The sequence below is a fragment of the Arthrobacter cheniae genome, assembly GCF_003602275.1.
In the GTDB taxonomy this organism is placed as follows: Bacteria; Actinomycetota; Actinomycetes; order Actinomycetales; family Micrococcaceae; genus Arthrobacter_D; species Arthrobacter_D cheniae.
Genome location: NZ_QZVT01000005.1, coordinates 169,853 through 223,924, shown reverse-complemented (window position 1 = coordinate 223,924; position 54,072 = coordinate 169,853). Strand labels below are relative to the sequence as shown.

64 protein-coding genes, 1 tRNA gene and 1 pseudogene (1 of these 66 running past the window's edge) are annotated in these 54,072 nt (G+C 62.9%); 33 read left to right on the top strand and 33 right to left on the bottom strand.

Translation table 11 applies throughout. The features are described from left to right. The first annotated feature begins 27 nt into the window (after positions 1-27). The 5 genes from nadD (at position 28) to D6T63_RS11355 (ending at position 3,114) form a co-directional block, all read left to right on the top strand. Positions 28-690, top strand: coding sequence for a nicotinate-nucleotide adenylyltransferase (gene nadD / locus D6T63_RS11375; RefSeq protein WP_120149285.1), 663 nt, complete (start codon positions 28-30; stop codon positions 688-690). Positions 691-697: 7 nt separating this feature from the next. Continuing rightward, a complete protein-coding gene (locus tag D6T63_RS11370) occupies positions 698-1,840 on the top strand; it encodes a hypothetical protein (protein WP_120149152.1) in 1,143 nt (380 codons plus the stop codon). 27 nt (positions 1,841-1,867) lie between these two features. Beyond that, the gene (gene rsfS, locus D6T63_RS11365; protein WP_120149151.1) at positions 1,868-2,278 is read left to right on the top strand and encodes a ribosome silencing factor; all 411 of its coding nucleotides are present in this window, start codon (positions 1,868-1,870) and stop codon (positions 2,276-2,278) included. Beyond that, positions 2,275-2,955, top strand: coding sequence for a histidine phosphatase family protein (locus D6T63_RS11360; RefSeq protein WP_220725928.1), 681 nt, complete (start codon positions 2,275-2,277; stop codon positions 2,953-2,955). Before rsfS ends, D6T63_RS11360 begins: the two co-directional genes overlap by 4 nt. An 86-nt stretch (positions 2,956-3,041) precedes the next feature. Further along, positions 3,042-3,114: transfer RNA gene (locus D6T63_RS11355), tRNA-Ala, on the top strand. Positions 3,115-3,529: 415 nt separating this feature from the next. Here the strand turns inward: D6T63_RS11355 and D6T63_RS19240 are convergent. Beyond that, the gene (locus D6T63_RS19240; protein ID WP_182976967.1) at positions 3,530-3,703 is read right to left on the bottom strand and encodes a hypothetical protein; all 174 of its coding nucleotides are present in this window, start codon (positions 3,701-3,703) and stop codon (positions 3,530-3,532) included. Between the two features lie 83 nt (positions 3,704-3,786). Here D6T63_RS19240 and D6T63_RS11350 point away from each other — a divergent pair, with 83 nt between their 5' ends. The 4 genes from D6T63_RS11350 (at position 3,787) to D6T63_RS11330 (ending at position 6,755) form a co-directional block, all read left to right on the top strand. Beyond that, on the top strand, positions 3,787-4,065 hold the full coding sequence (locus tag D6T63_RS11350) for a helix-turn-helix domain-containing protein (protein WP_120149150.1): 279 nt from the start codon (positions 3,787-3,789) through the stop codon (positions 4,063-4,065). A 128-nt stretch (positions 4,066-4,193) separates the two neighbouring features. After that, positions 4,194-4,784: a hypothetical protein gene (locus D6T63_RS18945; RefSeq protein ID WP_147394358.1), complete on the top strand. Its 591-nt coding sequence runs from the start codon at positions 4,194-4,196 to the stop codon at positions 4,782-4,784. A gap of 797 nt (positions 4,785-5,581) precedes the next feature. Further along, positions 5,582-6,031 carry a hypothetical protein gene (locus D6T63_RS11335; protein WP_120149147.1) on the top strand — a complete coding sequence of 150 codons (450 nt, stop codon included), beginning with the start codon at positions 5,582-5,584 and terminating at the stop codon, positions 6,029-6,031. Positions 6,032-6,197: 166 nt separating this feature from the next. Continuing rightward, entirely contained in the window at positions 6,198-6,755 is a 558-nt protein-coding gene (locus D6T63_RS11330; protein ID WP_220725927.1) for a PadR family transcriptional regulator, read from the top strand. Between the two features lie 301 nt (positions 6,756-7,056). On the opposite strand, the gene D6T63_RS11325 is transcribed toward D6T63_RS11330, so the two are convergent. The 10 genes from D6T63_RS11325 to D6T63_RS11280 all read right to left on the bottom strand — a co-directional run bounded on the left by D6T63_RS11325 (position 7,057) and on the right by D6T63_RS11280 (position 15,605). Next, entirely contained in the window at positions 7,057-7,236 is a 180-nt protein-coding gene (locus D6T63_RS11325; protein WP_120149146.1) for a hypothetical protein, read from the bottom strand. Between the two features lie 242 nt (positions 7,237-7,478). Further along, entirely contained in the window at positions 7,479-7,793 is a 315-nt protein-coding gene (locus tag D6T63_RS11320) for an arsenic metallochaperone ArsD family protein (RefSeq protein ID WP_120149145.1), read from the bottom strand. A 487-nt stretch (positions 7,794-8,280) separates the two neighbouring features. After that, positions 8,281-8,862, bottom strand: coding sequence for a GNAT family N-acetyltransferase (locus tag D6T63_RS11315; RefSeq protein WP_120149144.1), 582 nt, complete (start codon positions 8,860-8,862; stop codon positions 8,281-8,283). Positions 8,863-8,967: 105 nt separating this feature from the next. Then, positions 8,968-9,240: a hypothetical protein gene (locus tag D6T63_RS11310; RefSeq protein ID WP_220725926.1), complete on the bottom strand. Its 273-nt coding sequence runs from the start codon at positions 9,238-9,240 to the stop codon at positions 8,968-8,970. Next, the gene (locus tag D6T63_RS11305; RefSeq protein WP_120149143.1) at positions 9,237-9,926 is read right to left on the bottom strand and encodes a hypothetical protein; all 690 of its coding nucleotides are present in this window, start codon (positions 9,924-9,926) and stop codon (positions 9,237-9,239) included. Before D6T63_RS11305 ends, D6T63_RS11310 begins: the two co-directional genes overlap by 4 nt. Positions 9,927-10,050: 124 nt before the next feature. After that, positions 10,051-12,750, bottom strand: a complete 2,700-nt coding sequence (locus D6T63_RS11300) for a LuxR C-terminal-related transcriptional regulator (protein WP_220725925.1) — start codon at positions 12,748-12,750, stop codon at positions 10,051-10,053. Between the two features lie 176 nt (positions 12,751-12,926). After that, positions 12,927-13,250: a hypothetical protein gene (locus tag D6T63_RS18940; RefSeq protein ID WP_147394357.1), complete on the bottom strand. Its 324-nt coding sequence runs from the start codon at positions 13,248-13,250 to the stop codon at positions 12,927-12,929. A 575-nt stretch (positions 13,251-13,825) separates the two neighbouring features. Beyond that, a complete protein-coding gene (locus tag D6T63_RS11290) occupies positions 13,826-14,668 on the bottom strand; it encodes an HNH endonuclease (protein WP_120149141.1) in 843 nt (280 codons plus the stop codon). A gap of 136 nt (positions 14,669-14,804) precedes the next feature. After that, positions 14,805-15,158: a hypothetical protein gene (locus tag D6T63_RS11285; RefSeq protein WP_120149140.1), complete on the bottom strand. Its 354-nt coding sequence runs from the start codon at positions 15,156-15,158 to the stop codon at positions 14,805-14,807. 165 nt (positions 15,159-15,323) lie between these two features. Further along, entirely contained in the window at positions 15,324-15,605 is a 282-nt protein-coding gene (locus tag D6T63_RS11280; RefSeq protein ID WP_182976979.1) for a hypothetical protein, read from the bottom strand. On the opposite strand from D6T63_RS11280, the gene D6T63_RS11275 reads away from it, so the two are divergent. Together D6T63_RS11275 and D6T63_RS11270 are read left to right on the top strand one after the other, a co-directional pair. Then, positions 15,535-16,650, top strand: coding sequence for an App1 family protein (locus D6T63_RS11275; protein ID WP_120149138.1), 1,116 nt, complete (start codon positions 15,535-15,537; stop codon positions 16,648-16,650). The two genes, D6T63_RS11280 and D6T63_RS11275, sit on opposite strands and share 71 nt — an antisense overlap. A gap of 142 nt (positions 16,651-16,792) precedes the next feature. After that, a complete protein-coding gene (locus tag D6T63_RS11270) occupies positions 16,793-17,695 on the top strand; it encodes a methylenetetrahydrofolate reductase (protein WP_120149137.1) in 903 nt (300 codons plus the stop codon). 64 nt (positions 17,696-17,759) lie between these two features. Here D6T63_RS11270 and D6T63_RS11265 read toward each other — a convergent pair whose 3' ends face one another. Together D6T63_RS11265 and D6T63_RS11260 are read right to left on the bottom strand one after the other, a co-directional pair. Further along, on the bottom strand, positions 17,760-18,803 hold the full coding sequence (locus D6T63_RS11265) for an SDR family oxidoreductase (RefSeq protein ID WP_120149136.1): 1,044 nt from the start codon (positions 18,801-18,803) through the stop codon (positions 17,760-17,762). 86 nt (positions 18,804-18,889) lie between these two features. After that, positions 18,890-19,843: a LysR family transcriptional regulator gene (locus D6T63_RS11260; protein ID WP_120149281.1), complete on the bottom strand. Its 954-nt coding sequence runs from the start codon at positions 19,841-19,843 to the stop codon at positions 18,890-18,892. Positions 19,844-20,254: 411 nt separating this feature from the next. Between D6T63_RS11260 and nrdH the strand changes: the two genes are divergently transcribed. The 4 genes from nrdH (at position 20,255) to nrdF (ending at position 24,227) form a co-directional block, all read left to right on the top strand. Next, a complete protein-coding gene (gene nrdH / locus D6T63_RS11255) occupies positions 20,255-20,500 on the top strand; it encodes a glutaredoxin-like protein NrdH (RefSeq protein ID WP_120149135.1) in 246 nt (81 codons plus the stop codon). Positions 20,501-20,537: 37 nt separating this feature from the next. Next, positions 20,538-21,011, top strand: coding sequence for a class Ib ribonucleoside-diphosphate reductase assembly flavoprotein NrdI (gene nrdI, locus D6T63_RS11250; RefSeq protein ID WP_120149134.1), 474 nt, complete (start codon positions 20,538-20,540; stop codon positions 21,009-21,011). Beyond that, complete coding sequence (gene nrdE, locus D6T63_RS11245; RefSeq protein ID WP_120149133.1) at positions 21,008-23,167, top strand: class 1b ribonucleoside-diphosphate reductase subunit alpha; 2,160 nt, start codon at positions 21,008-21,010, stop codon at positions 23,165-23,167. Before nrdI ends, nrdE begins: the two co-directional genes overlap by 4 nt. An 85-nt stretch (positions 23,168-23,252) precedes the next feature. Next, the gene (nrdF, locus tag D6T63_RS11240) at positions 23,253-24,227 is read left to right on the top strand and encodes a class 1b ribonucleoside-diphosphate reductase subunit beta (protein ID WP_120149132.1); all 975 of its coding nucleotides are present in this window, start codon (positions 23,253-23,255) and stop codon (positions 24,225-24,227) included. A gap of 93 nt (positions 24,228-24,320) precedes the next feature. Here the strand turns inward: nrdF and D6T63_RS11235 are convergent, their stop codons facing one another. Both D6T63_RS11235 and D6T63_RS11230 read right to left on the bottom strand, forming a co-directional pair. Beyond that, positions 24,321-25,217 (bottom strand): NAD(+)/NADH kinase, encoded by an 897-nt coding sequence (locus D6T63_RS11235; RefSeq protein ID WP_120149131.1) that lies wholly within the window; start codon positions 25,215-25,217, stop codon positions 24,321-24,323. 8 nt (positions 25,218-25,225) lie between these two features. Beyond that, positions 25,226-26,278: an SPFH domain-containing protein gene (locus tag D6T63_RS11230; protein WP_120149130.1), complete on the bottom strand. Its 1,053-nt coding sequence runs from the start codon at positions 26,276-26,278 to the stop codon at positions 25,226-25,228. Between the two features lie 104 nt (positions 26,279-26,382). Here D6T63_RS11230 and D6T63_RS11225 point away from each other — a divergent pair, with 104 nt between their 5' ends. Then, a complete protein-coding gene (locus D6T63_RS11225; protein ID WP_182976966.1) occupies positions 26,383-27,117 on the top strand; it encodes an NUDIX hydrolase in 735 nt (244 codons plus the stop codon). A 318-nt stretch (positions 27,118-27,435) separates the two neighbouring features. Here the strand turns inward: D6T63_RS11225 and D6T63_RS11220 are convergent, their stop codons facing one another. Then, positions 27,436-28,251: a slipin family protein gene (locus D6T63_RS11220; protein WP_120149128.1), complete on the bottom strand. Its 816-nt coding sequence runs from the start codon at positions 28,249-28,251 to the stop codon at positions 27,436-27,438. An 819-nt stretch (positions 28,252-29,070) separates the two neighbouring features. On the opposite strand from D6T63_RS11220, the gene D6T63_RS11215 reads away from it, so the two are divergent. From D6T63_RS11215 to D6T63_RS11205, 3 genes are all read left to right on the top strand, one after another. Next, positions 29,071-29,265: a helix-turn-helix domain-containing protein gene (locus D6T63_RS11215; RefSeq protein ID WP_120149127.1), complete on the top strand. Its 195-nt coding sequence runs from the start codon at positions 29,071-29,073 to the stop codon at positions 29,263-29,265. A gap of 198 nt (positions 29,266-29,463) precedes the next feature. Continuing rightward, a complete protein-coding gene (locus tag D6T63_RS11210) occupies positions 29,464-30,900 on the top strand; it encodes an EAL domain-containing protein (protein ID WP_182976965.1) in 1,437 nt (478 codons plus the stop codon). Positions 30,901-31,260: 360 nt separating this feature from the next. After that, positions 31,261-31,683 (top strand): VOC family protein, encoded by a 423-nt coding sequence (locus tag D6T63_RS11205; RefSeq protein WP_120149125.1) that lies wholly within the window; start codon positions 31,261-31,263, stop codon positions 31,681-31,683. Between the two features lie 135 nt (positions 31,684-31,818). On the opposite strand, the gene D6T63_RS11200 is transcribed toward D6T63_RS11205, so the two are convergent. After that, on the bottom strand, positions 31,819-32,853 hold the full coding sequence (locus D6T63_RS11200) for an AAA family ATPase (protein ID WP_120149124.1): 1,035 nt from the start codon (positions 32,851-32,853) through the stop codon (positions 31,819-31,821). An 851-nt stretch (positions 32,854-33,704) separates the two neighbouring features. Further along, positions 33,705-33,785 carry a hypothetical protein gene (locus D6T63_RS20230; protein ID WP_407923741.1) on the bottom strand — a complete coding sequence of 27 codons (81 nt, stop codon included), beginning with the start codon at positions 33,783-33,785 and terminating at the stop codon, positions 33,705-33,707. Between the two features lie 579 nt (positions 33,786-34,364). On the opposite strand from D6T63_RS20230, the gene D6T63_RS11195 reads away from it, so the two are divergent. Next, positions 34,365-35,609 carry an acyl-CoA dehydrogenase family protein gene (locus tag D6T63_RS11195; RefSeq protein WP_220725924.1) on the top strand — a complete coding sequence of 415 codons (1,245 nt, stop codon included), beginning with the start codon at positions 34,365-34,367 and terminating at the stop codon, positions 35,607-35,609. A 174-nt stretch (positions 35,610-35,783) separates the two neighbouring features. On the opposite strand, the gene D6T63_RS11190 is transcribed toward D6T63_RS11195, so the two are convergent. The 4 genes from D6T63_RS11190 to D6T63_RS18935 all read right to left on the bottom strand — a co-directional run bounded on the left by D6T63_RS11190 (position 35,784) and on the right by D6T63_RS18935 (position 38,274). Continuing rightward, on the bottom strand, positions 35,784-36,539 hold the full coding sequence (locus tag D6T63_RS11190) for a GAF domain-containing protein (RefSeq protein ID WP_120149123.1): 756 nt from the start codon (positions 36,537-36,539) through the stop codon (positions 35,784-35,786). Between the two features lie 201 nt (positions 36,540-36,740). Further along, positions 36,741-37,469: a GAF and ANTAR domain-containing protein gene (locus D6T63_RS11185; protein ID WP_182976964.1), complete on the bottom strand. Its 729-nt coding sequence runs from the start codon at positions 37,467-37,469 to the stop codon at positions 36,741-36,743. A gap of 160 nt (positions 37,470-37,629) precedes the next feature. Then, positions 37,630-37,884, bottom strand: coding sequence for a hypothetical protein (locus tag D6T63_RS11180; protein WP_120149121.1), 255 nt, complete (start codon positions 37,882-37,884; stop codon positions 37,630-37,632). A gap of 225 nt (positions 37,885-38,109) precedes the next feature. Further along, the gene (locus D6T63_RS18935) at positions 38,110-38,274 is read right to left on the bottom strand and encodes a transmembrane 9 family protein (RefSeq protein ID WP_147394355.1); all 165 of its coding nucleotides are present in this window, start codon (positions 38,272-38,274) and stop codon (positions 38,110-38,112) included. A 276-nt stretch (positions 38,275-38,550) separates the two neighbouring features. Here D6T63_RS18935 and D6T63_RS11175 point away from each other — a divergent pair, with 276 nt between their 5' ends. After that, on the top strand, positions 38,551-39,126 hold the full coding sequence (locus D6T63_RS11175) for a dihydrofolate reductase family protein (protein ID WP_120149120.1): 576 nt from the start codon (positions 38,551-38,553) through the stop codon (positions 39,124-39,126). Positions 39,127-39,194: 68 nt separating this feature from the next. On the opposite strand, the gene D6T63_RS11170 is transcribed toward D6T63_RS11175, so the two are convergent. The 4 genes and pseudogenes from D6T63_RS11170 to D6T63_RS11155 all read right to left on the bottom strand — a co-directional run bounded on the left by D6T63_RS11170 (position 39,195) and on the right by D6T63_RS11155 (position 41,343). Further along, positions 39,195-39,380 (bottom strand): helix-hairpin-helix domain-containing protein, encoded by a 186-nt coding sequence (locus D6T63_RS11170; RefSeq protein ID WP_120149119.1) that lies wholly within the window; start codon positions 39,378-39,380, stop codon positions 39,195-39,197. 35 nt (positions 39,381-39,415) lie between these two features. Continuing rightward, positions 39,416-39,812: pseudogene (locus D6T63_RS11165) on the bottom strand (recombinase family protein). 641 nt (positions 39,813-40,453) lie between these two features. Further along, complete coding sequence (locus D6T63_RS11160; protein ID WP_120149118.1) at positions 40,454-40,828, bottom strand: hypothetical protein; 375 nt, start codon at positions 40,826-40,828, stop codon at positions 40,454-40,456. A gap of 134 nt (positions 40,829-40,962) precedes the next feature. Next, the gene (locus tag D6T63_RS11155; RefSeq protein WP_120149117.1) at positions 40,963-41,343 is read right to left on the bottom strand and encodes a hypothetical protein; all 381 of its coding nucleotides are present in this window, start codon (positions 41,341-41,343) and stop codon (positions 40,963-40,965) included. A 52-nt stretch (positions 41,344-41,395) separates the two neighbouring features. On the opposite strand from D6T63_RS11155, the gene D6T63_RS11150 reads away from it, so the two are divergent. Beyond that, positions 41,396-41,902, top strand: a complete 507-nt coding sequence (locus D6T63_RS11150) for a GNAT family N-acetyltransferase (protein ID WP_120149116.1) — start codon at positions 41,396-41,398, stop codon at positions 41,900-41,902. Here the strand turns inward: D6T63_RS11150 and D6T63_RS19800 are convergent. From D6T63_RS19800 to D6T63_RS11135, 3 genes are all read right to left on the bottom strand, one after another. Beyond that, entirely contained in the window at positions 41,899-42,483 is a 585-nt protein-coding gene (locus D6T63_RS19800; RefSeq protein WP_328588671.1) for a putative immunity protein, read from the bottom strand. The genes D6T63_RS11150 and D6T63_RS19800 overlap by 4 nt on opposite strands. 82 nt (positions 42,484-42,565) lie before the next feature. Next, a complete protein-coding gene (locus D6T63_RS11140) occupies positions 42,566-43,096 on the bottom strand; it encodes a hypothetical protein (RefSeq protein ID WP_120149115.1) in 531 nt (176 codons plus the stop codon). Between the two features lie 108 nt (positions 43,097-43,204). Next, on the bottom strand, positions 43,205-43,804 hold the full coding sequence (locus tag D6T63_RS11135; RefSeq protein ID WP_235830713.1) for a phosphotransferase family protein: 600 nt from the start codon (positions 43,802-43,804) through the stop codon (positions 43,205-43,207). Between the two features lie 31 nt (positions 43,805-43,835). On the opposite strand from D6T63_RS11135, the gene D6T63_RS11130 reads away from it, so the two are divergent. Both D6T63_RS11130 and D6T63_RS11125 read left to right on the top strand, forming a co-directional pair. Next, the gene (locus D6T63_RS11130) at positions 43,836-44,462 is read left to right on the top strand and encodes a GNAT family N-acetyltransferase (protein WP_220725923.1); all 627 of its coding nucleotides are present in this window, start codon (positions 43,836-43,838) and stop codon (positions 44,460-44,462) included. 378 nt (positions 44,463-44,840) lie between these two features. Then, on the top strand, positions 44,841-45,398 hold the full coding sequence (locus D6T63_RS11125) for a GNAT family N-acetyltransferase (RefSeq protein WP_120149113.1): 558 nt from the start codon (positions 44,841-44,843) through the stop codon (positions 45,396-45,398). A gap of 21 nt (positions 45,399-45,419) precedes the next feature. Here the strand turns inward: D6T63_RS11125 and D6T63_RS11120 are convergent, their stop codons facing one another. Next, positions 45,420-46,160, bottom strand: coding sequence for a class I SAM-dependent methyltransferase (locus D6T63_RS11120; RefSeq protein ID WP_120149112.1), 741 nt, complete (start codon positions 46,158-46,160; stop codon positions 45,420-45,422). A gap of 129 nt (positions 46,161-46,289) precedes the next feature. Here D6T63_RS11120 and D6T63_RS11115 point away from each other — a divergent pair, with 129 nt between their 5' ends. Together D6T63_RS11115 and D6T63_RS11110 are read left to right on the top strand one after the other, a co-directional pair. Next, complete coding sequence (locus D6T63_RS11115; protein ID WP_120149111.1) at positions 46,290-46,817, top strand: GNAT family N-acetyltransferase; 528 nt, start codon at positions 46,290-46,292, stop codon at positions 46,815-46,817. Between the two features lie 69 nt (positions 46,818-46,886). Next, the gene (locus tag D6T63_RS11110) at positions 46,887-47,324 is read left to right on the top strand and encodes a VOC family protein (protein ID WP_120149110.1); all 438 of its coding nucleotides are present in this window, start codon (positions 46,887-46,889) and stop codon (positions 47,322-47,324) included. A gap of 86 nt (positions 47,325-47,410) precedes the next feature. Here D6T63_RS11110 and D6T63_RS11105 read toward each other — a convergent pair whose 3' ends face one another. Both D6T63_RS11105 and D6T63_RS11100 read right to left on the bottom strand, forming a co-directional pair. Further along, positions 47,411-47,635 carry a hypothetical protein gene (locus tag D6T63_RS11105; protein WP_120149109.1) on the bottom strand — a complete coding sequence of 75 codons (225 nt, stop codon included), beginning with the start codon at positions 47,633-47,635 and terminating at the stop codon, positions 47,411-47,413. Between the two features lie 75 nt (positions 47,636-47,710). Continuing rightward, positions 47,711-48,025: a hypothetical protein gene (locus D6T63_RS11100; protein WP_120149108.1), complete on the bottom strand. Its 315-nt coding sequence runs from the start codon at positions 48,023-48,025 to the stop codon at positions 47,711-47,713. Between the two features lie 588 nt (positions 48,026-48,613). On the opposite strand from D6T63_RS11100, the gene D6T63_RS11095 reads away from it, so the two are divergent. From D6T63_RS11095 to D6T63_RS18925, 5 genes are all read left to right on the top strand, one after another. Then, entirely contained in the window at positions 48,614-49,021 is a 408-nt protein-coding gene (locus tag D6T63_RS11095) for a RidA family protein (protein ID WP_120149107.1), read from the top strand. Between the two features lie 160 nt (positions 49,022-49,181). Then, positions 49,182-50,291, top strand: a complete 1,110-nt coding sequence (locus D6T63_RS18930; RefSeq protein WP_147394351.1) for a hypothetical protein — start codon at positions 49,182-49,184, stop codon at positions 50,289-50,291. A 141-nt stretch (positions 50,292-50,432) separates the two neighbouring features. Next, entirely contained in the window at positions 50,433-50,855 is a 423-nt protein-coding gene (locus D6T63_RS11085; protein WP_120149105.1) for a GNAT family N-acetyltransferase, read from the top strand. 64 nt (positions 50,856-50,919) lie between these two features. Next, a complete protein-coding gene (locus D6T63_RS11080; RefSeq protein ID WP_120149104.1) occupies positions 50,920-51,249 on the top strand; it encodes an alpha/beta fold hydrolase in 330 nt (109 codons plus the stop codon). A 225-nt stretch (positions 51,250-51,474) separates the two neighbouring features. Then, on the top strand, positions 51,475-51,660 hold the full coding sequence (locus D6T63_RS18925) for a hypothetical protein (protein WP_147394350.1): 186 nt from the start codon (positions 51,475-51,477) through the stop codon (positions 51,658-51,660). Between the two features lie 102 nt (positions 51,661-51,762). Here D6T63_RS18925 and D6T63_RS11070 read toward each other — a convergent pair whose 3' ends face one another. Continuing rightward, positions 51,763-53,067 carry an APC family permease gene (locus tag D6T63_RS11070; RefSeq protein WP_182976962.1) on the bottom strand — a complete coding sequence of 435 codons (1,305 nt, stop codon included), beginning with the start codon at positions 53,065-53,067 and terminating at the stop codon, positions 51,763-51,765. Positions 53,068-53,178: 111 nt separating this feature from the next. Between D6T63_RS11070 and D6T63_RS11065 the strand changes: the two genes are divergently transcribed. Then, entirely contained in the window at positions 53,179-53,496 is a 318-nt protein-coding gene (locus D6T63_RS11065) for an ArsR/SmtB family transcription factor (RefSeq protein ID WP_235830691.1), read from the top strand. Positions 53,497-54,070: 574 nt separating this feature from the next. After that, a protein-coding gene (locus tag D6T63_RS11060) for a hypothetical protein (RefSeq protein WP_120149101.1) crosses the window boundary here: on the top strand, positions 54,071-54,072 show a 2-nt sliver of it. 247 nt of this gene lie beyond the right edge of the window; just 2 of its 249 coding nucleotides fall inside the window; only part of the start codon is in view: it crosses the right edge, with 2 bases visible at positions 54,071-54,072; its stop codon lies off the right edge, out of view.

The window sequence follows — 54,072 nt, the reverse complement described above, 5'->3', positions numbered from 1 at the left end:
GACGGTTCGCCCTGGCGCCTCGGAGTCATGGGCGGCACCTTCGACCCCATCCATCATGGCCACCTCGTGGCGGCCAGCGAGGTCGCCTCGGTGTTCGACCTGGACGAAGTGGTGTTCGTCCCGACCGGGCAGCCGTGGCAGAAGGCGGACAAGGACGTCACGGCCGCCGAGCACCGCTACCTCATGACGGTGATCGCGACGGCGTCGAACCCCAGCTTCACCGTCAGCCGCGTCGACATCGATCGGCCGGGACCCACCTTCACCATCGACACACTGCGCGACCTCAAGGTGGAGCGGCCCGAAGCGCAGCTCTTTTTCATCACCGGTGCTGACGCCATGTCCCAGATCCTGACATGGAAGAACGCCGAGGAGCTGTGGTCCCTCGCCCACTTCATCGGAGTGACACGGCCGGGCCACGAGCTCAACGGCCGCGGACGGGATGTCAGTCTGCTGGAGGTGCCGGCCATGGCGATCTCGAGCACGGACTGCCGACGTCGGGTCGGGGAAGACAAACCCGTCTGGTATCTCGTGCCCGACGGAGTGGTGCAGTACATCGCGAAGCACCGGCTCTACCGGCGAAGAACCGACCTCGAGGGCGAACTGTCCCTGGGGATGAACAACGAGGAAGTCTTTCCAGCGAAAGGAAAGCACGGGGGTAACCCCAGCTCCGTACAACAACCAACTGGGTGAATCAGCGATGAGCAAGACGACAGACGCCACACGGGTCTCCGGGTCCCACGAGGCGGACCGAACGGACGCCGGGGTCTCGGACTCGGCCGGTAACGGCGGTTCGGGACCTGTCGACGGCGAATTGGACGGTCCGGCGACAGGGCCGGTAGTCCGGCGGAGCAGGCGCGCAGCGGAGGCCCCTGTCGACGCCGTGCCCGAGCCGGATCACGAGCGCCAGTCACAGGCACGGGCCCGCGACCGCGAGGCGCTGAGGGCGTACCGCGCCCTCGCCGAGAGCCAGGCCGTTCGGATCGACGACGGAGCCCGTGTCGAGACGCCTACGCGACGCCAGTTGAGGCTCCAGCAAGTCCAGGGGCGCGCGATCGCTCCCGGGACGCTGTCCGAAGCCTCCGTCGATGGTTCATCACGTGATCCGCTTCCCGGAGGTCGCAGGGACCGGCGGCACCGGACTACGCCTACTCCGACCGTGGTGGATTCGTCGTCGGGCGGGCCGGGCCGAGCGGACCCCAACGCCGGTGATCTCCGCGGTGCTGTCGATGTCACGAGCATCGAGGAAGCAGTCGCTGCCCGGCAATTACTCGTCGATGATGCTCGGAAGCTCGCCGTGCGGATGCAGGGCGAGGGGAACGACGATCCCTTCGTCGTCGACCCCGACGTGCTGGCGCAGCAGAAGGCGCTTGCCGAGCGCGCTGCCATCCTCAACTCCCGCGCGCGCAGGATGCAGGAGCTGTCGGAGCAGAACCAGCAGCGCATACCGGCGTCGAATGACCCGGCGGCGGCCCACAACCTGTCGATCATCGCTCCGCCGGAGTTCATCCGGGTGCCGGGCGGCGCGCAGGCCGTCCTGCGGGCACCGACCACCTCGCACATCCCTGTGGTGATCCCGAGACCCAGGCAGGTGGTGGCGGAGACGAAAACGCCCTCGGACCAGGGCGGCAACGGTTCCGACCTGCTCGTCCAGGCGCAGCCGTCTGCGGAGGCAGCGCCCATCGGGGCGAGCAGCGCGTTCGGCCTCGAGCCGCTCGATGCGATGACGGCTGGGCTCGGAAGAATGCGCCGACTGCGCTATATCCAGTACTCGTTGGTCGGTGTGGGCGCAGCCGCGCTCCTAACTGGGATAATAATGACTGTCAGCTCCCTCAATGGGTGAAAATGCTGACCACACACAAGGAGATCAGTGAGCGCTACCGAACAGTCCATTGGCATTGCCCGCACCGCGGCGCACGCCGCAGTGGACAAGATCGCCCAGGACATCGTCGCCATCGACGTCAGTGAAAGACTGGCCATCACGGATATCTTCGTGATCGCGTCGGCTCCCAGCGAGCGCCAGGTCAACGCCATCGTCGACGGCATCGAGGAGGAATTGTCCAAGCAGGGGCTGAAGCCCGTACGTCGTGAGGGCCGGAGCGAGGGTCGTTGGGTGCTCCTCGACTACGTCGAGGTCGTCGTCCACGTGCAGCACGAGGAGGACCGCGTGTTCTACGCCCTCGACCGACTGTGGAAGGACTGCCCTTCCGTCGACCTCCAGCTCGAAGGCGCACTGCAGAGCTCCCCGCAGGTCGCGGCGTCAGACGTCGTTCCGGGGTGACGCGATACGCGCACGCTGATCCGGCGGCCCGCCGGATCATCTTCTGGCGGCATGGACGCACCGAGTGGAATCATGCGGGACTGTTCCAGGGCCAGGAGGACATCGACCTCGATGACACCGGTCGTGACCAGGCCGCGCGGGCGGCCGAAATCCTCATGGCGCGCGGTCCGTCGTCGATCATCTCCTCCGATCTGCGGCGCGCAGCAGATACCGCTACAGCCCTCGCGGAACGTACCGGTTTGCCGGTGTCCTACGACAAGCGCCTGCGCGAGACGGATGCCGGGCAGTGGCAGGGGCTGTCGTTCGCCGCGATCGACGAGCAGTTCCCTGACGACAACGCCGCGTGGCGCGGTGGGGACCCGGACGTGCGCGCCGGAGGTGCGGAGAACCGGCTCGAGGTAGGGGAGCGCATGTTGGCAGCGGTGACCGACGCCGTCGCACGGATCGCTCCGGCCGAGACCCTGGTCGTCGTCAGCCACGGCGGATCGATCAGGGCCGCCCTGGCCGCGCTGATGGGACTGCCACCGGCGCGTTGGGGCGCCCTGGCCGGACTGTCGAACTGCCACTGGTCCGAGGTCCACGAGGTTGTCGGACGGAGCGACGCACTCTTCTCCTGGCAGCTGACCGAGCACAACGTGGGACTGGGTTCGCTGCCCGCTGAGCCCCTGGAAGGCTGACCCTGCGATTTGGCGAAGCCGCCAGAATTTACTACACTAATCAAGTTGCTTCGGCCGGGTGCAAGCCCCTCGAGGCGTGAAAGTACGGGGCTATGGCGCAGCTGGTAGCGCACCTGCATGGCATGCAGGGGGTCAGGGGTTCGAATCCCCTTAGCTCCACAACGAACCGCTGGAATCCAGGGCAAAGTCCTGGTCCGGCGGTTTTTTGTTGCCCAGAATGGGTCCGTGCACCGTTCTCCCATCGTTCTGAGCTCAAGGTGTGAGACACATCGCATCGAGGCAGATCAGTGATGCCTTCGACGCCGTCATCACGGATATCCGCAGCCGCGAAATCTTCCGGGCGCTCCACGCGGCGGTCTCCCGCTACATCCTCGATGCCACTGGCACAGACCTCGTCCTTACCGGCCAGCACTTCGTGCCGGGCACGGCCACCACGAAGACTGACGACCACACGCTGTCGTCCCGCTGGGAGTCAGCGGCGAGTCCGCGGCCGGGAGTACCGGCTCACGAGATGGTTGAGCGCCAGGGTGGCGACGATGATCGACGCTGCGACCGAGGCGAGCCCGACGTAGAGCTAGGTCAGCATCGCCATGGGGGAGCTGGCCTCGGACAGGTACCCGATTCCGCCGATCGCTCCAACGACCCAGAACACAGCCACTGCGCCCAGCGCCAGAATCGACGGCAGGGCCCCTCTGTTGTCCTTCAACCACTGCGTCGGTCCTGCCGGTTCGATCCCCAGGAGCGCCATGCTCCAAGTGCCCGACTGGACGGTCACGAGGCGGCTGACGACACATCGACTCGGTCACAGTTGCGCCGCGATAGCCTGATCCGATGGCACGAGGCGAGAACTCCGACCCGACGCCGATGACGCGCGCAGCCGCTGCCGTCATCCGCGCCCAGATGAACGTCCTCCAAATCACTCAGGCCGACCGGGTTCGCGACACGTCGATGTCCCAGCCCATGATGAGTCGCCTGCTCAAGGGCTACAACGTCTTCGACCTGGCACAACTGGACGAGGTCTGTGCGCTCCTCAAAATCGACCCGGCCGACGTCCTCGTACGCGCCCGTGAGAACGCCACCAGCCGCGCGCCCCGGCACCAGGAAAAGTAGCCGCGTCACCCAGTAGTCGTGAGCCGTGTTCGGCGGTAGTGTCCGGTTCGGGGGATGAAGCAGTGCAGGGTTTTTTGCCGGGCGATTCCTCGCCGTCAACCTTACTTCTTCCTCAGGAGAATGCGCCCGTGCCCAAGCTGACCTCCCTCCTCGCTCTCGCTTCCATCGCCGCCCTCCTCACGGGCTGCACGGTCACGCCCAGTGGCAGACCGCAGGCCGACCCTCAGCCAGCCACCAGCGCCGCGTCATCCCCGCCCAGTCCATCCGTGACAGCCTCTGCTACCCCTTCTGCCAGCGCTTCAGCAGCGCCCTCGACCGAGGCGGCCATTCCGTCGGCATCGGCCACACCCGAGCCGACGCCGGTGGCCAGCAGCAAGCCCGCAGCACCGGTGGGCATCATTGTCACGCCGGAGGTCGAGTGGGGCGTGGCGACTGCCACCGTCGCACAGGGCTCCTCCTTCACGATCACCGGCAGCGGGTACGCGCCAGGGCAGAGGATCAGCATCGCCCTCGGCATCGCGCAGTCCGACGCCTTCGTCTTCCAGGACCAGTCGGCCCTGGCTGACGCGGTGGGCAACTACTCGTTCACCGTCACGCTTGACCCCGATCTCGAGCCCCGAACCTACGCCGTCGTCACCTCCACGCCCGACGGCCTGGAGCCCGGTCCGGCCGTATCCGAGACCCGGCGCTGGGCCACGATCGAGGTCGTCGCAGCGTAGCCCCGGGAAGCAAACTCCACCTCATCGGCCCCTTGGTGCTCGGCCGTACATAGATCCCGTACGAGCGGGGAAACCCGGCTGCGACCCGCAGGGAGCAGTGATGAGTGCCGTCCACGAGAGCCAGGTCGACGGAGTGGTGCATTTGACCGACCGTGCCATCAGGAAGATGATCGAGCGCAACATCCGCCACACCGAGTTTGACCGACGCCCTGGCGCGCCCGGACCAGACCTACCTGCAGGGCACCCGCCGGGTCGACCGGTACCGGGAACCTCGCCGCGGTCGTCGAGACCCGGACTGACGAGATGTAACCTCCCGCTGGCACGATCTGCGCCTGCTGTGTGTCTCGATGAGGGGATGCGATCTCCGGGACAAGAGGCCGTCGCGGTGGACGGTGGAGAAACGACGAAGGTGCATCAGGCACAGGGCGCTGGCCAACAACTCGTCTGTCCAGTGCTTGGCGTGTGCCGCTCACCTTAGAAACAAGCCCCGATCATGTCCCATCACGACCCACATGGGCAGCCTCCTCCTCCGATGCACAACGACCTCGATTCGCTGGAAGAGGTCAGGGGAACCCTTGCAGCCGGCGTGGTCGAGATCCTCGGTGCAATCGTCGGACCGTTGCGTACGACGTGCCGCACCTGGAGGCTCAACATTGCACTCTCTGGCGACACCACGCACACGGGTAGCCAATGTTATTGCTAGTAGATATGTGCACGCTCAGAGCGTTACTATATCTGTCAGATACAGAGGATTGCAACGCACTCGCGTCTGCACGCTACCTAGCCGAGGAACCCTGATGACCCGAACAACGTCCGTGAATCACCCGCCGGCAAGTACGGCCGGAAAAATAGCCGCTGTCCTCCTTCTCGTGGTGGCGGCGTTCCAAATGACGCTGGCCGCCGGCGCACCGTGGGGCGCGGCCGCCCTTGGCGGATCCCATCCCGGGGTGCTTCCGAACGAGCTCCGGGTAAGCACCGCCGTCCAGGGGGTGATCTATCTCCTGCTCGCCGCTGCCGTTGGGACGAGTTGGGCGGGAACTACGTTTCGTCGGCGCCTGTTATACGGTGCAACCGCCTTGATGGTGATCGGGGCCCTGATGAATCTCGCTTCCACCTCCTTCGTGGAGCGAATGCTCTGGGTGCCGGTGACAGTTGCTCTTGTCATCGCCCTATGGCGAGCAGCTCGTCACGACTCGCTCTCCGACGGGCCGCGATCGCACGTCAGTTATCCAACCCGCGCTGTCTGACACTCGTGATCACACCTTTCTGCCACCACGATCGCGCCGTCCACCCCGCACCCACAACGCCACTCGTGGGCACTGCCGCCCTAGGGGAGTCGGCACGCCTCACGCCGTTTGAACCGCGCCACACCCCGCCGCCCGTTCCAGGAAAGCCCGACGTTATAGGAAGGGGATGACAGTGCCGCGTTCGGATCAGTCACAGACCGCCATACTTGGCGCCCTCAGCATCATGCCGATGACCGGATACGCGTTGCGGGAGGAAATCAGGGATACCCTGGGTCACTTCTGGAGCGAGAGCTTCGGCCAGATTTACCCGGCACTGGCCGAGCTCGAACGAAACAGGCTGGTTGAGCGACGGCAGGTCGAAGGCTCGCGCTCCAGCACGTTCAGCCTTACCGACGCTGGAATTGCTCACCTCCGGGGATTGCTCGCTGAAGCACCCCAACCGTCGAAACCGCGAAACGGACTGATGCTTCGCCTGTTCTTCGGCGCTCAACTGGGGCCCGAAGCGTGCAAGCAACTCGTGCTCGACGCCCGTGAGCAGGCCGAAAGCACCCTGACGCACATGGAGGCGGCACGCTCAGAGGTCCTTCATGATCCGGATCTTGTCCAGGCCGCTCCGTACATCCTCCTCACCATAACTGCGGGGGAGCACTCTGCCCGCGCCACGATCGCCTGGGCGAATGAAGCACTCGCTCAGCTTTCCGACCTCGAGACGCCGCGACGTTGACTGCAGTGTCAGCTCATGCCCGGAGAGATGAAGGAAGTCTGAGGGCCCGCCGTGCATTGGTTCGGTCGCGGCGGATAACGTCGGGCCGGCTCCTGAGACGGCACCCGGCGCATACGGAACAGGCAGCGGTGGGCGCAGCTCTTCTAGGTGGGGTCGGCTTTCATGCGTCGAAGGCTTTGTTGAGGCGTTTGATGCCCGTGGGCAGGGACAGTTTCTTGCCGTCGTCGTCGATTTCCTGCTTGATAAGGGTTGTCGCGGCATCCTGGATGGACAGGGCGAGGCCGATCGCGGCGTCCGGGGGCTAAATGAGGCACGCTTTGGGGTTCCCGTCCCTGTCGAGAAGGTCCAGGAGGACGACGTCGTGGGCTGCGACGGTCATGACTCCGAGCGGTGTTGCGTAGTCCTTGCCGGCGGGGACTGGTGTGATCCGGACAACGGGCGGACGGGTCTCGTCCGGGGTGGTCGGGGGTTTAGGGGTCATCGCGCTTCCCGTGTCAAGCGCTCGCTCCGCCCGCAATGCGCCGGCTTCAGCCGTAAGCGGTCTTGGCTGCCTCTTGTCTCATCAGTCCTCTAGCTGTTGGTACCCCAACGGCTACGGATTGCCTTTCCAACCGCGTCTCGAACGGTGACGCCCTCGAATTCAACGGCCTGGTCGAGGATGGCTTGGAACTTCCTGGACAACCGAGTATTGAACGGGAATGTTGGTCCCGATGGGCGCTACTGCTACTCCTGTGTAGCTTTGTCGAGTCCAGCGAAAGTCAGCAACTGTTGCCTGTTGGGGTAGGTGCCGGTGCCGACCGTAATACCGTCCACGGTCGTCAGTGGAAGGCCTTTGGATCCGATGTGTTGCATGAACATGCGGACAATCTCGCCCTGGGTGAAGGCGGCCGGCTCGCTGGCCAGGTCGTAACGAACAATGTCCGCGCCGAGGCTTTGGAGATGGCGCACATTGTCCGCCAAGTCCATCAGGGTCTGGTCCGTGTCGGGCCCGCCGGCACCGGTGTCGGCGTGGTCTTCATAGATTCGGATAGCAGGCATGTCAGTCTCCCTTGACTTTCGAAGGTGATTCGATGCCGAACCACGCGGTCTCACTCATCAATGCTATCGTCCACGACGCCGTGACCACTATAAGCTCTGCCTTCAGGTCATATGACTATGTTTGTTTATATATCGAAGGGGTGCTGTAGTTGCCTCGTCAATATTGCCTTTCTTCAGTTCCTCACTAATTGCCCTGGCCTGACACTGGCCCTCGCTGCCTGATTCGATCTGCTTCACCGAGGACTCGGAATGAGTGCTCGGGATGGACAGTCTGGAGGGGTGACCAGGGTGCAGGAAGGACAGCGGCACTGTGGTCAGGAACAGAAATCTGTGCCTGCGGTCGTGTTGGCTGTGATTCGGGATACCTGCGCGTCAGGAACTAGCTCCTGAACGAGAAGATTCGTCGTTGACTTGCCCACACCGTGGGTGCCGTTGATCCAGATGATCACGGTCATGGCAAACTGTGTCAGCGATAGCAGTCAGCGGTTCACGAGCATTGGCCCGGCTCGTATCGCATGAGTACTCGCGGGAATCCGTTTATGACCGAGTCCGTCACAGCGGCCTTGGCGAAACCGGCTCGTTCGAACAGCGCACGTGTACCCACATAGGCCATGGTGAGGTCAACTTTTTGGCCTTGGTTATCGACCGGGTATCCCTCGATCGCTGGAGCTCCCCGATCGAGAGCGAACTGTACGGCCCCCTTCAGCAGGTGATGCGAGATACCTCGGCCACGGTGTCCAGGGCGGACCCTGATGCACCAGATCGACCACACATCACTGTCGTCCACATGAGGGATCTTCCGATTCCGGGCGAAGCTCGTGTCGGCACGTGGGTGTACGGCTGCCCATCCCACTACTTCGTCACCGTCGTATGCGAGCACTCCTGGTGGAGGGTTCTGTGCTATCAATCCTTTGACGAGAGCTCCGCGCTCAGGACCACGTAGTGCAAGGTTCAGCTTCGACGGGACGCGGTAGCTCAGGCACCAGCACACGTTCGCATCGGGCCTCTTTGGGCCGACCATCGTCCTCATGTCCTCAAACACCGTTGCTGGCCGAACCTCGATCACCATGGCGCCAGACTACAGATGTCGGTTCGCAGATGGGGGTGCTGCGTTCGTGGAGGACATCTGCCCATTCGAGGCTGGAGCTGCTTGGAGAGCAGCAATCCGAGGACCTCAGGAGTCTGCTGTTTGTTCAGGTGCGTGCTCCCCGGTATCGGGTACGGGCGACGGGTGATCGGGCGCGTCGTCGTCCAGAATGAAGACCGAAATCAGGGGAACGCCCAGATCGCCCACCCGGCGAAGCAGCCCGTGAAGGGCAGCTTGATCGATGATCGGACCGGTAAGAGTCGTGTTTCCGTCCGCATCACTCAAGACTGCGAGGCCCGCGAACCATTCGCTCCATCCCGGATCAAGCTGCCCGCCGAGGCGGACGACGTAGCTGCTCATGCCACTGCGGGCTTGATACGGGCTTCGTCAGTAGGCTGCCGAGACCCCGCGGTACCTGCACGCTGATCCGACCAGAGGGAGTAGCCAAGCCAGATCAGGGCGAGGCCCATGGGGACTGCGGCCATTCGTTCCAGCGTGTGGGGCAGCAGTGCGCCGGCAACCGGTGTGATGGCGGCTGCGGCGACCAGCAGGATGCCTGCTCCACGTGACAGCACTCGGGCGCGGATGACTGCGATGCCGAAGAGCAGTGCCCCGCCGACATACAACAATCCCCCGATGGTGGGGAGTGCGGCCAGTGGGCCGAGATCGGTCACGGCCTCGTACCGGCCGAACAGCCCGACGACGTCCACGGAGACCTGGGGTGCATCAACGGCGAACAGGGGTGCGATGAACGCCTCGGCGAAGTTGAAGGAGGACTGCAGGATGAAGAAGAAGCCGAACATCAGATACCCGATGAGCCCCAGGATCCCGGTTTGCCGTACCTGCCTGAGGTACATGCCGGTGAGTCCGACGACGGCGAGTACCGCCTCGGCAAAGCTCAGGATGTGCACGAACTCCCACCGTCGGGTGGACAAAGAAGCGACGACGTCGGATGGGTGGATGAATTGGATGACGATGTAGGCAAGTCCCGCAAGGGCTGCTGCGACCGCTGCCCCTCGAGTGAGGGTCGACGTCGTGATGCTCATGATGGGTTCCTCTTGTTCCGGATCCGCCGGGCGGTTGCCCGGACATACTCGGCAATGTACGCAGGGATGTGGTGAGCAGGCATCACCACATCCCTTGTTGGCGTGGTGATTGTTGCGGTGGGTGCTAGATCAGGCCCAATGCTTCGGCGCGTCGTACGGCGGCGGCACGGCTGCTCACGTCGAGTTTGAGAAAGATGTGCTTCGTGTGGGTGCGCATCGTGTTGAGCGAGACGAAGAGTTCGCGGGCGATTTGTGGGCCTGACAGCTCGGTCGCCAGGAGCCTGAGCACGTGCAGTTCACGTTCGCTCAGCGACTCGTCGGGTTGGTCCGGATGAAGGGCGGCGTCGGTCTTGCGGAACGCCCGGCTGATCCGACGGACGGAGTCCTGCTGAACACCCGCTCCGGCGGCGTTGCGGAGGACGGCCAGCATCGATGCTCCCTCGTCCACGAACAGTCGGACGTAACCCTCGGGCTCGGCCTGAGCAATGGCGCGTTCGAGGGGTACGAGCGCGAGGGCTGTCTCCCCCTGCGTGTGCAGGGCAATGGCCTGCAGCATCAGGACTTCGTTCACGATCCCTGTCCGCCCGCCGGATTCAGCTGCGACGAGGAGACGATCGAGCAGCTCGCGCGCGCCGTCGAGGGAGCTGCCCGGCAACTTCTCCGCGCTGTGCTCCGCTATCAACAACCGGGCCAGCGTGAGGTGGCCGAATTCACGGAGGTAGTCGGGCGGATCAGTACACGACAGCTTCTGTTCCTCCACCCACGCCCGCGCTTCAGCAAGGCGCCCCTGCCTGATGAGAACGCGCGCTCGAAGACCGCCGATCGGGCGGACATCAGGAAAGAATCCGCGGCGGTAGTGCTGTTCTGCATGAGCGAGCGAATCCAGGGCGAGATCGGATTCACCGTCGGCTTCGAGCACTCCGGCCATGGCAACGAACCACCGGTATCGATGTTCGTGCGAGAGGGCGATGTCGCCCAGTGCGGTGCTGGCCGCCAAGTGATCCTTGGCAAGCGGCAGCTCGTTGCGCTCCCGCAGCACATCGCTGAGACCCGCGTGCAGGTCCGCCGTCGGCCGGCCACCGTTGCCGTGCTCCATCGACTGCTGTAGGGCGGTTTCATACATCGTCCGGGCTTCCCTCAGCCGGCCAAGAGTCAGCAGCATGTCGGCGATCACCATGGTGGTGCTCAACGCGTCGGTCAGGTTACCGGCAACGCGAAGGCTCTTGGCGGATCGGGCGAAAGCTGCGACACCGGCCTCGAGCTCGCCGTCAGCCCAGGACGCAACGCCCAGGAAGCCGGCAGCCGCGCCTTGCCCCAGGTGATCCTCCGGCGCAGCGGCATCGAGTGCGCGACGGGCATGGTGCTTGATCCCGGCACGGTTCCCCATGGCCAGGGCAAGCGAGGCACGGTAGAGCTCGATCGTGACGGGGAGGGTCAGGAGTTCCACGCCCGGCTCCGAATCGTGAGCGCGCGCCCCACCGTCGGGTGTTGCCGCGAGGAGACGTTCTGCCTCGCTCAGTTGGCGGTCGACGGAGGGGAGGTCGCCGGCGATGAGCGAGAACCATGCGGAAAACACCCGCAGCACGGGCCTGCGCTTCTTGGCGTCATCAGGCAGCGCCGCGAGCCAGCCCTGGAGTGTCGCATCCTGCCTGCTCCTGCGGACGCCCGGAATCGTCGCTTCAATCACTCGTGCAGCCCGCGGGAAGTCCGCTGCTTCGAGCGCATGCCTCACCGCTTCGTCGGGCAGGTCGTTGTTCTCGTACCACTCGCTGGCGAGGCTGTGGAGCGCTGCGACCTGCGCCGGGCCGTCCACCAGCAACCTCGAGCGCAGCACATCGGCAAACAGGTGGTGGTATCGGTACCACTGCCGCCTGTCATCCAAGGGGACGATGAAGAGGTTCGCGCGCTCGAGGAACTCCAGCATCTGTGTGCTGCCGGTGCCCCCGGTCACCGCATCGCACAGCGGACCGCAGAGCCGGTCAAGGACCGCGGTCCGGATGAGGAACTCACGAACGTGGGGGGAAGCCCGATGAAGTACCTCCTCGACGAGGTAATCGATGACGTACCGATTACTGCCCGTGAAGGCGTCGACGAAGGCGGAAGCATCCGAGCTGGCATCCGCGGACAGCGCTGCAAGGTGAAGTCCGGCTATCCAGCCCTCGGTGCGGGTTTCGAGGGCTGCGACATCTTCGGGAGAAAGTGCGAGACCCATGACCTCGTTGAGGAAGAAGGATGCCTCGTCGAGGGTGAAGCGCAGCTCTGCGGCGCGCAGTTCGGTCAGAGTACCGCTGGCCCTCAAGCGCGCCAGGGGGAGGAGCGGATCGGAGCGGCTCGCCAGGGCGACGTGCAGTTGGGGCGGCTTGTGGTCGAGGAGGAAGGCGATGGCATCGCGAACAGATGGGTTCTCGACGACCTGCACATCGTCCAGGAAAAGGATCATCGGCTCGGGATCGCGGGACAGGTCATTCAGGAGGGACGTTAGGGTCGCTTCGGCCGACAGCCGTACATCGCGATCATCCGGAAATGATGAGGTGTTCAGCGAGTGGATTGCCGCAGCCAGATAGCCGAGGAATCGGACAGGGTCGTTATCGCTGCTGTCGAGGGACAGCCAAGCGATACGCAGTTGCGGATCCTGTCGGCGCAGCTGCGCGATCCACTCACTGAAAAGGGTGGTCTTGCCGAATCCGGCAGGTGCAGAGACGAGAGTGAGACCTCGTCCCGATTCACGGCCCCTGGTCAGTTGCTCGATGAGCCGACCGCGGGGGAGTGCGGTGGAACGAGGCGACGGGACGAAGAGCTTCGTAGCAAGGATCGCCATCACCATGGGCACATCCTATGGTCTTCCTACCTGGGCGTAAGCAAACCTCAGGCGCTCTCGTGCACTGATGGGAGCGGACCGAAGGAACGGGGCACCACATCAGAGGGGCTGGTGCTGGACATCCGGCTAGGTGCTGCTACCTAAGGGCGGCGATGGGCGATGCATACGGCGTCACCGGCGGATCAGTGGGAAGCGCGGCTGCGCGGTAATCCGATGACCTTCACCAAGCCGGCGATGCAGCCGACAATGACGACGGAGAGAACGGCGAGCAGCGGAATGTTCGGGCCCTGCCGGAAGTCGGTTCGCTCCGTCGCAATTGCCTCCTCACTGGCTGATGTCGATGGCGACGCGGTGGGACTCGCGGTTGCTGAGGCAGACGGTGTGGCCGAGGGCGCGACCTTGGCCGGCTGCGTCGTCGGCGGTGCCGTTACAGCGGGCTCCTCCTCCGCAGGCGGCAGCACCTCCTCGACGAAGTACTCGGGAACCGGCGCTGGCGGCGGAAGCACTGAGGGACCGACCTGCTGAAGCGGCTGGAGTGGCTGGAGAGGCTGAGGCGCAGGAACCGGCACCTCCTCGATGGGAACTGGAGGGGTTTCCGGCGCAGGGGAGGGAGGAGGCGTTGTCGGCTCCGGTGCGGGTGGCGGAGGGGGAGTGATCGGTGCTGGCGGATCGACCGTGGGATCGACCGTGGGACTTGGCGTAGGAGTCGGCGGCGGATCCGCCGGCTTCGTTGAACGAGCGGGCGGAGGAGTCGTGGGGTTTACCGGCGCTGGTTGCGAAGGGGGGGTCGGTTCCTCGGCGGTGAACGCCGCGGTTGCGCCGAAGGTAAGGCTGGCGAACATGACGACGGCGGTAGCGGACAGTGTCCGCGTCAGAGGCTTGCTCACGTTACTCCCCAGTCTGCAGGACCTGCTCCTGCGTCGACCAGCATACCGTCCGGGCACGCGAGTGGAGTAATCTTTTATGGCCGGGATACGCCGATTTGCGGCGGTCCTGCTGTCGGCGGGTGCAGCCGACGCTGGGCCGTCCGCCGTGTCGTGTCCGATATTGATCGGCGACTCATTCGATCGTCCACAACTCCTCACCCTCGGAGGATGCGCGCCGCCGCTGACTCCGCTTCCAATTGCTCCTTCGTCATGATCGTGCCTCGCATGAAACCTCCTTTACGCAGCATCGCTCGGATTTCCTCGACGCTGTAGGAATCGGGCCAGCGACTATGAGCAACCACGTGGCAGGTCGGACACAACGGGACCAGGTCTATGAGGGGATCAATGTCGCACTCGGCACCCCGGTGCGCCAAAGGAGTGAGGTGGTGTACCTGAACCAGGTCACGGCCCTTCTCTCCATATGTCTGTTCCATGTCGAGCCCACAGGCATGACATGCGGAACCGCGATGAGCCAGTGCTGTCCTTCGGAAGTCCGGGTCGCGCTTGACCCTGTCCGCGGATATTCGCCTGGTCAAACGCGACGGCAATGCCCCTGGTGGCGGTTCGACCCAGCCCTGATTGGGAACAACGGCTTCGGTCCACATTCTCCTCAGCTCCGCCGCGACCGATCCGTCCACGGTCACCGCAGTCGTCTCGCCCGTGAGCAGTCCGGGTAACCGCTGCTCGATCAGGGTAAAAGGCACCTGGTCACCATGCTGCAGGAGGAGATCGAAGTCGACGTCGAGCAGTTGCATTCCGTCCTCGCGCGGTACGGGCGCGATGCGGGCGAGGGTGCCGTGCCCGACCACTCCCCGCATGGCGGCTCCTCCATCGACGACCAGCAGCCACACGTCCATGCCGACCGACAGGGGAAGGTCGGACGTGACAAGCCAGTTCTGCCGAGCGATGCCCGTCTTCCGCACTGTGTCCTGGGCCGTGACATAGGCGCCGGACCACTGCGGTCCCGCTGTTGTCCACGCGAGGATGACGGCCTCCATGGTTCCGAGTCTGCCACGCGTGAGCTCGCAAGGCGCTGTCGTCAGGGCTGCGGGACCGCCCGAACCGCCATGGTCCGGGTCTTGGGAAATTACCTGCGCATCGGGGATCCCACGGAGGAGGCTGGGGGAGCGACGGTCACAGGTCCCAGGAGCGCTCGTTCTTCCACAGACCCAGGCCCTCGAACCCCTCGATCAGCTGCCGGACGCCTGGCGCGAGCACGGGAAGACCGTGTTCGACGGCGATCAGCGGGCGGTAGTGCCGTAGTTGGGCCATCTCATTCGCGAAGTGAATGGCGCGGGCGTGTGCCGCAGTGAGACCCGCTCCGCCGGCGGCAACGGCCTCGAGACCGGACTGCGCCTTGCCGAAGAGGATGGCGTGCGCCAGGTCAGCGGCGGTCCTCTCGAAATCCTGCTCGGCGGCGGAATCCCACCCCTGCAGGACCGTCTCTGCCTTGAGCAGAGCACCGGTCCGCTCCCACTCCTCAGTCATGCATCCCCCACGATCGTTGGCTGATCCGAGGTCCCAGCGTCGCAGCCATCGCCGGCAACAACAAGCCCCCCTCGAGGGACGGCGAGAGTCGTTAGCGGCCCGTGACCTCCACGCATCGCACTCGTCTGCTGTAGTCCGGCGTGCCAGACTGGAACGCATGTGTCCTCACTCAGCACAGCCCTCCAGTTCCTCCGCCACCCCGGCAGACAGCACGTCGCCTGCCGCGGCGTCGGCTCCCACCCCGTCTGCTGACACGACGTCGACGGATACGACGTCGGCTCCCACCCCGTCTGCTGACACGACGTCGACCCCCACCGCGTCTGCTGACACGACGTCGACGGATTCGACGTCGGCTCCCATCCCGTCTGCTGACACCATGTCGATCGGGGGCAGTCCGCATGAACCCGACAGGACAGGCACCGCATCCAGGGACAACCATGTTGCCATGCGCCTCGACGACGCCTGGCTCCGCTTCCAGACGCGCGTGGCAGTCCGGCGCGGCAGAGTGGAGACCGTCATCCCCTACACGGGCTATGGCACGACGGCCTGGGTGCGGGTGCTCGCCCGCGTGATCCTCGCAGACCCGAGGGACACGGGAGGCGGAGCGGACTCGGGTCCGCTCAAGCCCATTCAGGAGGGCATGCGCGGATGGCGCAACTTCACGAGCGCGCCTGTGGCCCACGCGGTCATGCATGTGACCGTCGGCGACACGGTGCATGATGTCCAGGCGGACCGCGGCGGAGTCGTCGATGCGCGCATCCCGGTCTCCCTCGATGCCGGATGGCATACGATCACGCTGCAGTCCGGCAGCTCGCGCGCCGTGGAGGCACCGGTGCGTGTCGTCGCGGATGGTACGGATTTCGGCGTCGTGTCGGACATCGACGACACCGTGATGGTCACGGCGCTGCCGCGGCCGTTCCTCGCGGCCTGGAACACCTTCGTGCTCGACGAGCACGCGCGCACCGCGACCCCGGGCATGGCGGTGCTGTACGAGAGGATCGTCCGGACGCTCCCTTCCGCTCCCGTTCTGTACCTGTCGACCGGTGCCTGGAACGTAGCGCCGACCCTCTCCCGCTTCCTCTCCCGCAACCTGTATCCCGCAGGACCCAAGCTGCTCACGGACTGGGGTCCTACGCGGGACCGATGGTTCCGGAGCGGCCAGGAACACAAGCGCATCTCGCTCGAGAGGCTGGCGGAGGAGTTCCCAGGTGTGAAATGGCTTCTGGTGGGCGACGACGGCCAGCATGACGAGGCCATCTACTCGGCATTCGCGCAGCGCCACCCGCAAAATGTGCGCGCCATCGCAATCCGCCAGCTGTCCGCAGGGGAGGCCGTACTTGCCGGCGGTCGGTCGAAATCAGGGGCGCTTGCGACCCCCGGGATTCCTTGGATCTATGCTCCGGACGGTGCGGGTATGTCGGCACGGCTCGAGGAACTGGGCCTCATCCACAGCGAAGTGCGCTCGGCCGATGTACCCGAGGAAACCGACTGACCCGGCGTTCGGCATTCCGCACCTCCTGAGAAGAACGGCACTCGCACGCAGTACTGCCGGCGGTTCCCCGACCGCCTTCCTGCACCTTTCCTGCCAGAGCTGCGGCGTCGCGCGGTAGCCGGCACGTACGAAGAGGACCCGCATGTCGTCGCCCACCTATCCCGCCCTGTCCTACGAGCTGTATCCGCCGAAGAACGCCGAGGCCGATGACTCACTCTGGACGACCATTCGCCGGCTCGAGGACACACGTCCCGATTTCGTCTCGGTGACCTACGGTGCGGCCGGCAGCAACAGGGAGACTGCAATCGACCTCCTGCGCCGCCTGCTCACCGAGACGACACTGAAGCCGCTGGCGCACCTGACCTGTGTCGGTTCCAGCCGCGCCGAACTGACCGACATCATCGATCGCCTCATCGGCGGAGGGGTACGCGGCATCCTGGCGCTGCGGGGTGACGCACCCGACGGGGTCGACACCCACTCCGACGACGTCGAGCACGCCGACGATCTCGTCCGCCTGATCCGTGAGGTCGAGGCACGACGCACTGCACAGCTTGCAGCCGGCAAGGTGTCGGTCGGTGTGGCCGCTTATGCCACGCGGCACCCCGACTCGCCGAACCTCGAGCAGGACATCGAGGTGCTCCTCGCCAAGGAGGAGGCGGGCGCCGATTTCGCGATCACCCAGGTCTTCTTCCAGCCGTCCGACTATGCGCGGCTCGTGGACCGCGCGGACAGGGCAGGCGTCACCATCCCGATCATCCCGGGGATCATGCCCCTCACCAGCACGCGGCGGTTGAAGAAGGCCGGTGCGCTCGCGGGCATCGACGTCGACCAGGACCTCTGGGCTCGGCTCGAGGGTGCACGCACCGACGAGGAGCGCCGGACGGTCGGGGTCTCGGCCACCGTGGCACTGGCGAGGGCAGCACTCGACGACGGCGCACCCGGCATTCATCTCTACACCTTCAACGAACACGCCGCGGCCCTCGAAGTGCTCGACGCGCTCGATCTCGAGCGTCCGCCGGAAGCAGGCCTCGCCGCTTCCCTGTAGCCCGACGAATCGGACTCGATCAACCTACCCGCGACAGCCGCCACGAGATGGGTGGGTCAGCGGATCAGGCATTCCCGACGACAGCACGCCCCAGGGCAGCCGCCCGTTTCGCGAGCACCGGAGCAGCGGCCTTCAGGGGCTCGGCGAAGACGACGGCGCCGACCCCGGCTCCGAGGAGCGCGGTACCCATGATGGTGCGCTGGGCGGTACGTCGCCTGCCGCTCCACCCGCCGGTCACACGCGCGTCCGCGGGGTCGAGCGAGGGCCCGTACAGATTCCCGCTGGAGTCCTCCGCCGCTTCTTTCCTGGACAGGTGCGTGTGCTCCACCTGGTGAGCCATCACCTTCTCCAGGCGGCCCGGCATGAGCCGGTGCTGCCGCACCATGGAGCGGCCGATCCGCCCGACGGCGACCTCGCGGGTCGGCGCTTCGACGACGCCCATGATCGCCTTGGCGACGCGATCGGGAGTGTAGACCGGGGGCATCGCTACGGCCCGGCGTCCCGTGTAGTTCGCCGCGTGGTGGAAGAAGGGCGTGTCGATGGTGGGAGGCAGCACGGTGCAGACGTGGATGTGTTTCTTCCGGTCGAGCATCAGCTCGGACCGGAGGCTGACACCGAGGGCGCGGACGGCGGCTTTGGAGACCGAATAGGCGGAGGTGTAGGGCTGGGGCACCTCCCCGACGATCGATGCCACGTTGACCAGGACGCCCGCGCCCTGATCCTGCATTCGCTCGAGGGCGGCACGGGCACCGTAGACGTAGCCCATGAGGTTCACGTCGATGACGCGCTCGAAGTCCCTCAGCGGTACCTCGAGGAAGGGGGAGAAGAAGGAGACCGCAGCGTTGTTGACCCATACGTCGATACGGCCGAACTCCTCGACGGCCCGGCTCGCCAGTTCCTGGACGGCGTCGTGCTCCGAGGTGTCCGTCGGCACCGCGATCGCCCGCGAGCCGAGGGCCGTGCACTCGGCCACGAGCGATTCGAGTGCCTCCAGGCGCCTGCTCGCGAGAACGAGGCTCACGTGACGACGTGCGAAGCGGAGGGCTGTGGCGCGTCCGATGCCGCTCGCTGCTCCGGTGATGACGACGACACTGTTCTTGATCCGCATGCGCTTCCTCCGACTCGTGCAGGGCGGGCCTGCACCCGCCGCTGTCCTGAAGGTACGGAGGCGGTGGGATGCGCTGCAACGGGAAATCAGTGGCCGGAGGTGGATGCGTATGGCTGCTCGATGTGCTTGGGCCCGATGCTCTGGGTTCTGAGGATGTCGGCGAGCTGATCCATGAACAGGCGCACGCGTGCGTCGTCGGCGTCTCCCGTGCGGAGGGCGAAGATGCTGCGTGCAAGCCGGATCTCCGGGACGTCGAGGGCCACGATACCCGCGGGTCGGCTGATCATGGCGAGTTCGGGCACCAGTGCGGCGCCCAGGCCCGCGGCCGTGAGTTCGAGGGTCGCGTTGAAGTCGTCGCAGTAGGCGGCGATGCGGGGGTGCAGGTTGCAGCTGGCGAAGAGGCGCTCGATGACCGTGGCGTCCGCAGTCCCCGGGTGGTGCATGATCCACGGCATGTCGGCAAGCTGGTCCGCCGTCACGCGGGCACCGCTGCGGATGCCCCAGCTCGCTGGGAGGATGACCCGGAAATCGTCGTCCCCGATCCACTGGCGGCTCAGCGTCGACGGCCAGGCGAGTCCCGCCTGCCCGACCTGGTAGACGAGGGCCAGGTCCAGGTCACCGCCCGTGCGCAGCCCCTGGATGGTGTGTGCGGGTTCTCCGACGAAGAGTCGCAGCGAGACGCCCAGTCGCTGCCACTCCGGCATGCGCAGCAGTCGGGGGAGCGCGAAGGTCGCGAGGCTGGGGAAGATGCCGAGCCGCAATTCGTGCGCCGGTCCGGCGTCGGCGCGGGCCGTCGAGGCGAGGAGGGCGTCGATGTCCGTCAGGACCTTCGACGCGTGGCGTGACATCGCGATGGCGGCATCAGTCGGAATGGCACTGCGCGGGGACCGGGTGAAGAGCGTGGCGCCGGTGTCGCGTTCGAGAGCAGACATCTGCTGCGAGACCGCCGACGCCGTATACCCCAGACTGGTGGCGGCTGCACTGAAAGATCCGTGACGGATCACCTCGAGCAGTGTCCGCAGGTGGATCGGGTTGACCATCAGCACTTACCTCTTCCAGTCGGCCGGTTGCTCAGCCCAGTCTTGTACACCGGACCGTTGCGACACGCCCATCCGAGTCCGACACGAAGGTTTTCCAGCCTGTGTGCAAGTACTCCACAGGCTGTGGACCGGCCCCCATTTCGGCTCCAAGATCGGCTGGTTTCCGGGGTTTTGAGGAGGCCTGATCTGTGGGCATCGTGTGGACTACTCGCTCCCGTAATGACATACTTGTAATACATCATCTAGGGGTTTGCACGTGCGGGTCGCACTAGATGTAGTATCGAGGGACAGAACAACCGCTGAACGGGCATGGGCCCGGAGGCGCGGGAATCCCCGGATTTCTTCCCCTGTCCGGGGCCGCGCTCCACTCATGACACAGCACGACAGCAGTAACGAAAAGGGGACTAGGACATGACGGTCACGGTTTATACGAAGCCGGCTTGCGTACAGTGCAATGCCACCTACCGCGCTCTGGACAAGAAGGGCATCGCCTACCAGAGCGTCGACATCTCGCAGGACCCCGCTGCTCTCGAGCGCGTGCGCTCCATGGGTTACATGCAGGCTCCGGTCGTCATCACGGACAACGACCACTGGTCCGGATTCCGTCCTGACAAGATCAGCGCCATCGCAGGCTCCGCCATCAGCTCGGTAGCCTGACCGACCCCGCCAGGGGATTCGCGGACCAGGCATCAGGATGACCACCCTCACCGTGGAAGACCGAGCCACCACCGCTGACCCGGCAGACGCCGGGTCAGCGGAAGGCCCTGTCACCGATGCCTCGCTGATCTACTTCTCGTCGGTCTCCGACAACACTCACCGCTTCGTCGAGAAGCTGGGCGTCCGGGCCGCACGCATGCCGTTGCTCACCAAGGAGCCCACCCTGCGGGCAGCCCAGCCCTACGTCCTGGTTCTTCCCACATATGGAGGAATCACCGGTCAGGGTGCGGTGCCCCGGCAGGTCGTGAAGTTCCTGAACAACCAGCAGAACCGCAGCCTCCTTCGGGGGGTCATCGGGGCGGGTAACACCAACTTCGGTGAGACCTACTGCCTTGCCGCCGACATCGTCGCCGCCAAATGCAATGTCCCCGTCCTGTACAGATTTGAAGTCATGGGCACGTCCGAGGACGTAGACCGAGTAACCAGAGGATTGGAAGAGTTTTGGACATGATCGTTGCAGAGACGGAGACGGGCGCACCCGCAGCCACGGTGGACCGCTTCAAGGACATGGGCTACCACGAGCTGAACGCCATGCTCAACCTGTACGGGGCGGACGGGGAGATCCAGTTCGACGCCGACCGTGAGGCCGCGCACCAGTACTTCCTGCAGCACGTGAACAACAACACGGTGTTCTTCCACGACCTCGAGGAGAAGCTCGACTACCTCGTGAAGAACGAGTACTACGAGCGGGAGACGCTCCACCAGTACACGATGAACTTCATCCGCGACCTCTTCAAGCGCGCCTACGCCAAGAAGTTCCGCTTCGAGACCTTTCTCGGAGCCTTCAAGTACTACACCTCGTACACGCTGAAGACGTTCGACGGCAAGCGCTACCTCGAGCGCTACGAGGACCGCGTCTGCATGGTCGCCCTGCACCTGGCCCGCGGCAACGAACAACTCGCCGTGCAGATGGTCGACGAGATCATCGACGGCCGCTTCCAGCCCGCCACCCCGACGTTCCTCAACGCCGGCAAGCGCCAGCGCGGTGAGCTGGTCTCCTGCTTCCTGCTTCGCATCGAAGACAACATGGAGTCGATCGGCCGGTCCATCAACTCGGCACTGCAGCTCTCCAAGCGCGGCGGAGGTGTGGCCTTCGCCCTCACCAACATCCGCGAGGTCGGCGCGCCGATCAAGCAGATCGAGAACCAGTCCTCCGGCGTCATCCCCGTGATGAAGCTCCTCGAGGACAGCTTCTCGTACGCCAACCAGCTCGGTGCCCGCCAGGGTGCCGGAGCGGTGTACCTGCACGCGCACCACCCGGATATCAACCGCTTCCTCGACACCAAGCGCGAGAACGCGGACGAGAAGATCCGGATCAAGACGCTGTCCCTCGGCGTCGTCGTCCCCGACATCACCTTCGAGCTCGCCAAGCGCGACGAGGACATGTACCTGTTCTCGCCGTACGACGTCGAGCGCGTCTACGGCATGCCGTTCTCCGACATCTCGGTCACCGAGAAGTACTACGAGATGGTGGACGACGCCCGCATCAAGAAGACCAAGATCAAGGCCCGCGAGTTCTTCCAGACCCTCGCGGAGATCCAGTTCGAGTCCGGTTACCCGTACATCATGTTCGAGGACACCGTGAACCGGGCCAACCCGATCGACGGCAAGATCATCATGTCCAACCTGTGCTCCGAGATCCTCCAGGTCTCGCAGCCCACCACGTACAACGAGGACCTGTCCTACGACTCCGTGGGTAAGGACATCTCCTGCAACCTCGGCTCGCTGAACATTGCGAAGACCATGGACTCGCCCGACTTCGGCCGGACCATCGAGACCGCCATCCGCACCCTCTCGGCCGTCTCGGACATGAGCCACATCAGCTCGGTTCCATCGATCGCCGCCGGCAATGATGCCTCGCACGCCATCGGTCTCGGCCAGATGAACCTGCACGGTTACCTGGCCCGTGAGCGCGTCCACTACGGCTCGGAGGAGGGCCTGGACTTCACGAACATCTACTTCTACTCCGTGGTGTACCACTGCATCCGGGCGTCGAACCTGATGGCCATCGAGACCGGGCGCACCTTCGCCGGCTTCGAGCGTTCCACCTACGCCAGCGGCGAGTTCTTCGACAAGTACACCGAGCAGGTCTGGGAGCCGACGACGGCGCGCGTGCGTGAGCTGTTCGCCGATGTGCACATCCCCACGCAGGAGGACTGGCGTGCGCTCAAGGCCTCGGTCATAGCGCACGGCATCTACAACCAGAACCTCCAGGCCGTTCCGCCGACCGGCTCCATCTCGTACATCAACAACTCGACGTCGTCCATCCACCCCGTGGCGTCGAAGATCGAGATCCGCAAGGAAGGCAAGCTGGGCCGCGTGTACTACCCGGCGCCGTACCTCACCAACGACAACCTGGAGTACTACCAGGATGCGTACGAGATCGGGTTCGAGAAGATCATCGACACCTACGCCGCGGCTACGCAGCACGTGGACCAGGGCCTGTCCCTGACGCTGTTCTTCAAGGACACCGCCACCACCCGCGAGATCAACAAGGCCCAGATCTACGCCTGGCGCAAGGGCATCAAGACCATCTACTACATCCGCCTCCGCCAGCTGGCTCTCGAGGGCACCGAGGTGGACAACTGCGTCAGCTGCATGCTCTAGGCAGTATCCGCCAGGCCAGGCACGAAGCCTGGCCTGGCATTCTCAGCACCACCGGCATCGTCATTACCCAGACAAGGAACACCACATGAGCGAGAAGCTGAAGCTCGTCAGTCAGGTCCAGGCCATCAACTGGAACCGCATCCAGGATGACAAGGACGTGGACGTCTGGAACCGCCTGGTGAACAACTTCTGGCTGCCCGAAAAGGTGCCGCTGTCCAACGACGTCCAGTCGTGGGCGACGCTGACGCCGGAAGAGCAGCAACTCACCATGCGCGTGTTCGCCGGTCTCACCCTGCTGGACACAGTGCAGGCGACCGTCGGCGCCGTCAGTCTGATTCCCGACGCCATCACGCCGCACGAGGAAGCCGTCCTCACGAACATCGCGTTCATGGAGTCGGTGCACGCGAAGAGTTACTCGTCGATCTTCTCCACGCTGGCCTCCACCAAGGAGATCGACGAGGCGTTCCGCTGGTCCACGGAGAACGTGAACCTGCAGAGGAAGGCGAGCATCGTCACGGACTACTACCGCGGCGATGACCCCCTGAAGCGCAAGGTCGCCTCGACGCTGCTCGAGTCCTTCCTCTTCTACTCCGGGTTCTACCTGCCCATGTACTGGTCCTCACGCGCCAAGCTGACGAACACGGCCGACCTCATCCGCCTGATCATCCGTGACGAGGCAGTGCACGGGTACTACATCGGCTACAAGTTCCAGCGCGGCCTGGAGAGCGCGACGCCGGAGCGCCGCCAGGAGATCAAGGACTACACGTTCGAGCTGCTCTTCGAGCTGTACGAGAACGAGGTCCAGTACACGCACGACCTCTACGACTCCGTCGGCCTGGCCGAGGACGTCAAGAAGTTCCTGCACTACAACGCCAACAAGGCGTTGATGAACCTGGGCTACGAGGCGATGTTCCCGTCCTCCGTGACCGACGTGAGCCCGGCGATCCTCTCGGCACTGTCCCCGAACGCCGACGAGAACCACGACTTCTTCTCCGGCTCGGGTTCCTCGTACGTGATCGGCAAGGCCGTGAACACCGAGGACGAGGACTGGGACTTCTAGCTGCTGTAGATGGACAAGCTACTTGTTTGCCGTCCGCCCTGGCGAGCGGACGGCAAGAGTGCCATCTCGTCCGGGTTGCTTCCAGCAGGCCTCCTACACGACCAGCCGGAGCGGGCGTTCCCCCAACTGCACCCTGATTTCCTGGCCCCAGGATGCAGTGAGGCGGTCTTCTTCCATGCCGTCGCCAAAGACCACGAGCCGGTCGGATGCCACAGTGATGCGCAGTATATTGCCTGCCTCCAGCACGCCCTCGGTCAGGGAGGTTCCGGTGATGGGGGAGGGCCAGGCCTCGCGGGCGAACCAAGCGAGTCGACGGTCGGTGGGTGCGGGCAAGGCGCGTCCTCCGCGTTCCAGGGCGATGGAAGCGCACCAGCCCGTGGCACCTGTGCCGGTGGAGATGATTAGGCCCGAAGATGAGTGGCTTTCGGTTCGGCCACCGGGTTCCATGAGGTGGTACCGGGCCGACTGGTGCGAGGCGTGCCCGATGAAGATCTCGTTGAGCCCCGACAGTTCCTGCCCGTCGTCAAGCCGTGCCGTCACCATGGCGAGCTCCTCGCGGTTCAGCCGCTCCGGTCCGGCCAGGGCGGCAACTTCGATGAGCTTTGCTGCCGCGTCGGGCGTGTGCCGGACCAGGACCCCGGCGTTCGCTCTCGGCTCCGGATCGATACCGATGACGGGCTGGCCGTTGAGGTACTTCGCCGCATTGGCCACCAGCCCGTCCTGGCCCACCACGGCGATAATGTCTTCCGATGTGAGCAGGAAGCGGCTGAGGTCTGCGCGCTCCACTTCGGCGTGACGCCACTCGGCAGGAACCGCCGCCCGGACCATCCCCAGAGCGGCGGTGATCCGGTCGTGGCGTTCCTGTACGTCTTGAAGGCCGCGGCCCCGCGTGCGCAGGAAGAATTCGGCCTGGCCGCGGGTGGCGTGCCGGTCCAGGAGTTCCTGAAGTTCGGTCCGCCGGTGGACGATGACGAGACGGGGTTTTGCCATGACGGTTACTACTTTCCGGTGCTGCCGGCGGTTGCAGGGGCTGCACTGGCCGGAACTGTGCCGCCGGCGGGCTCCCGGAACAGCCCGGCAAGTGCCCCGCTCAGCAGGTCCGGGGTGATGGTGAGGTTTCCTATGTCCGGCAGTGACCCGGCTGCCTCGCGTAGGGCCAAAGCCAGCAGGGTGGCCTGTTCCATGCCCTGGTAGACCGCCATGGTGGCGGCCTCACGTGCCGCGGCTGCCTCGCCTACCAGGCGGATCTGGTTCGCTTCGGCGGAGGAGTTGATGCCCTGGCGTTCGGCCGATGCCTGGGCCTCAATGAATCCCGCTGCGGCTTTTTCCTCAGCCGCACGCCGGGCGTTGGCGCCTTCCTGGGCGACCAGGTGTTCGCGCCGGGTGGCCAGTTCGATCTGACTTGCCATTTCGTTTTCGGAGATGGTCCGTTCGCGTTCGACGGCGACGGCCCGGCGTTCGTAGACGGCCCGGTCCGCTTCCGCTTGGAGCTGTTCCCGGACCGGCGTTTGGAGTGCCCTCTCGACGTCGGACTCTGGCCGGATGGCCAGGACCTGCACCCCGAGGATCTCGATGCCGGTGGACAGGAGCCGGGTGTCCGCGCGCAGAGCTTCGGTGAGAACGGCGCGGAGCTGACTGACGCCACGCTCCAGGGCCTGAGCAAGCGTGGTGGTGGCGATCTGGTCGATTGCGTGGCTTTGACAGAGCTGGCCGATGATCGTGGCCACCTGTTCCCTCCCGCCCGCAGGCCCCGCACCGGCCAGTTGGAGGCCGAAGTCGAGCCGACTGGAGACAGCCACGGGGTCGATGAAGCGGTAGGTCACGTTTGCCTGGACGCTAACGTCCTGGTGGTCACGGGTAATGGCGTGGAAGAGCGTGGGCAGTTCCTGGTCATCGACGGGAATCTCACTGAGCACTGAGTTGGCGGGACGGTACCAGAATGCCTGACCGACTCCCTGGTGCCGGACCGAGCCTTTTTGGAGGTGGACGACGTACCCAGTGGGGCTGCCCAGGAAGTGGCTGATCCAGGGGTAGCGTGTGATGCTGGCCATGGGATTCTCCTAAACCTTGATGTTCTCGTCAGGTTGACGATAACTGACGATAGGCTTCCGTTCGAGTTATTGTCAAGGTGACGATAAATGCCTACGATGAGTCCATGCCTGAATCCCGCACGGTGCCCGCGCGCTTCCCGGTGACGGTTGACGTCGTCGCCCTGACCGTGGCCGATGACGCCATGAATGTCCTGCTCATCACCCGGCTCCTCGAACCGTTCCGCGGCCGGCTCGCCCTGCCCGGCGGATTCGTGTTGCCCGGCGAAGACCTGATCACTGCGGCGGCCCGCGAACTGGCGGAGGAAACCGGCGTCGAGCACGTCCCGGGGCATTTGGAGCAACTGGGGAGCTACGGCCCGAAGGGGCGCGATCCGCGTGGGGATGTGCTGACGGTGGCCCACCTGCTGCTCGCTCCCAACTTCCCGGTTTTGTCCGCGGGGAGCGATGCCAAACATGCCGCTTGGTATCCTGTCCACCAGGTTTTGGATGGCGGATTGCGACTCGCTTTCGACCATGAGCGGATCCTCGCTGACGCTGTGGAACGGGCGAAATCAAAGCTCGAATATTCGCCGTTGGGGGCGGTCTTCTGTGACAAAGAATTCACTGTTGCCCAGCTCCGGGCCGTGTACGAGGCCGTGTGGGGTACGCGCCTGGACCCCCGGAATTTTCACCGCAAGGCCACAGGAACGTCTGGTTTCCTGGAAGACACAGGGCGCGTTACTACAGGCGACGCCGGACGTCCTGCGGCGCTTTTCCGGCTGGCGCCGGCAGCCCGTCCGGCTCCGGGTCAGCCAACGCGCGCTGTGCTCAACCCACCCCTCATGCGCCCGCCTCCCTGACACCCATGTAAGCATGACTGGGACGAGCTGAAAGAGGTTCACCGCTGTAAGCGCGCCTTTTGCTGCCCCGATCCTTATGGCAAGACTGCATCTCACCATTCCAGAGGAAGTTCGGGCACAAGGACCATCTAACTTGTCGACGACGATGAGGTCCAGCGAGACCATTGAGGCGGTGTATATGGGCGGGAGAGGGATGGTAGACCCTCTACACGCAGCCCCCGGTTTCCTGATATCAGCTAGGTCGCAGTCGGCTGAAAGGGTGGCTCGTTCGGTTTCTTCACAGGACCGACGGGACGGGCGGGTCTTTTAGGCTGAGGATTACGCCGCCTTGATGGGTGTCGTGCTGTTCGAGGATGCCGCGGCTTGATTTTCGCGGGCGAGGAAGGCCGAGAGCTCACCGATGGTGCTCATCAGCGGGGCAGGGAAGACGACTGTGGTGTTCTTGTCGACACCGATTTCGACCAGGGACTGCAGGTTCCTGAGCTGCAGGGCCAGCGGGTGAGCCATCATGGTGTCGGAGGCGTCTCCAAGGGCTGCTGCGGCGATCGCCTCACCTTCAGCGGCGATGATCTTAGCCCTCTTTTCGCGTTCGGCTTCAGCCTGGCGGGCCATGGCCCGTTTCATGGTGTCGGGCAGCTGGATGTCCTTCAGTTCCACCAGGGTGACTTCGACGCCCCATTCGATGGTGAGGACGTCGAGGATTTCCCGGATGTCGAGGTTGATCCGCTCGGTTTCGGAGAGTGTCTGGTCCAGGGTGTGTCGGCCGACGACTTTCCGCAACGTCGTCTGAGCGATCTGGTTGATGGCCGCGGCCACGTTTTCGATCGCAACCACGGACTTTTCGGCGTCGACCACCCTGTAGTACGCGACAGCGGACACGTCGACGCTTACGTTGTCCTGAGTGATGATGCCCTGGGACTGGATCGGCATGGTCACGATCCTCAGGCTCACCAACGGCAGCCGGTCGATGACCGGGATGATCAGCCGCAGCCCGGGATCCCTGACTCCGATGACCCTGCCGAGTCGGAACAGCACGCCCTTCTCGTATTGACGCACGATGTGAATCGACAGCTTCGCACCGATGAGCAGCAGTAGGACGAGGACGAGGGCAACGACAATGGTGGTGGGGTCCATCAGGATCCCCTCCTGATTTCCTTGAGCGGAACCCGCCGACGCCGGGTCGGCGCCGTGACAGGTGTCCTTTCTCTATCGTCCCACCAATGATCGGAAATGAGCCTTGACCCCGTGGTCGGACTTGGGCCGCAGGCGCTACTGAGGCTGACCACATGAAAACGCATGGGGAGTCCAGTCACAAGCGGAACCCGCGAACATACACCGCAGTCCGAAGCATCGCGCGGAGCCGAAATCTTCCATGCGTCACGCGCCTCCGAGGGCGAGCTCGAGGCTGCCCAGGAGTCGGTCAGCTCCTACAGGCCTGGTTAACGTCGGGCGGTTCATCTACTTGGGTGATGCCCACAGGCTCCTCCCGCCCACGACCAGAAAGCAATGAAGTCGGCACCTGACGGCAAGCTGCAGATCTTGGTCGCGAAGGAGGATGTATTGCGGATTCTCCAGCAGGAACGCTCGTGCCGCTTTCCATTGAGGGTTGACGCTGAGCCGGCGCTGCTAAGCGCTGCGCATGATTCGTTGCATCAAAATTCGGTTTGACCCGCCGCCGTGGAACTTCTGATGGCCGGTTACGCACGTGAGGTGAAGGCACTGATGGTCCAGAGTGTGAATGATGGATGCGGTCAACGTCAGGTCGGGGTGCGCTGATGTTGCCAGGTGATCGTGGTGGCACTCCCAACACTCGGATCGGGTGCTTTCGATGCGCCCTACCTATGAGGCGAGGCGTAAAGCAGGTAGTCACTACTCGTGTGGCGCGTGCGAGATGTGCTCACTGTTAACAGAGACACCGTAGTGACAGCCGAGTCTCGGGGAGCAGATGTGGCAATGGAACAGAACAACATCATGACGACGAACCTTCTGACAGTTGCGGAGATAGCCGCTCAGATGCGGGTGTCGAAGATGACGGTCTACCGTTTGGTGCAGTCCGGAGCACTTACCGGGATCCGGTTCGGCCGTTCCTACCGGGTATCGGAAACGTCTGTGCAGCAATATCTGGAATCGGTTAATTCAGGCCACTGATTTACTGCCCGTCCGGTTTCCGCAATCAGTAAAGCTCCTATGCCTGGTCTCCGGGAGTATGTGGCTGAAGAACCCCTCGCTATTGAGCAGTTCCGCCTATACCATCAGGGCGGGTGCGATCCGTGGGGGACTTCGCACCCTTGCCGGGATGACGGCCCAAACTTCTTTCGCCCCCGAAGGCGTCCAGAAGGGTCTGGCATGACGGAATCATTCGAGCTATTTCATGAAGCGGACAAGCTCTTCGGTTTCAGGCTGAAAGACCCCGATGAGGCAGTTTTGGCGGTGTCCGTACTGTTCCCGGACAAAGCATCAGCAGTAGAGGGTATCGGGGCTGTCCGCGAATGCGCTGGAATGGGTTTGATTACAGATCTTTGCCCCGCAGACCCGGTTTTCGCGTCGGTGCGTGCTACGGTGCCCTCACGGCCTTCCGCCCCCAAACCGGGGGTTCTGTTTGTTGGAACAGGCGGGCCGGTTCCGGACTCAGCCGGGACAGGAAACAAGGGAATAGCCATGTCGATGAAATTGCCTTCTTTTCCAGCGTCCTCCAACAACCGATCTCCTGTTGACCTTGCACTTGGTATGCCCTCGCGGAACAGCGGTCCGGGACTGATCGGGCAAGATTCAGGCATCATCGATGTGGTGCTCCCTGGCCTTAGACCGGAGCGCAGCCATTTACCGGATCAGCGTCGCGAACAACCCGCGGCTCAGCACGGACAGGCGGGAACAGCGCCGAGTGAACATACGATCGCCCTGAAATCCCTCGCTGGGCTCCCGGTCAGCACCGACAAGGAGCCGCGCCCGACGCCTTGGTCCACGGTCCGCCTGCTCGCTGAAAGTTCCACTCCGTCAGCATTGCGGCGCGTTTCGCGGATCGAGGAGCTCCTGGAGGGCAGGATGCTCCTGACCGCTTTCCAGCCTATTTACGAACTGTCCACCTGCTCTACTGTCGGCGTCGAAGCGTTTACCCGGTTCGTCAGCGACGGGAGTGATACCGCCGACTACTGGTTCGCGGAGGCCGTGGAGGCGAAGCTTGGACGCGAACTCGAGTTCGCTGCCCTGGAATTCGCACTTGCATCGGCGCAGCACCTGCCGCCTCACCTCTATGTGGCGTTGAAACTGTCTCCGGCGACCTGCTTGGACCCCCTGCTGCCGGGCTTGCTCGAGGAATCCATGCTGGCACCTGAACGCATGGTTTTGGAACTCACCCAATCCCTTACCGAGCAGCAGGCCGCCGCACTGATTCTTGCGCTGGTACCCCTGCGACAGCGCGGAATCCGGCTCGCGATCGATCATGCTGGTTCCTACTTCGACTCGATCCGGCACATCAGAGGGCTCCAAGCAGACATCATTAAATTGGACCGTGGCGTTATCGCCGGAATCGATACAGACACCCTTCGCCATGCCTTCGGCGAGGCCATGGTCGGCTTTGCTGAGCAGCTCGGAGCAGCGCTTGTCGCCGAAGGAATCGAAACTGCTGAGGAGCTTGCAGCGGTTGCAGCACTTGGGGTATCAGCCGTGCAGGGTTATTTTCTCGGCAGGCTTACCGCCCGCCCCCAGGACTGGACTCAGTGGAGTCCCGCCGCTCCCTCGCAGTCGATACCGAACACTCCGGCGATACCGTCAATCTGGTACTGATTCCAATAGGACACCAGGGCTCTGCCACCCATGAGCGGTTTCCGGTCGCCAAAATTCGCTGATCGGGCATGCGGTGGAGATTTCGAGACTGTGAAGCAACCGTGATTTCGACTTTTCCTGCAGCCGACTTTGTTCGCATTCCAAATGAAGGGGCAGGAGAACACCAGCTCATATCCCACCGATGAAATCTACGCCCGGTTGAGATGGAGGTGACAACGGCAATATCGAGATACGCCCGGCCAACAGCCGATCCGCAGGCGGACCTCATAATTTTTATAGCAGCGATCGTTCAATGAGCACTTCAGTCACCCATGATGTACTCATCGCGGCGATACGCTGCCTACTACATGAGGAGCACCGATGTTTCGAGGATTTGCAACCATAAGCTTCTATGCCGACGATCTGGCCGCAGCGGGAAGCTGGTACGCGGAACTGCTGGGCGATCAGCCCTACTACGCCTTCCCCGAGCCTCCGTCGGCACCTGCATACATCGAATTCAGGGTTGGGGACGATGAGGACGAACTCGGCCTCATCGACCGCCGCTACGCTCCCTCTGGTGCTGCGGGGAGTGCCGGAGGTGCTGTGATGTCGTGGCATGTCGATGACCTCACAGCCACCATGGACAAGCTACTTGCCATGGGTGCCACCGAGTACGAACCGATCACTAAGCGCGGCGAGGGCGGATTCGTCACCGCGTCAGTTGTTGACCCATTTGGCAACGTCCTAGGCATCATGCACAATCCGCACTATCTCCAGATGCTCGCCGCCAGGGCAAAAACATGATCGCCGCAACTAGCGCGCGCATCTGGATCGCGCGCAAGAGTGGGCTCACCGACCGACTACCCTGCTAGTCAAGTCGCGTCGTGGCCGAGCGGGGGTGTCCAACAGGCCCAGGGTTCAGGCCAAACCAGCAGCTATCTAGGTCAGCCAGTGCCACCACCGTGAAGGTTCGGGGTCGGACTGAGGTTCGGGCGCCGGTCCCGCACCCAGGGCTCGGGCGGCCTCGTCGAGGTCGTCCGTCGTGAGTGTCATCACCTCGTCACGATCGAGAGTGTCGAGGTTCCGGTCTTCGTCGAGCGAGAGCCGCAGTGCCTGCCGGTTGAGCGCCTGCTCGAAGAGCGTGCGGGCAAAACGCGCGTTGCCTGAGTCCTCGCCGGCGTGAATTCCGGAAAGGATACGGCGCAGCATCTCATCCGCGCCCGGCTCCAAGGTGTACTCGTGCTGGACCAGCATCTGGTTGAAGATCGTCTGGAGCGCGTCGACTGAGTAGTCGGGAAAGGTGATCTCGCGTGCGAACCGGGAACGCAGGCCGGGGTTCGAGAGCAGAAATGCCTCCATTAGCTGTGGGTAGCCGGCTACGATCACCACAAGGCGGTGCCGGTGATCCTCCATCCGTTTCAGCAGGACCTCGATGGCCTCGGGGCCGAAGTCCATCCGGCCGTCCTCGGGGGACAACGCATATGCCTCGTCGATGAACAGAACGCCGTCGAGCGCCCGCCGAATGACGCGATCAGTTTTGATCGCGGTGGCGCCGACGTACTGTCCCACCAGGCCTGACCTGTCAACCTCAACCAGATGGCCCTTCTGCAGCAGGCCAACCGCGCGGTACATCTCGGCCAGGAGCCGCGCGACGGTGGTTTTGCCCGTGCCCGGGTTCCCCAGAAACACCAGATGTTGGGACGTAGCCACCTCTGGAAGGCCGTGCGCCTTGCGGCGAGCCTGGACCTGTAGCAAGGCGACGAGGGCCCGCACCTGTTCCTTCACGGTTTCCAGCCCTACCAGAGCGTCGAGTTCGGCCTGCACCTCGGAGAGTGGCCGGGCCGGCCCTGGACGCCCACCGAAAAGATCACCGACCAGGTCGTCGACCCGTTCCGAACCTGGCAGTTTGAGCTGCTCCGTGAGATGACTGAGTGTTTCGCGCAGATCCTCGAGTGGGTTGCGGCTGGCAGCCATGCGTTCCTCCTGGGGAGACTGTTGGGCCGCGAGTGGGTGATTCGCGGGGGTTCATCGGGCGTGCTGGGGGAGCATTGCCTTCTGGTGCGCGCGTCGCAACTGTAGTACTCCGGCCTACGCACTGACAGGGTGGTACAGGCTACGTGCGCAACTTGACGCCGAAAGATGCTGAAGCACCCGCGGAAACATGATGATTGTTCTCATGCAGCCGACCGGGCCCCTTCGCACATGGGTGTGAAGCAGTTCGTAGCTGTCCCTATAGGGTTTTTACGCGCCGACCGTTTCGGCAGGGAAATCTATCCTTCCCCGGTTTCGGCCCACGGACCGTCGCCGGCTCCTTCCCGGCAGGTCCGAAACACCAGGGGAGCGATGTGCCCTCACCCATCCGATGGATGCCGTTGCAGGCGCCGATGAGTGAGTTGATGATCTCGGGCAGGGGATGCGCGACCGGTAGGTTCGCGAGTGGCCAGCGTTCGAGGTCCGGTAGCCACGTGGTAGCACCGGCACTTGTGCACATGCGGTCGAAATCGCGATCGAGTCCGGAGAAGGTGCCTTGCGGAAGGTGGGGTACTAGCGCTTCGATGTCCTTCAGGGTGACGCCGGTCAGGTAGACGGCATCCTCAAACCGGTCGCGCCTTCGGAATTTCGCGCGGGGTTCAGCTCGAGCAAATGCCGGCGCTGTGATGCGGATAGCTTCGGCGTCTTACCTCGCAGCTGACCTTTGGCTACTGCCGGACCCTCACGTGTTCTCATACGGATGAGGTCGGCTTCGGACTCAGCGATCATGCCAGGGACGTTGAGAAGAAGATGCTCAGCGAGATCGGTGGGGCCGTAGACGCTGGCGCTCCGGCTCAGCGAGCGTCTGGGAGAGAACGTGCGAGGTGGTCGAATGTGGCGACAACGAGGGTGTGACCTCTCCTGACTGCTGCCATCGCTTCGCGAAGACCCGAGCGAGAATGAATTGCCCGGTCCGTCTGTGGTCGTTGTCGATGTCATCGAGTGCTACGCCGAGGGCTACCAAGCAATTGCGCTGAGCGGTGGTGTCTCGCCGATGCACGCGCATGGTCAATCTTCATCGAAACAGTGTTGACGTCGACGCGCCCTCAGCGCGCATATCATCGTGCGGGTCCTGCATGCGTTGACTTTCCTAGCAGCCCTTCGGACCAACGGTTGTTAACCTTCCGACGCAAATCGTCACGCTCGGTAACAACCGGTCACGGTCATTAATAGACGTGTTCCTGCCCCTATCGCTCTCTACTGTGAGAAAGGGATACGGGCCGATTCCTCATTTCGAGGACCTGATGAAGTACAACGACGATTTCCGGACCCAGTTGAAGAAATCGAGACTTTCGGCACTTATGTCATCCCGATCGCAGGGGAGCTTGGGGCCGAACTGGAGCGTAAGAGCACGGGATTGCGTCCCGTGTCGCTCGAACGAGAACCATCGCGACGCCGGTAGCCGCTGGCATCGTGAATGGGGCTCCACATCAAACAAACCGAAAGGTAAGAACGTGACAATTACGGATTCATCGACAACAGGTTTTACGAATCGATGGCGGAACGCAGAGGCTCCTCAAAGTAGCATCGGGTGGATCGCGCGGGCGCAGGAAGTCGCTGATATTCTGGCGTCGGACGCACTGGAACGCGATCGTGCAAATGAGACCCCGCATGCAGAGGTGCAGCTGCTCAAGGACTCTGGTCTCGTGACCCTGCTCGGACCCCAGGAGCACGGCGGCGCGGGAGAGAGTTGGGACACCGCATACAAGGTCATCCGGGCCGTCGCACGCGGTGATGGTTCGATCGGTCAGGTGCTCGGCTACCACTATTTGTGGGCATGGGCGGCACGCCTCGTCGCGACGGACGAGCAGATTGCAGCTGTCGAGGAGCTCTACACGAGCAACAACTTTGTCTTCGGAGGCGCCGTCAACCCGCGCGACTCCGACCTCACTATCCGGGAAGAGGGCGGCGAGCTCGTCTACTCGGGAAACAAGTCGTTCTCCACTGGAGGGCAGATCTCCGATCTCACCGTACTCGAGGGCGTTCTGGAGGGAACCGAAACTCACATCTTCGCGATTGTCCCGACCGCGCAAGAGGGGATCATCTTCGCTGACAATTGGGACAGCCTGGGCCAGCGTCTTACCGAATCCGGCTCGGTCGAAATCCGTGACGTTCGTGTCCCATGGGCCGCGGCCGCAGGGTTCGTCGAGAAACAATTCAATCCGCTCGTCTACAACACCCTCAACGTTCCCACCATCCAGCTCGTCTTCGCGAACTTCTACCTCGGCATCGCCCAAGGCGCACTTGCCGCCGCCTCCGCCTACACCCGCACGACAACACGCGCATGGCCGTACGGCGGCGACAACAAGCAGCACGCGAGTGAAGAGTGGTACCTCCTCGAAGGCTACGGCGAACTGCAGTCCAAGCTCTGGGCCGACGAAGCGCTCCTTGACGCCGCCGGTGCGGAGATCAGCGCAGTGCTCCATGCGCCCCGGGAGGACCTCACCCAACGCCAACGCGGTGAGCTCGCGGTCCGGATTGCCGCCGGAAAGCTACGTATAGTCGACGATGGCCTGGAGATCGCGACGAAGGTGTACGAACTTACCGGCGCCCGCGCCTCCGCAAGCCACGTCGGCCTCGACATCTTCTGGCGCAACCTCCGCACCCACAGCCTCCACGATCCGATCGCCTACAAGAAGCGTGAGGTCGGCGAGTACGTCCTGCTCAACCAGATCCCGGAACCCACCTGGTACACCTGATTCACCATCTGACGAATTCACTAACACCGCTGAGATGATCGCCGTCGCTCCCCGTGCAGAATCCACACCCCCTGCCCGCACGGGGACTGGATCCCAGCAGCTACCCTTGTTGAACGGGCAGCCTCCTCCGTGGATCGCACTTCAGGCGTTGTCCCTCCGCGGTGTGTTTGATCGTCATGAGTTACCGCTGGGGTAGGGACCGTCCTGACGCTCACCGATAATGGCGGCCATGGTGCCGATGGTGGTGTTGGCGTCGGTGGCGAGGTCGATCAGGTGGTTCATGGCCGCCTGCCGATCCAGATCAAAGCGTTCCATGAGGATGCCGCGGGCGACTCCGATCGTGTCCCGATCGGCGAGGGATGCATTGACGTCGTCGCTGATGCGTTGCGGTGTGTCGCTGGCCTGGATGTGTCCCAGGAGGGCTGCGGCAGATCGTGCAAGGTTCATCAGCAGGCGCCGGTCCTCGTCGGTGAAGGCGTCGACGGTGGTGGAGTAGACCTTCATCGCCCCGAGTCCTGTCGGCCTGTTCAGCAGGGGCACGCTCAGACACGAGCGGATACCGAGCGCGGCCACTGCGGACGTCCATTTCTGGAACCGGTCATCGGTGTGGGTGTCGGCGATGTAGGTCGGCTCACCGGTGGACCAGGCGCTCATGCAGGGTCCTTGACCGAATTCGTATTGTAGGTTGTCGGCTTCGAGGACGTCAGGGTTGGTGGCTCCGACGCTGGTGCGGGTGCCGTCCGTGTCGATGATGCTCACGCCGGCGCCCTCGGCGGAGGTGATGATGTCCCGGGCGATCCCTGCGAGCCCGTCGACGGCGTCGTGGGCGGTCTGCTCGGTGAGGAGGTATCCGTTGCTACGGCCGAAAATCGCCAGGAGTTCGCGAGCAGGTGATGAGCCGGGCGTTGGGGAGGTGGGTGTGGTGTTCACGGTAGGCCTTCAGCTGTCCGAGGCAGAGGTGTCACCCCCGCGGGTAGGAGGCTGGAGGCTCAACCCCGATAGACCTCGCTCGCGCAACATCTACTTCTCACTGTACTGCTGCCGCCCCGGCGGCAGGAGATTATTCACCAGCCATGTCTTCGGAACCATGACCTCCGAAGCAATGCCCTCCCGGGGGCGTGATGGTCGGGTTCAGTAGTCGAAATGGGCGGTGGGTGGTTCCTGCCCGATGGAGAGCAGGACCGAGGCGGCGATGTCACTGAGTTTCGTGTTCCGGCTGCTCGACGCGGATCTCAGGATGGTCATCGCGGCGTCGTGGCTGCACCGGCTTTGCCCCATGATGATGCCGGTTGCGATCTGGATCGTTGCCCGGCTGTCCATCGCCAGCCGAAGGTTCTTCGCGGCGTCGGAGAAGTGAGCGATCCGCACCGCGGTCCGTAGTGCCCGTGATGCTTCCCCGGCAAGACCTAAGGCATCTTGTACGCTGTTCGAGTCGAACTCGCCGGGCCGTGTCGAGTACAGGTCAAGGGCCGCCGCCGCAGCCCCGTCGAGCTGGATGGGAACCCCGAGCGCGGACCGGATTCCGGTATGCAGGATGCTGGTGGTGTACTGACCGAAGCGTGTATCGCTCCAGAAGTCCTCGACCACGCACGGTTCCTGGTATCTGGCGGCCCGCAGGCACGGCCCGTCGTCGTACCTGGTCTGAATCTCATCCATCGCTATGGCTTCCGGGCTGCTACCGGTCATCGTCGACTGCATCCGCGGCCGCACCAGCAGGACCGCGCAATGGATGTCAGCGCCCGGGGCGGAGAAGACGGCCGCCGCACGCTCAGAAATCTCCTTCAGGAACACGGCGATGTCGGGACTGTCCAGAACCAGGTCCTGAAGCTCGTCAGAGATCGACCCCGCCCCTACACTCACTGAACCAGCATCGTCGGCAGCAATGGGAAAACCATGATTGGCGGCTTGATCGGTGGTGGGGCGGGACCGTGCTTTATCGGGTGTCGACATGGCGTGTCAGCTTTCGTGACCGAACACCCCATCGTTCCTGGTGCGTGTTCGGCGTGTCGTGCGAATGGCGCTAATCCAGGGGCGGAGTGTGCACGAATTCGGCTTTGAGGCGTTCAGGGAGATCATCGATCAGTTCATTCAGGGCCAGAGCGACGGTGTTCCGTTCGCCCTGCGGCAGGAAATACATGCCGTGCAGGTAGGCGTCCAACTCGACGACCCCGAGGTAACCGCCGATACCGTAGTAGTGGACCCACAGGTCGTCGGCGCTGAGATCAGCGCGGAGTGCTGCAAGCCAGGTGCTGTGTTGCTGGGTCCGTGCGGTCATTCGGGTGCCTGCTTAGGCTTTGACCGGGAAACGATTCATGCCCGTGCTCTTCAAAACACCACTGGAGAACCGGAATAGCCCCAGACAGGCACGTACTATAAGCAACCTTACCTTCTGGTCTGAGCCCTGCCGCGCCTCCTCTGCCGAGAAACCCTTCGCTCGTGGGAAGTGACCAGACCTGTACGGGAGCTCTGCCAGGACCAGCCATCGAAAGCCTTACTGCAGCTATGCGCTGTGCCGCCGCTTTCGGGCCAGTGACATGAGGAGCCACATGGCACCAATCACGATCAGCGAAAGCGGGATCGCGCCAGGCTCACTGTCTGCATGGATCTGCGCAATCATGAGCACCGAGCCGAGCACGATAAGAAGTGCCGGTACTAGTGTCTTCATCTCTCAACCCTTCACACTTTCCTGAATCTTCGTTTGCTCCCCCGGGACTGTCATGTGACTGGGGTGGCAAAGGAGCGGCGGCGCGGCACCTCCTTGCATACATCGGTAACTGCGTTCGTTTATGACCGCGCAGTCATCCGCAGGGGCGAACGTGCTGGGTTTCTGAGCGACATCTGCTGGTTCAATCCCGAAACCGTTCTCGAGGTGATCGATGAGTTCCTGTTGCGTGCCGCGTCTACCGTGTAGGTAATCATAAAAGAGCACTGGAGGTATCTGATGGCACGAGAATTGGTGTGGACTGGATTCACGACGGTGGATGGGGTGGTGGATTCGCCCGGCGGCGTTGAAGAGGGGCACCGCAATGGCGGGTGGGTTTTCAGCACCGAGTTCCTACCCGAGGCTTTTGCTTTGAAAGGCGAAGAACTGGAGGAGACGACAGCCCTCATGTTCGGACGTCGGAGCTATGAGGCGTTCGCTCCGATCTGGGTCGGATCAGAGGATCATGCAGCGTATAAGGACCTTCCCAAGTACGTCGTCTCTACGACTCTTGACGAGGACGCGCTCATCGAAGGGTGGGGCCCATTGAGTGTCCTGCGTTCCTTGGAAGACGTTGCGGCACTCAAGCAAGGCGAGGGTGGCGCGATCTTCATTCACGGCAGTCCTGAACTCGCGCGGACCCTCGCCGACGCGAACCTCATCGACCGGTACAACCTGCTGGTGTTTCCGGTACTGCTCGGCACAGGCAAGAGAGTCTTCAGCACGGAGGACAGGGACCGGCAGCAGCTCCGCCTGCGCGAGTCGGAGACTTACGCCAACGGTGTCGTCAAGGCCATCTACGACGTAGTCCACTGAGATCAGTGCAGCACGCAGGGTGCACGGCATAGGGGGCCAAGAGTGCCTTAGTGGGCGCGCAGCAGGATCTAAGGAGCCTGCTGTTCGCCCACGGCTGCCTGCAGCAGCTTGATCGTTTTCGGGCCTACGCCGTGCAGCTTGGATAGTTCATTGAGGTCGGCGCCTTTCAGGTCGTCCATGGTCAGTACGCCATGTTGTGCGAGGGCTCTCGTCGCAGGAGCGCCAATCCTGGGAAGAGGGACGGCAGTAGTCATTGTGCGGGCCTCCTCAGCTGGAAAGGGTGTGGGCGTCATCGTGGCATAGCGCTGATCGCCAGGGCTTGTCGGTGTCGGTGCCGGTGTCGAGTCGCAGCTCCAGCCCACGGGACAGGTGGATTCTCTGTCGTGCGTCCTTGGTCCGGGCGCCTGCTGCGATGGCGAGTTTGTCCGCGATGACCTTCGGATTCACCGCTGGCCGGCCGAAGCAAGTGGCGTTCTGCTCAGAGGCGGCGATGCCTGCGTTGATGCGTTCGACGATGAGCTCCCGCTCGTACTCAGCGAGGGTAGCGAGCATGTGGAGCATCAGCCGACCCGTCGACGTCGCACAAACACATCATGCCTGTCGACCCCTGCTGCGACCATCGCGTCGAGCTGCAACTGTGCGTCCTGGCTCGAAGTGCTGACCCTGGTGTGTCCAAGATGCCTCATCCCGCTATTGTGACTCGCAAACCTCAGGAGCGAGCACTTCTAAGACGGGGTGCAGTGAGGCTAGTTTCCGAGACAGGAAGAGGCCTGCGATTCCGGATGCATTTCTTTCGATGTCACGCAGGCGGCTGATCTTCTGATCTGGCAGGTTGAGGAGCTTTTGGAGAACAAGAGCGTGTTCATGTTGCACCAGGACCAAGTTGCGCGAAGTGAGTGGGGGCAAATGACGGCAGGAACTGAACGCCGCTACTCGATCGAAGGACCGTCTCGCTTGGTGGGCGTCGGAATTGGCTGGCTCTGGGCGCATCGAAACAACCGAAGTAGCTGATGCTCAGAACCATGGAATGAAACCTTGATACCAAGGAACCCGATTCGTTGACTCTTCCACCAAACGGGTCGTTGATTTGCTTCGTCGTCGGTTTCCGCTGCCGAGTGCGAGGACTATCCAGTACGCCCCGAGGCCGGACGTTACAGCAAGGAAGACCCAATCCCAGACGTCTCCCTTACCGTCGGTAAGTCGAGTGATGAGCGCGATGCTGATCAAGAACGCCCCCAGGGATCCTACGATGAGAGGTCCATTGCCATAGGTGATCTTTTCCATTTTCTTCTCTCATCTGTCGAAGATCCTGCAGGACACCGAAGCTCTACTTCTTATCTGGATCAGCCAGGACACCGAGTAGATAGGCTGCCTGGCAGACAATCGCGGTTGCCACGGCAGCCAAAGTGCCCGCCTGCAGCCACTCCTCGCCACTCGGCATGTTGCTGAACAACGCGAAGCGAACGGCAAGTAGCACGAGCCAGACAGCCGCACCGAAGATCGCAAGGAGTCGCCAGAGTGTAGCCGTGGCAGTGATCCCCACCGCGGATACACGGCCGTTGGCATCACTGTCGTACGGGAACTTGCTGTTCAGCAAGTATGCGATCAGGCATCCAACAGCTAGCCCTGCGAACGTCAGTGACGTTCCTGTCAAAAGCCACGGACCCGGGAACTCGTTCGGCATTAGATTCATCATCCCCATCTTTTCGACTTTGAAGGACGCGCTTCATGGCAGGGTAGCTTGTGGATGAACTTCGAGGTGAAGAACTGAACCGCTGAATCAAGCCCAACCGGCCCTGTCGGTATGGCGATCCATGCGCGCCCGACCGCCAACCTTCACACTTCGGGGCGGTACGGAGCCCAAAGCCGCTTTTTTCGAACATGCCCATTGGGTTTCACCGAGTACACATGGGCGTAGGGTTTGTGGGTCTCAGGGGCCTCCAGTGACCCCCGCAGACCCAGGATGGCCATGACAACGGTGACGACTTGCGGCAGGAAGCCGGGGCCGAACGCGCCATGGACTACCAGCTCGGTGGCGCTGACTTCCTCGAAAGGCATGCGTCGTGCGACCGCTCGTGCGCGGATCCGCTTGAGTTTCGGATGCAGCTTCCCTACTGTCAGCGCGTCATCGCTCATGCCAGCAGCGATAGCCGGACGGAAGAAGGGCACCTCCGGCCTCGAGCCAAAAAGTGTTGAAAACGGGTTATTACCGCTCATCGGCCGGCGACTTCCGTAGGACTCAACAGCCTGACCCGTACCATGTGAACCCATGGAACTACGTCTCCTTTCCGAGTCCGATAAGGACCAGGCACTACTCGCACACAAGGAACTGGCCGCTGAACAGTTCGATTTCCTTCTAAGCGACGATGCCGCCGTCGACTGGTCAGAGTTTCTCAAAAAGGTCGAGGACATACGACAAGGCCAGAACCTTCCCGAGGAGCACGTCCCTGCCACTTTTCTCATCGCGGAGGTGGACGGAGACCTCGTGGGGCGAGTGTCGATCCGCCACAAGCTAACTCCCGTGCTGCGGACCGTCGGCGGGCACATCGGGTACGCCGTTCGCCCTCAGTTCAGGCGCCGCGGCTACGCCCAGCAGATGTTGAAACATGCCCTCGTCGAAGCAAAACGACTCAGGATCGATGACGTACTGGTGACCTGCGACGCAGACAACCTGGGGTCCAAGACAACTATCGAAAGGTGCGGAGGAGTCCTCGAGGCGCGACGGGCGGTCGGTGGGCCCACGGCGACTACGCTCCGCTACTGGATCACAACCTAAGCGCCGCCCGCACCTTGCCCAGCGTCGGGCTGAGGGATGGGTCCCATGTTGCTCCTCGGCGGAGTTTCGTCCTCGAAGACGAACCAGCAGATGCTGTTCCTGCGGCTTTGGTCCTCGAGGACAAGGGGGCGGAGATGATCCGGAATCTGCTGACGCTGCCAGTCGCGCTCAGCACGTCCGGCGTCCCGCTCCTGAGCGCGGGGCACTGCAGCTGCAGCAGCCTTAATGGCATAAGCGGCCGCCCCCAGGTCGTGCTCGGGAACGTGGGCGACACAGGCCGCCTGACCGGCTGCGTAGGCCGCGAACCGTGGAGCACCACGCAAAGGACGCGCAGCGCCCATCGAGTGTCCTCCGGTTGCACGGGTGACCATCATCTTCGCTTCGCCACGCGCCCAGGCTCGTGCCGCTTCAATCGCAGCACGAGGCCGGTCATCGTCACGGTATGAATTCTCGAACAGCCCCAGAACATGCTCGGCGCAGGTAGCTGCCCACAATGCCAGGAGCTGATGATCAGCATCGGCCAGCAGACCACCGCGCCGAATGGACACAAGCCGAGGATCGCGAACAGCAGGAAGGATCATGAGCCTGTTTCTTACTCCTCACTCGTCCCGGGCGGCAACACACCACTCTGCTAGTGGGCGCCGTAGAGGATTCTTTAGTGAGTCAGTAGCCGCGCTTGTCGGTGATCAACGTGTCGGGAAAGACGGCGAGCTCTCGGTTGCTTAGCCCGAGCTGCAGCATCGGCGCGAGATTGACATGAGCGTAGAGCTCAATGGACGTCTCGTTCACTTCCCAGAGCGCCGACCGGTTTCCCTCGCCCTGATCTGATTCGTCAGTAGCTTTCCCATAGGCGTCAGTAACGCTGGCCCGCACGACGTCGAACGCGAGGCCGGCAAGTACGCGGGAATCCTGTGTGCCTGGATAAAAGAAAAATCCAAGGAAGTGCAACTTGCCGGCTAGCGCCGCCCATGAACCGTTATCCATCGATACCCCTGGCACGAGGAGTGAACCGCGAAAAGAGTCCGGCAGGTCATCCTGATGCTCGAACAACAGTCCTGGCGTGCAACCGATGGTGGCGAAGTACGCATTGAACTGGTCTGGATCCTCAGGCCACCGTCCTCTGACCACCTTGTTGATCAAGCTCAGGATCACGCTGGGATCAGGGTCGAGTGATTGGGGCGCCTTTTGAACCATGCCTGCACCCTATGCCTCGCTCGAGGATGAGAGCCTCTTCTGCTGCCCGGAAGCTGATCCTGAACCGTGCGTTTCAGGCACTCCACCGTGGCACGGGGAGGACCGTCGTTAGAAGCGAGCTATCGCTTCTTCCAGTGTCCTGTGCCCTTGTGCTTCAAATTTGGTGTCACCGACGACGAAAGCCCACACGGCTGTGCCGACAGCTTCTCGCAGTAGGTCAATCGGCCACACCCGATCGTTTCTAGGATCCGGCCCGTACCCGTTCAGGAACGCTTCCTCCAACAGGGGAATTTCCTTCCACTGCTGGGTAGCGAGACGGCAGAAGTCCGTGGCTGCCGGCCGAAGATCGAACCGACCAAAATCGATCACCTGGAGCCAGTTCCCGTCCCGTAGCCAGTTTCGCGGCTGCCAGTCGCCGTGGGTCGGTACAACAACAACTGGTGCTGGCTGATACGACCCCAGGATTTGGCGTGCCGCCGCCTCGACCACACCGCACGGGGCCGGATCGCGCCCACGATGTTCTCGTACTGGGAAGACTGATGACGTCAACCCGCTCGTCCGGTGAGGGAACCGAGGCCCAGGTAGAAGAGCTTTGAGCGTCACCACGGGTAATCCGACATGCAAACTTTTGTGCAGCCCGCGAACCCTACCGAAGGCAGGTGCTAGGTTCGGTGGGGGATTGATGGGCGGGTGGTTCCGTCGGCTCATGAAGATGTGGGGGTCGGGCATAATCATCGCTATGGGCCAGGCTCGTATTGGTGCAGGCGTGGTGGTTCTGGAAACGGATCGGCTGGTGCTTCGGCGCTGGCTCGTGTCGGATGCCGCGTTGCAGCGCAAGCTCTGGACGGAGCGCGATCCTCGCGTGCCTCCGCGTCGTCGGATCGATGCAGATGGCCGCCCCACACTGAACGACCTTGAGAACAGAATCCGTCGTGGTGATCCTGATGCTTCCTCGGGACTTCTGGCCATAGAGCAACGAGATCGTGGTGCTGTCATCGGGTCCTGCGGTCTGATTGCAAATGACCACGGGCAGGACGGCGAACCAGAACTGGCTTACGAGCTTCTCCGCGCGGTTCGGGGTCAGGGGTATGCGACCGAGGCATCGCTGGCAGTAGTGAGCTGGGCTGAGGAGTTGGGCTACCGGCGACTGTGGGCCACCGTTCGAGAATGGAATACTGCTTCTCGCTGTGTGTTGACCAAGCTCGGATTCGTCGAGACCACACGAGTGGAACGGGACCCCATCCACGGGAACTCGCTGTTTTACATGAAGGACTTCAGCGGGGCGAATAGCACGGCATCCGTAAATGGAAGAAATGCCCCGCAACGTTCAGGAAGCTCCCAGATGCAGTCCGGGGCCAGTTTCTGAACGCCGTACACGACGCCGGCTACGGCCGTTCGTCTCCCTAGTCCCTGTGCCCAGCGGCGCGAGGGGCCGATCACGAACCCGAGCTCCTTCTCACCTGAGTTAGAGCCGTGAAGATCCACGTACCCGACCAACTCACCCTCGACGTTCTCAACTGCCAACCGATCAGCTCAGCGAGTTATCGACTTGCCGTATCCGGAAGTCGTTCACAGCGGTCAGCGAGCCTGCAGTCCACCCGGCCTGCTGCCAGGAAATTCGTCCTCGGCCCAGTCGACCCAAGGGCATCGGCGTCCTCACGCTGCAGAGGTCGCAGATACAGCGCAGGGGAGCTCATGCCCCAACCAATCGGTTCAGGTGATGCCGGCCTGACAGACTCTGGTGATGGACCTCCCCGAGATCGCTGGCCGGTGGCCTGCTATCAACCCTGCCTATGGGAACGTGACGTTACGTGCGTTCCGCCCTGAGGACGCCACCATGGCCATGGATCTCTCCCGAGATCCATACGTCCCGACGACGGGGACTCTTCCCCTTAATGCGACACCTCACCAGGCACAGCAGTGGATACATCGACAGCAGACCCGGCACACGGCTGGCACAGGATTCTCGTTCGCCGTCGTCGATAACACCGAAGGACGCTGCGCGGGATTCACCGGTCTGTGGGTGCGCAAGCTCCACAGCGGCCGGGCGACGATCGGCTACGGCATCGCTCCATCCTCCAGGGGCCGACATCTTGCGTCTGATGCACTTCGCGCCGTCGAACCATTCGCCTGGACGATCCCCGAGCTTCATCGACTCGAGCTCTACATCGAGCCTTGGAACACAGCTTCCATCAGGACAGCGGAACGAGCCGGGTACCTCCGAGAGGGTCTGCTCAGGTCCCACCAGGAGATTTCCGGTCAGCGACGGGACATGCTGCTGTACTCCACCGTGCGCGACTAAGTCAGCGATAACGCTCGGCACTCAAGCACGGGCGATAACCAGCCAGCCCCGGCCGGGAGCGTATGGCAGGTCCCGGACCTCGGTGTCAGTGAAGCCCGCCTCCGACAATGAGCGTTCAAGCGCTTCCCGGCTGCGGAAGCGGAGCGTGGACGTGGATTCGATGCGCTCACCATCAGCTAGAAAAATTGTCGGGGATTCAAACGTGACAAGCTCTCCATCGACTCGCGTGACTTGTACCCAGTCCTCCACCGGCCCCTCGCCCTCGATATCGACGACCTGATGAGTGAGTTCCTTGGTCCACCGCTCCCAGGCCCGATCAGAAGGCACACGGCTTTCGAACGCCAGGTGACCCCCGGGACGCAGGCAGGTGCGGATTGCTCGCAGGTTGGCAACCCATTCCTCGTCGTCCAGGAACACCTGCGCGACATTGGCCGTCATCGTGGCAAGGTCGTACTGCTGCCGGTGAGCGGGATCAGCCCCTGCATCTGAGGCAATCCCCACTACCCACGTCACGCGGTCTGCGCCGGCCTTGGTCCGGGCGACGTCGATGGATGCTCCGGCAGGGTCTACGCCCAGCACGCGCAGGCCGCGCTCCGTCACCAGCCGGGAGCAGAAGGTCCCCGTGCCGCAACCCACGTCCAGGACCGCCGTCGCCTCGAACTCAGCGACGAGGTTCATATAGGTGTCCAGGTCGCTACGGTCAGGATCGAGAGGGTCATCCATGCGGGCAACCCGCGGGTGATCAAAGATAGCGTCAGGCATCACACAGACGGTACTCCACGCCGCGAGGACCGCGGCTACTCACCTCGGCCGCACGGAGCATGAACGGTGGACGGCCCTCCATTGATGCGCCGGCCGGGAGATATGGTTTGATCTGCGAAAGTTGAAGTCATGACTTCACGGATTCGACTCGTTGCATCTGGTGATGACGAAGCGTTGACCGAGTTGCAAGTACGCAACCGTGACTTCCTGGCACCGTGGGATCCCGTCCGAAATGATGATTACTTCACTGTGTCAGGTCAGCGAGCCGACATCGAAGGAGCACTTGCCCGGCATGAGCGGGGCGAGGCAATGCCCTGGGTAATTCTGACTGATGACGGTGAGATCGCCGGTCGATTGACGCTCAGCGGCATCGTCCGCGGTCCGTTCCAGTCGTGCAGCATGGGGTACTGGCTGGCGGAGGATCAGACAGGTAAGGGTTTAGCCACAGAGGCTGTCCGAGCAGCGGTCATATTCGCTTTCACCAAGCTGGAACTTCACCGAGTGCAGGCCGAGACCTTGATCGAGAATGTTGCATCTCGAAGCGTCTTGGCCAAGACAGGCTTCGAACAGTACGGACTCGCACCCAGGTACTTGAAGATTGCAGGTAGCTGGAAGGATCACCTCGTGTTCCAGCGCTTGAACGACAGCGTCCGGTGAAGGTCGGCTAAGGCGCAGCGCAAGAAGCTGCCCGGCCACCTCAGCGCGCCCCTCGGTAGCCTGTGAGGCATGACAATCAAACTGGAAAACGTCGGCATTGCCGTCCGCGACATCGACGCGACGATCGCGTTCTTCACGGACTTAGGCCTCGAACTTGTCGGCCGCGACACCATCAGCGGCGACTGGGCCGATACCGCCGTAGGACTCGATGGCAACCATGCCAATATTGCTGTGCTCAGAACGCCGGACGGTCACGGTCGAATCGAGCTCTTCGAGTACCTCCACCCTGACGCAATCGAGACAAGCCCCACCCTCCCTAACGAGATTGGCATGCACCGAGTCGCGTTCTCCGTGGACGACATCGACGCAGCACTTGAGATAGCTTCGCGGCACGGCTGTCACCCGCTCCGCGGCGTCGGGACTTATCGCGACCTCTACAAGCTCACGTACTTGCGCGGCCCAAGCGACATCCTGGTGATGCTTGCCGAGGATCTGAAAAAGAACTGACGGTCCTTCGAAGCCCGTGCGATGAGGGATCCCGCACGGACAGTCGAATCCTCGTCACCCGGGTGTGCCGCGTAGGTCACGCGACGTTAAAAGCCCACATGCGCCGCCAGTACCGTCCCTTGAAATCCCAGGACATGGAAATCTGCCAGTGAATAGCCATCGGGGGCGTCGGCGTTCCACGGACCGTTGTCACGTAAGTATTCGTTGTCGACGAGCTGCTGGAGCACAATAAGTTTCGGGCCGGTTAGATCATCGTGGCGCTTCACTTTCACGGTCTCACTCATCATCAAAGCGTTGGTCTCAGCCTTCAAAGGCTGACTCCGTCGAAACTCGTAAGAGGATCCTCAGGCGTGATTGTGGCGGGGCGGGAGAAGAACTCGCCAGAATCAGTGTGCGTTGGAGGCTGAGTCCTCAGTGGTCATTGCTTGTTCGGCCGCTTCGGCGTGACGAATCACCAGGGAAGTCGTGATGAGTGTGGCTGAGAGCACGACGCACGGCACCAGTAGGATCAGGTATGTCAGCGACACCAGCACGGCTACTGGCGCTGATTCCCAGGCCGCGGAAAGCGGCATAAGGCCCAGGCTGTCTCCTACACCGAAGTTCCTGTTGATAAGCGGACCTAGAACGATCAAAACAATGGCGGCGATGCCAAGCCTTGCCCCGAACTTCATCGTCGACTTCGCCAGCGTTGCACCAGACATTCCGCTCCTGAGTTCGGTCGGTATGAGTTCGTTCGATAAATTGCATCTGCCTTGGCCTGAGTATGAGCGCAGTCTGCAGCTATATCAACGCTGTGACCACATTCGCGCTCATCCGCTAGCGACACGTTCTCATGCCAGCAACGATAGCCGGACGGAAGGATGGCACCTCCGGCCGCGAGCCAAGAAGTGTCGAAAGCGATCCCTCTGCGGATGGTTATGCGGGCGTAATGGCAAGCATCCCCGACACTGCGCTACAGACGAGGACAAGGATCGTAGCGACAACGGCCCACCCGAACATCGACGAGAGTAGCCGCTGCCGATTGGTGAGGTACTCGCGATTCGAATTTCGTCCCATCGCAGGAGGCTAGCACTCAGTCAGGTAAGCGCAGCGGGTGACGTCCACTAAACGATCCTGTACCGGGCCGTGTCGCGGTCAACCGAAGTACCAGGAATTCGGTTGAAGGATTGGGGGACGGGGCCCAGAAGACTGAGGTGGATTCGCCACCATCGCGGTAGTGGAACCTCTTCCGTGTCGTGCGGCAGGTGAGAAGCTGAAGCTTCATTGGCACGAGGGAAAGTAGGGCTCGGATGGCTTCGGTAGTGACCTTGATTCGGTCCACCGCACTTTTTGGCGCAGTGCCGTATGCCTACGCGGCCACGGCGCCGGCAAATGCACGACTCATCTTCCTCGCAGGGTCCTGCCCCTTCGACAAAGCCGGAGCGACGGTGGGTGAAGGCAACTACGCTGCCCAGGCGGAACAGTGCATCAGGAACATGACAACTGCTCTCCACGAAGCTGGAGCCACCATCGAAGACGTCATCAGTACCCGCGTGCTCGTGGCATCGACTGACCGCAATGATCTCGTCAGTGCATGGGACGTTGTACGCCGAGCATTCGGCGTCCACGACGTCCCGAGCACCCTGCTGGGTGTGACAGTTCTTGGATACGAGCACCAACTCGTGGAAATTGAAGCCGTGGCCGCTGTTCGCGACTGATGGTTCACCAGCAGCGTCCAGCAGGAGGATCCTCCTGGGGGCAGGCTAACCGAAGGCCGGTGGGCGGGACTCGCCTCGCTTGGCGTGGGTAGGCTTCCGGTCCGATAACAAAGCTGCCCCTGATATCGACGCGGATTGCCATCCCGGGCAGGGTGAAGCCATGCGTGCGATACAACCACCGAGCAGGTTCTCGATTTGTCGTCAGGTACTTCTCGGCGCCGCTACTCTGTCGATGCTGCTGAGCGGATGTGCCGGCGCCCCTGGCGGTGATACTTCCAGCACGGAAGCTGCCGAGGTCGTCGAAGGCTACGACTGTCTCGCCCCGAATCTCGGTGAATGGGCACAGCCCCCAGACGAGATGGGTTCTCCTAATCCCCAGCATTCGAATGCGCCAGATGCCGGACGGGTACCGGTCGGCTTCACCCCGGCCATGGCTGTTCGCTGCGATCAGATGGGCAGTATTGATGATGCCGAGGGGCGGTGGAGCGGCGTCACCGCTGTCACTCTTACCGGTGACCTGAAACCACTTCTGGCGGCTTTAGCCGAGCCGAATGACGCCACTGGGGGTGGGCCGTGTACAGCGGACATGGAGATCGTGTCCCCGTTATGGCTCGTTGATGCGACCGGTCAGGCGATCCTTGCGCACTACCCCCGGAACAAGTGTGCAAAGACGAAGCCTGCTGTGCACGACGCGCTCGCCGAGTTGTCCGTAGAAGAAACGACGGTTTTGAAGCGAACGTTGGATGTACCGCGGGCTGCACTGGATAGTGGATGCGCGGCGACGCGGGCTCTTCCCGTCAAGCAGGGAACGCCGCAGTCCATCCCGTCGGCCGATTCCTCCTCCGGTGTCATCGGGGCGTTACCAGCTCCACCTGCGCCACTACCCGACAGTGTTCTGACCGACACGGTCGAGATGCGTTGGTGCCGTTATACGATCCAAGCCGCTACTCCGGAGGTAGCGGAGCAGGAGGGGACAGAGACCTTCACGGGAGTAGTCACGCTCCGTTCAGGCCGATTCGTCACCGGCGGCACACTCGACGAGGCAAACTCCCAGATGGTGGTCGACGCTGCCCTATCCACATCAGTGGCACCCTCCTGTGATGAGTCAGCGACAATGTTCCTGACACTCTCACCAAGCCAAGACGGGCATGAACTCGGAACAATCACCGTCGAGCTCGATGGCTGTGGACTGCTGTACCGCAATGGGAGCGAAACCGGCACACTACCGGCCGACGTACGCGACATGCTCGCCACACAAACCGGCACGTAACCGACCGTTCGTCCGCCGAAAACCGTCACCGGACAGGACGGCCTTTCTGCTGATCTCCGCGCGATCTACGGTGCGAAATCCTTCACCGGGCACACTTCCCGCTCGCTCTCTCATTGATCGAGCTTTGTGTTTGGATAATGCATGACGACCATCGATGTAGTGAATGCTGAGGACTTGTCGCTCAGCGAGGTCCTCGCGCTTTACAGTGCGGTGGGGTGGTCGGCATACACAAAGGATCCCCACAACCTTGCTCGAGCGTTAGCGGGGTCTTCGACCCTTGTAGCCGCTCATGATCGAAAGACGCTCGTTGGGCTCGTCAGGGTCATCTCCGACGGTGCCTCGATCTGCTATCTCCAGGACATCCTTGTACTGCCCTCACACCATAGGAGAGGGATCGGACGAGCCCTTGCTGAACGAGCGCTGGAACAGTATCGACATGTGCGTCAGAAAGTACTGATCACCGATGACGAGCCACAGCAGAAGGCGTTCTACGAAGCGCTCGGTTACACCCAGACCGAGGAATTCCAAGGAGGATCTGTAAGGGCCTTCGTAAGGTTCGATTGATCGACGGAGGGCGGTGAATGATCCGCCTACGGGGCATCGAAGGACCTACTTCCAGAATCGCCAGATGATGAACATGGTCCGTGGAGCGACAACGAATGATGGCGTGAGCGTCTCCTACCGGGTCTTCCAAAGTGCAGACCCGGCGGTGGTGATTCTTCACGGGCTGGCAGGAAGCAGTACGGACTTTCTGCCAACCGCGCAGGCCCTGGCAGGGCGGAGGGTCGTCCTCATCGAACAGTGCGGTCATGGGTCGCGTATCCGTGCCCCTGTCGAACCATCACGTCAGGCGGTCGTTGACGACGTTGTCCACGTCATCGGGGCCGAAGGCCTCGGCGTCGTCGACCTGGCAGGTCAATCAATGGGAGCACATGCGGTGATGCTCGCTGCAGCATGATGCCGGGACGTTGTGCGCCGGCTCGTCCTCTTGGAGTGCGACGCCGACGGCGGAACTACTGACGAGGCAAAGGCTGTAGGTGACTACTTCCGATCATGGGAAGTGCCATTTGCAACCAGGGAGTCAGCTCAAGCCGCTCTCGGTGATCGTCCGCTGTCGCGCGCATGCGTGGCGAACCTCGAGGAACGCCAGAACGGTCTCGACCCACGGTCCGATCCTGACCTGATGACCCGAACCCTCGTCGCAGTCATGTCCCCACGGTGGGACGCATGGCAAAGCACTACTACGCCGACGTTGGTGGTCTACGCCGAGCACGGGATGTTCACTGACAAGCAAAAGGACCAACTCATTGAGCGCGGCCGGAACGTCTCGCGCGTCGACCTCGCCGGGGCAGGAAACGATGCCCCCTAGATGCCGTCGACCGATGGATTGACCTGCTCAGAAGCTTCATCAAACCACGGTGAAGATCGCCTGACGGACAGGGTGTGCGGCGGGACCCGAGAGATTGCGCGATTAGGCGTCCGTGATCGTCGAGGTCGCTGAGAGTTTTGCAGGCGTACTCCTTTCCGCGCGGGTGGCAAGCAGCGCGGTGGGCCGTGCTGCTGGGCTGCGGTGGAGGAGTTTCCGGCCGAAGAGCATGACGACGGTGATCAGTGCGGGGAGGGCGAGGTAGGGGCCCGCGGGGATGAGGAGGATGGACACGATGGTGGTGGCGGTGAGGGCGTACCACCATTGCCGGCTGGAGCGGGGCAGGAGTTTCAGTGCCGCAGCGAGGCCGACGACATAGACGGGTATCTGGGATGCGGCGCAGAGCGAGACGAGTTCCTCGGCGCCGATGGAGGTGAACGCGGCGAGTAGGAGGCCGCTGAAGATGATCAGGTTGGGGACCAGCAGATTCCCGAATCGGTCCTTTCGGCCTGCTGGCGGGTGTGGTCCGAGCTCGGCGAGGCTTCCGACGTAGGCGAGGCTGTTGCCGAGCGCGACGGTAACGCCGATTACGGCGGCGATGAGGGCTCCGGTGGTACCGAGGGAGAGCTCGAGCATGGCGGCCAGGGGAGCTTCGGTGTCGCCGGCATGCGGGCCGAGGACGAGGATCTCGGGTACGGCGACCGCCGCGTAGAGGACGGCGACGATGATCAACGTTGCGACGGTGACTCTAGGAAGATTTCGTCGTGGGTTCTGCAGCACCCGCGTGAAGTTCGTGGCCGCTTCCCATCCAGTGAGCACCCAGGTGAGCACGAGCGCAGAGCCGCAGACGCCCCGTACGCCAGTGGGAGCGAATGGAGTCAGGTTCTCTACGTGGGCATGGGGTGAGGAGGTGATGGCAGTAACGATGATCAAGATGATCAGCACGCCGGTCAGGAGGAGCATGAGGGGTCCAGATCCTACCCGCCGGACGATGGTGGTGATCGTGGCGGTCAAAGTGATCGCTGCAGCGACCACCACGGTGAGCAACTTGTCTCCGCCGACGGCCGCCGACACGTAACTGCCGCCGATGAGCGCAAGCGCCGGAACCCCGATCGGGACCCCGAACCGGAACCATGCAGCGACCAGGTTTCCCGTCTGTTGACCGAACGCCAGTGCCACGTATCCCGGGATGCCGGCTGCGGCACCCACTTTCGTCCGCCGGTCGAGAGCGACGAAGGTGAACGCGATCGGTATCGACACCAGAAGCAGCAGACCCAGAGTGATTAGGGAAGCCGGTCCCGCCTGCTGGGCGGCGAGGGCTGGAAGGGTCATGATGCCCGGCCCGATGATGGCCGCGACGTAGAGAGCTGTTCCGCGGACGGGCCCCAGCAGGGCGTGTGGGTGTGTCATGGATTCCTCCGCAGATCTCAGCTGGCCCGGCCGTTCGGGACAGTACATATCGCGATTTTGCGATGAACCAAGGTTTAGCACATCATCGTGGTTTATCGATATGCTCGGCGTGTGGAGATTGCAGCAGACGCCCTCGACTTGGTGCCGGTCTTCAAGGCGCTCGGGCATCCGACTCGTCTGGCGATCCTGGGTTGGCTGAAGGACCCAGAATCCTTCGCGCCGGAGGACTCGGCGACCAGGGAGCACGGAGTGTGCCTCAAGTACATTCAGGCGCGGGCGGAGGTGTCGCAGTCCACGGCATCGCAGCTCATGTCCAGCCTGCAGCGGGCGAACCTGGTGACAGTCACCCGGGCCGGTCAGTGGTCGTACTACCGGCGGAACGAGGACACGATCGCGAAGCTCGGTCAGATCCTCTACGACGTCATCTAGCTCCTTACACCGAATGCGCTTCGTCACCGGTCCGGTGCGTCACCCCTGATGAAATGGTGCGTTGGTTAGTCCCGGGGCCTGGTTAGCCATGTGACGCCGAAGCCGCTGAGCGCTGGGATTCCGGCGAACGATCCTTCGAGTGACAACCAGAATGCCGGCAAGGCGATGAGCAGCGTTAGGAGAACAACGCCGAGCAGGCAGTCCGTCGCTGCTCGCCACGGTCGCCGCGCATAGTGGTCGAGAAGCAGCAGAACACCGGGGATGAAAGCAAGTAGATAGGCCCATGGATTCGACCAGAAGATGGCCAGACCGAGAAGCGTTGCCGTTAGGGCGATCCCGAGACCGAGCCAGAGAAGCCTGGTGACAAAGCGGCGTAATTCGAAGGTGACGGCCAGTCCATCTGAAATGAAGGCCCAGGCGGTGAGCCCGAGGAGCCATGCGCCACCGCCGATACGAGGCAGCGTTCAGGACAGCTCGCGAACGCCGAAGCTCCTGTGCGCACCTCCCTGGGCCGAATTCGGGGGTGCTCACTCGACTCACGCTACGCTCACCTGAAACGACGTATGGGGGCAGCAT

Bases quoted from the DNA above. Each gene is read 5' to 3' on its own strand.
- nadD (WP_120149285.1), top strand. From the start codon at position 28: ATGGGCGGCACCTTCGACCCCATCCATCATGGCCACCTCGTGGCGGCC.
- D6T63_RS11370 (WP_120149152.1), top strand. From the start codon at position 698: ATGAGCAAGACGACAGACGCCACACGGGTCTCCGGGTCCCACGAGGCG.
- D6T63_RS19240 (WP_182976967.1), bottom strand. From the start codon at position 3,703: ATGGCGCTCCTGGGGATCGAACCGGCAGGACCGACGCAGTGGTTGAAG.
- D6T63_RS11350 (WP_120149150.1), top strand. From the start codon at position 3,787: ATGGCACGAGGCGAGAACTCCGACCCGACGCCGATGACGCGCGCAGCC.
- D6T63_RS11335 (WP_120149147.1), top strand. From the start codon at position 5,582: ATGACCCGAACAACGTCCGTGAATCACCCGCCGGCAAGTACGGCCGGA.
- D6T63_RS11330 (WP_220725927.1), top strand. From the start codon at position 6,198: ATGACAGTGCCGCGTTCGGATCAGTCACAGACCGCCATACTTGGCGCC.
- D6T63_RS11325 (WP_120149146.1), bottom strand. From the start codon at position 7,236: ATGACCCCTAAACCCCCGACCACCCCGGACGAGACCCGTCCGCCCGTT.
- D6T63_RS11320 (WP_120149145.1), bottom strand. From the start codon at position 7,793: ATGCCTGCTATCCGAATCTATGAAGACCACGCCGACACCGGTGCCGGC.
- D6T63_RS11315 (WP_120149144.1), bottom strand. From the start codon at position 8,862: ATGGTGATCGAGGTTCGGCCAGCAACGGTGTTTGAGGACATGAGGACG.
- D6T63_RS11310 (WP_220725926.1), bottom strand. From the start codon at position 9,240: ATGAGCAGCTACGTCGTCCGCCTCGGCGGGCAGCTTGATCCGGGATGG.
- D6T63_RS11305 (WP_120149143.1), bottom strand. From the start codon at position 9,926: ATGAGCATCACGACGTCGACCCTCACTCGAGGGGCAGCGGTCGCAGCA.
- D6T63_RS11300 (WP_220725925.1), bottom strand. From the start codon at position 12,750: ATGGTGATGGCGATCCTTGCTACGAAGCTCTTCGTCCCGTCGCCTCGT.
- D6T63_RS11290 (WP_120149141.1), bottom strand. From the start codon at position 14,668: ATGGAGGCCGTCATCCTCGCGTGGACAACAGCGGGACCGCAGTGGTCC.
- D6T63_RS11285 (WP_120149140.1), bottom strand. From the start codon at position 15,158: ATGACTGAGGAGTGGGAGCGGACCGGTGCTCTGCTCAAGGCAGAGACG.
- D6T63_RS11275 (WP_120149138.1), top strand. From the start codon at position 15,535: ATGTCGATCGGGGGCAGTCCGCATGAACCCGACAGGACAGGCACCGCA.
- D6T63_RS11280 (WP_182976979.1), bottom strand. From the start codon at position 15,605: ATGGCAACATGGTTGTCCCTGGATGCGGTGCCTGTCCTGTCGGGTTCA.
- D6T63_RS11270 (WP_120149137.1), top strand. From the start codon at position 16,793: ATGTCGTCGCCCACCTATCCCGCCCTGTCCTACGAGCTGTATCCGCCG.
- D6T63_RS11265 (WP_120149136.1), bottom strand. From the start codon at position 18,803: ATGCGGATCAAGAACAGTGTCGTCGTCATCACCGGAGCAGCGAGCGGC.
- D6T63_RS11260 (WP_120149281.1), bottom strand. From the start codon at position 19,843: ATGGTCAACCCGATCCACCTGCGGACACTGCTCGAGGTGATCCGTCAC.
- nrdH (WP_120149135.1), top strand. From the start codon at position 20,255: ATGACGGTCACGGTTTATACGAAGCCGGCTTGCGTACAGTGCAATGCC.
- nrdI (WP_120149134.1), top strand. From the start codon at position 20,538: ATGACCACCCTCACCGTGGAAGACCGAGCCACCACCGCTGACCCGGCA.
- nrdE (WP_120149133.1), top strand. From the start codon at position 21,008: ATGATCGTTGCAGAGACGGAGACGGGCGCACCCGCAGCCACGGTGGAC.
- nrdF (WP_120149132.1), top strand. From the start codon at position 23,253: ATGAGCGAGAAGCTGAAGCTCGTCAGTCAGGTCCAGGCCATCAACTGG.
- D6T63_RS11235 (WP_120149131.1), bottom strand. From the start codon at position 25,217: ATGGCAAAACCCCGTCTCGTCATCGTCCACCGGCGGACCGAACTTCAG.
- D6T63_RS11230 (WP_120149130.1), bottom strand. From the start codon at position 26,278: ATGGCCAGCATCACACGCTACCCCTGGATCAGCCACTTCCTGGGCAGC.
- D6T63_RS11225 (WP_182976966.1), top strand. From the start codon at position 26,383: ATGCCTGAATCCCGCACGGTGCCCGCGCGCTTCCCGGTGACGGTTGAC.
- D6T63_RS11220 (WP_120149128.1), bottom strand. From the start codon at position 28,251: ATGGACCCCACCACCATTGTCGTTGCCCTCGTCCTCGTCCTACTGCTG.
- D6T63_RS11215 (WP_120149127.1), top strand. From the start codon at position 29,071: ATGGAACAGAACAACATCATGACGACGAACCTTCTGACAGTTGCGGAG.
- D6T63_RS11210 (WP_182976965.1), top strand. From the start codon at position 29,464: ATGACGGAATCATTCGAGCTATTTCATGAAGCGGACAAGCTCTTCGGT.
- D6T63_RS11205 (WP_120149125.1), top strand. From the start codon at position 31,261: ATGTTTCGAGGATTTGCAACCATAAGCTTCTATGCCGACGATCTGGCC.
- D6T63_RS11200 (WP_120149124.1), bottom strand. From the start codon at position 32,853: ATGGCTGCCAGCCGCAACCCACTCGAGGATCTGCGCGAAACACTCAGT.
- D6T63_RS20230 (WP_407923741.1), bottom strand. From the start codon at position 33,785: ATGGCAGCAGTCAGGAGAGGTCACACCCTCGTTGTCGCCACATTCGAC.
- D6T63_RS11180 (WP_120149121.1), bottom strand. From the start codon at position 37,884: ATGACCGCACGGACCCAGCAACACAGCACCTGGCTTGCAGCACTCCGC.
- D6T63_RS18935 (WP_147394355.1), bottom strand. From the start codon at position 38,274: ATGAAGACACTAGTACCGGCACTTCTTATCGTGCTCGGCTCGGTGCTC.
- D6T63_RS11175 (WP_120149120.1), top strand. From the start codon at position 38,551: ATGGCACGAGAATTGGTGTGGACTGGATTCACGACGGTGGATGGGGTG.
- D6T63_RS11170 (WP_120149119.1), bottom strand. From the start codon at position 39,380: ATGACTACTGCCGTCCCTCTTCCCAGGATTGGCGCTCCTGCGACGAGA.
- D6T63_RS11160 (WP_120149118.1), bottom strand. From the start codon at position 40,828: ATGGGGATGATGAATCTAATGCCGAACGAGTTCCCGGGTCCGTGGCTT.
- D6T63_RS11155 (WP_120149117.1), bottom strand. From the start codon at position 41,343: ATGAGCGGTAATAACCCGTTTTCAACACTTTTTGGCTCGAGGCCGGAG.
- D6T63_RS11150 (WP_120149116.1), top strand. From the start codon at position 41,396: ATGGAACTACGTCTCCTTTCCGAGTCCGATAAGGACCAGGCACTACTC.
- D6T63_RS19800 (WP_328588671.1), bottom strand. From the start codon at position 42,483: ATGATCCTTCCTGCTGTTCGCGATCCTCGGCTTGTGTCCATTCGGCGC.
- D6T63_RS11140 (WP_120149115.1), bottom strand. From the start codon at position 43,096: ATGGTTCAAAAGGCGCCCCAATCACTCGACCCTGATCCCAGCGTGATC.
- D6T63_RS11135 (WP_235830713.1), bottom strand. From the start codon at position 43,804: ATGAGCCGACGGAACCACCCGCCCATCAATCCCCCACCGAACCTAGCA.
- D6T63_RS11130 (WP_220725923.1), top strand. From the start codon at position 43,836: ATGGGCCAGGCTCGTATTGGTGCAGGCGTGGTGGTTCTGGAAACGGAT.
- D6T63_RS11125 (WP_120149113.1), top strand. From the start codon at position 44,841: ATGGACCTCCCCGAGATCGCTGGCCGGTGGCCTGCTATCAACCCTGCC.
- D6T63_RS11120 (WP_120149112.1), bottom strand. From the start codon at position 46,160: ATGCCTGACGCTATCTTTGATCACCCGCGGGTTGCCCGCATGGATGAC.
- D6T63_RS11115 (WP_120149111.1), top strand. From the start codon at position 46,290: ATGACTTCACGGATTCGACTCGTTGCATCTGGTGATGACGAAGCGTTG.
- D6T63_RS11110 (WP_120149110.1), top strand. From the start codon at position 46,887: ATGACAATCAAACTGGAAAACGTCGGCATTGCCGTCCGCGACATCGAC.
- D6T63_RS11100 (WP_120149108.1), bottom strand. From the start codon at position 48,025: ATGTCTGGTGCAACGCTGGCGAAGTCGACGATGAAGTTCGGGGCAAGG.
- D6T63_RS11095 (WP_120149107.1), top strand. From the start codon at position 48,614: ATGGCTTCGGTAGTGACCTTGATTCGGTCCACCGCACTTTTTGGCGCA.
- D6T63_RS18930 (WP_147394351.1), top strand. From the start codon at position 49,182: ATGCGTGCGATACAACCACCGAGCAGGTTCTCGATTTGTCGTCAGGTA.
- D6T63_RS11085 (WP_120149105.1), top strand. From the start codon at position 50,433: ATGACGACCATCGATGTAGTGAATGCTGAGGACTTGTCGCTCAGCGAG.
- D6T63_RS11080 (WP_120149104.1), top strand. From the start codon at position 50,920: ATGATGAACATGGTCCGTGGAGCGACAACGAATGATGGCGTGAGCGTC.
- D6T63_RS18925 (WP_147394350.1), top strand. From the start codon at position 51,475: ATGACCCGAACCCTCGTCGCAGTCATGTCCCCACGGTGGGACGCATGG.
- D6T63_RS11070 (WP_182976962.1), bottom strand. From the start codon at position 53,067: ATGACACACCCACACGCCCTGCTGGGGCCCGTCCGCGGAACAGCTCTC.